Annotated in this window: 45 protein-coding genes (2 of these 45 cut by a window edge); 34 read left to right on the top strand and 11 right to left on the bottom strand. The window is 53.1% G+C overall.

Translation table 11 applies throughout. The features are described 5' to 3' along the window. Positions 1-117 carry the 5' portion of a formate transporter FocA gene (focA, locus tag CHU32_RS08815; RefSeq protein WP_133159237.1) on the bottom strand. It extends 741 nt beyond the left edge of the window, so the window shows 117 of its 858 coding nt (coding positions 1-117); its start codon is at positions 115-117; the stop codon falls past the left edge of the window. Positions 118-515: 398 nt separating this feature from the next. Further along, complete coding sequence (gene ycaO, locus CHU32_RS08810; RefSeq protein WP_103675417.1) at positions 516-2,282, bottom strand: 30S ribosomal protein S12 methylthiotransferase accessory factor YcaO; 1,767 nt, start codon at positions 2,280-2,282, stop codon at positions 516-518. 137 nt (positions 2,283-2,419) lie between these two features. On the opposite strand from ycaO, the gene CHU32_RS08805 reads away from it, so the two are divergent. The 14 genes from CHU32_RS08805 (at position 2,420) to CHU32_RS08735 (ending at position 18,227) form a co-directional block, all read left to right on the top strand. After that, positions 2,420-3,109, top strand: a complete 690-nt coding sequence (locus CHU32_RS08805) for a DUF421 domain-containing protein (protein ID WP_103675416.1) — start codon at positions 2,420-2,422, stop codon at positions 3,107-3,109. Positions 3,110-3,291: 182 nt separating this feature from the next. Next, positions 3,292-4,380, top strand: coding sequence for a 3-phosphoserine/phosphohydroxythreonine transaminase (serC, locus tag CHU32_RS08800; protein WP_103675415.1), 1,089 nt, complete (start codon positions 3,292-3,294; stop codon positions 4,378-4,380). 67 nt (positions 4,381-4,447) lie between these two features. Continuing rightward, positions 4,448-5,731 carry a 3-phosphoshikimate 1-carboxyvinyltransferase gene (gene aroA / locus CHU32_RS08795; RefSeq protein WP_103675414.1) on the top strand — a complete coding sequence of 428 codons (1,284 nt, stop codon included), beginning with the start codon at positions 4,448-4,450 and terminating at the stop codon, positions 5,729-5,731. Between the two features lie 139 nt (positions 5,732-5,870). After that, positions 5,871-6,632, top strand: coding sequence for a metalloprotease LoiP (gene loiP / locus CHU32_RS08790; RefSeq protein ID WP_103675413.1), 762 nt, complete (start codon positions 5,871-5,873; stop codon positions 6,630-6,632). Between the two features lie 181 nt (positions 6,633-6,813). After that, the gene (gene cmk, locus CHU32_RS08780; protein WP_103675412.1) at positions 6,814-7,497 is read left to right on the top strand and encodes a (d)CMP kinase; all 684 of its coding nucleotides are present in this window, start codon (positions 6,814-6,816) and stop codon (positions 7,495-7,497) included. Between the two features lie 112 nt (positions 7,498-7,609). After that, on the top strand, positions 7,610-9,283 hold the full coding sequence (gene rpsA / locus CHU32_RS08775; RefSeq protein WP_103675411.1) for a 30S ribosomal protein S1: 1,674 nt from the start codon (positions 7,610-7,612) through the stop codon (positions 9,281-9,283). A gap of 139 nt (positions 9,284-9,422) precedes the next feature. Then, entirely contained in the window at positions 9,423-9,713 is a 291-nt protein-coding gene (gene ihfB / locus CHU32_RS08770) for an integration host factor subunit beta (protein ID WP_049840220.1), read from the top strand. 222 nt (positions 9,714-9,935) lie between these two features. Beyond that, on the top strand, positions 9,936-12,200 hold the full coding sequence (locus CHU32_RS08765) for a ComEC family protein (protein WP_103750827.1): 2,265 nt from the start codon (positions 9,936-9,938) through the stop codon (positions 12,198-12,200). A gap of 36 nt (positions 12,201-12,236) precedes the next feature. Continuing rightward, positions 12,237-13,985, top strand: coding sequence for a lipid A ABC transporter ATP-binding protein/permease MsbA (gene msbA, locus CHU32_RS08760; RefSeq protein WP_103675409.1), 1,749 nt, complete (start codon positions 12,237-12,239; stop codon positions 13,983-13,985). Next, positions 13,982-14,962 (top strand): tetraacyldisaccharide 4'-kinase, encoded by a 981-nt coding sequence (gene lpxK, locus CHU32_RS08755; RefSeq protein ID WP_103675408.1) that lies wholly within the window; start codon positions 13,982-13,984, stop codon positions 14,960-14,962. The genes msbA and lpxK overlap by 4 nt, the downstream gene beginning before the upstream one ends. A 33-nt stretch (positions 14,963-14,995) precedes the next feature. Beyond that, entirely contained in the window at positions 14,996-16,213 is a 1,218-nt protein-coding gene (locus tag CHU32_RS08750) for a winged helix-turn-helix domain-containing protein (RefSeq protein WP_103675407.1), read from the top strand. Between the two features lie 52 nt (positions 16,214-16,265). After that, a complete protein-coding gene (locus tag CHU32_RS08745) occupies positions 16,266-16,448 on the top strand; it encodes a Trm112 family protein (RefSeq protein WP_103675406.1) in 183 nt (60 codons plus the stop codon). Beyond that, complete coding sequence (kdsB, locus tag CHU32_RS08740) at positions 16,445-17,191, top strand: 3-deoxy-manno-octulosonate cytidylyltransferase (protein ID WP_103675405.1); 747 nt, start codon at positions 16,445-16,447, stop codon at positions 17,189-17,191. Before CHU32_RS08745 ends, kdsB begins: the two co-directional genes overlap by 4 nt. A 142-nt stretch (positions 17,192-17,333) precedes the next feature. Continuing rightward, a complete protein-coding gene (locus CHU32_RS08735; protein WP_103675404.1) occupies positions 17,334-18,227 on the top strand; it encodes a YcbJ family phosphotransferase in 894 nt (297 codons plus the stop codon). Here CHU32_RS08735 and elyC read toward each other — a convergent pair. Further along, on the bottom strand, positions 18,204-18,983 hold the full coding sequence (gene elyC, locus CHU32_RS08730; protein ID WP_103675403.1) for an envelope biogenesis factor ElyC: 780 nt from the start codon (positions 18,981-18,983) through the stop codon (positions 18,204-18,206). The two genes, CHU32_RS08735 and elyC, sit on opposite strands and share 24 nt — an antisense overlap. A 120-nt stretch (positions 18,984-19,103) precedes the next feature. Between elyC and cmoM the strand changes: the two genes are divergently transcribed. From cmoM to CHU32_RS08690, 7 genes are all read left to right on the top strand, one after another. Then, positions 19,104-19,898: a tRNA uridine 5-oxyacetic acid(34) methyltransferase CmoM gene (gene cmoM, locus CHU32_RS08725; protein ID WP_103675402.1), complete on the top strand. Its 795-nt coding sequence runs from the start codon at positions 19,104-19,106 to the stop codon at positions 19,896-19,898. After that, on the top strand, positions 19,891-21,213 hold the full coding sequence (gene mukF, locus CHU32_RS08720; protein ID WP_103675401.1) for a chromosome partition protein MukF: 1,323 nt from the start codon (positions 19,891-19,893) through the stop codon (positions 21,211-21,213). Before cmoM ends, mukF begins: the two co-directional genes overlap by 8 nt. Then, positions 21,194-21,898: a chromosome partition protein MukE gene (gene mukE / locus CHU32_RS08715; RefSeq protein WP_103675400.1), complete on the top strand. Its 705-nt coding sequence runs from the start codon at positions 21,194-21,196 to the stop codon at positions 21,896-21,898. Before mukF ends, mukE begins: the two co-directional genes overlap by 20 nt. Next, a complete protein-coding gene (gene mukB, locus CHU32_RS08710; RefSeq protein ID WP_103750826.1) occupies positions 21,898-26,346 on the top strand; it encodes a chromosome partition protein MukB in 4,449 nt (1,482 codons plus the stop codon). Before mukE ends, mukB begins: the two co-directional genes overlap by 1 nt. Before the next feature lie 174 nt (positions 26,347-26,520). Continuing rightward, positions 26,521-28,329: a L,D-transpeptidase gene (gene ldtD, locus CHU32_RS08705; protein WP_103675398.1), complete on the top strand. Its 1,809-nt coding sequence runs from the start codon at positions 26,521-26,523 to the stop codon at positions 28,327-28,329. A 186-nt stretch (positions 28,330-28,515) separates the two neighbouring features. Continuing rightward, positions 28,516-29,067, top strand: a complete 552-nt coding sequence (mepK, locus tag CHU32_RS08695; protein ID WP_103675397.1) for a peptidoglycan L,D-endopeptidase MepK — start codon at positions 28,516-28,518, stop codon at positions 29,065-29,067. A 26-nt stretch (positions 29,068-29,093) separates the two neighbouring features. Further along, a complete protein-coding gene (locus CHU32_RS08690; protein WP_103675396.1) occupies positions 29,094-29,741 on the top strand; it encodes an MBL fold metallo-hydrolase in 648 nt (215 codons plus the stop codon). Between the two features lie 59 nt (positions 29,742-29,800). On the opposite strand, the gene CHU32_RS08685 is transcribed toward CHU32_RS08690, so the two are convergent. The 5 genes from CHU32_RS08685 to CHU32_RS08665 form a co-directional block, all read right to left on the bottom strand. Next, positions 29,801-30,991 (bottom strand): amino acid aminotransferase, encoded by a 1,191-nt coding sequence (locus tag CHU32_RS08685; protein WP_103675395.1) that lies wholly within the window; start codon positions 30,989-30,991, stop codon positions 29,801-29,803. Positions 30,992-31,170: 179 nt separating this feature from the next. Next, positions 31,171-32,265, bottom strand: coding sequence for a porin OmpF (ompF, locus tag CHU32_RS08680; RefSeq protein ID WP_103675394.1), 1,095 nt, complete (start codon positions 32,263-32,265; stop codon positions 31,171-31,173). Between the two features lie 786 nt (positions 32,266-33,051). Next, positions 33,052-34,452, bottom strand: coding sequence for an asparagine--tRNA ligase (gene asnS, locus CHU32_RS08675; RefSeq protein ID WP_103675393.1), 1,401 nt, complete (start codon positions 34,450-34,452; stop codon positions 33,052-33,054). 176 nt (positions 34,453-34,628) lie between these two features. After that, the gene (gene pncB, locus CHU32_RS08670) at positions 34,629-35,831 is read right to left on the bottom strand and encodes a nicotinate phosphoribosyltransferase (RefSeq protein ID WP_103675574.1); all 1,203 of its coding nucleotides are present in this window, start codon (positions 35,829-35,831) and stop codon (positions 34,629-34,631) included. Between the two features lie 278 nt (positions 35,832-36,109). Then, positions 36,110-36,775, bottom strand: coding sequence for an epoxyqueuosine reductase QueH (locus CHU32_RS08665; protein ID WP_103675392.1), 666 nt, complete (start codon positions 36,773-36,775; stop codon positions 36,110-36,112). 191 nt (positions 36,776-36,966) lie between these two features. On the opposite strand from CHU32_RS08665, the gene pepN reads away from it, so the two are divergent. From pepN to zapC, 7 genes are all read left to right on the top strand, one after another. After that, complete coding sequence (gene pepN / locus CHU32_RS08660) at positions 36,967-39,579, top strand: aminopeptidase N (RefSeq protein WP_103675391.1); 2,613 nt, start codon at positions 36,967-36,969, stop codon at positions 39,577-39,579. Between the two features lie 226 nt (positions 39,580-39,805). Continuing rightward, positions 39,806-41,317 carry a sodium:solute symporter family protein gene (locus CHU32_RS08655; protein WP_103675390.1) on the top strand — a complete coding sequence of 504 codons (1,512 nt, stop codon included), beginning with the start codon at positions 39,806-39,808 and terminating at the stop codon, positions 41,315-41,317. Between the two features lies 1 nt (position 41,318). After that, positions 41,319-42,095, top strand: coding sequence for a glucosamine-6-phosphate deaminase (locus CHU32_RS08650; RefSeq protein WP_245880202.1), 777 nt, complete (start codon positions 41,319-41,321; stop codon positions 42,093-42,095). Next, positions 42,088-43,242: an N-acetylglucosamine-6-phosphate deacetylase gene (locus tag CHU32_RS08645; RefSeq protein WP_103675389.1), complete on the top strand. Its 1,155-nt coding sequence runs from the start codon at positions 42,088-42,090 to the stop codon at positions 43,240-43,242. Before CHU32_RS08650 ends, CHU32_RS08645 begins: the two co-directional genes overlap by 8 nt. 51 nt (positions 43,243-43,293) lie before the next feature. Further along, positions 43,294-44,442 (top strand): ROK family transcriptional regulator, encoded by a 1,149-nt coding sequence (locus CHU32_RS08640; RefSeq protein ID WP_103675388.1) that lies wholly within the window; start codon positions 43,294-43,296, stop codon positions 44,440-44,442. Between the two features lie 198 nt (positions 44,443-44,640). Then, positions 44,641-45,651: a quinone-dependent dihydroorotate dehydrogenase gene (gene pyrD, locus CHU32_RS08635; RefSeq protein ID WP_103675387.1), complete on the top strand. Its 1,011-nt coding sequence runs from the start codon at positions 44,641-44,643 to the stop codon at positions 45,649-45,651. A 161-nt stretch (positions 45,652-45,812) separates the two neighbouring features. After that, positions 45,813-46,352 (top strand): cell division protein ZapC, encoded by a 540-nt coding sequence (gene zapC / locus CHU32_RS08630; protein WP_103675386.1) that lies wholly within the window; start codon positions 45,813-45,815, stop codon positions 46,350-46,352. On the opposite strand, the gene CHU32_RS08625 is transcribed toward zapC, so the two are convergent. After that, the gene (locus tag CHU32_RS08625) at positions 46,349-47,455 is read right to left on the bottom strand and encodes a YcbX family protein (protein WP_103675385.1); all 1,107 of its coding nucleotides are present in this window, start codon (positions 47,453-47,455) and stop codon (positions 46,349-46,351) included. The two genes, zapC and CHU32_RS08625, sit on opposite strands and share 4 nt — an antisense overlap. Positions 47,456-47,555: 100 nt before the next feature. On the opposite strand from CHU32_RS08625, the gene rlmKL reads away from it, so the two are divergent. From rlmKL to rmf, 6 genes are all read left to right on the top strand, one after another. Continuing rightward, complete coding sequence (gene rlmKL / locus CHU32_RS08620) at positions 47,556-49,664, top strand: bifunctional 23S rRNA (guanine(2069)-N(7))-methyltransferase RlmK/23S rRNA (guanine(2445)-N(2))-methyltransferase RlmL (RefSeq protein WP_103675384.1); 2,109 nt, start codon at positions 47,556-47,558, stop codon at positions 49,662-49,664. A 12-nt stretch (positions 49,665-49,676) separates the two neighbouring features. Further along, positions 49,677-51,590, top strand: a complete 1,914-nt coding sequence (locus CHU32_RS08615; RefSeq protein ID WP_103675383.1) for an ABC transporter ATP-binding protein — start codon at positions 49,677-49,679, stop codon at positions 51,588-51,590. Between the two features lie 14 nt (positions 51,591-51,604). Further along, a complete protein-coding gene (gene pqiA / locus CHU32_RS08610; RefSeq protein ID WP_103750825.1) occupies positions 51,605-52,861 on the top strand; it encodes a membrane integrity-associated transporter subunit PqiA in 1,257 nt (418 codons plus the stop codon). A 1-nt stretch (position 52,862) separates the two neighbouring features. Then, complete coding sequence (gene pqiB / locus CHU32_RS08605; protein WP_103675381.1) at positions 52,863-54,503, top strand: intermembrane transport protein PqiB; 1,641 nt, start codon at positions 52,863-52,865, stop codon at positions 54,501-54,503. Continuing rightward, positions 54,500-55,063 carry a membrane integrity-associated transporter subunit PqiC gene (pqiC, locus tag CHU32_RS08600; RefSeq protein WP_103675380.1) on the top strand — a complete coding sequence of 188 codons (564 nt, stop codon included), beginning with the start codon at positions 54,500-54,502 and terminating at the stop codon, positions 55,061-55,063. The genes pqiB and pqiC overlap by 4 nt, the downstream gene beginning before the upstream one ends. A gap of 256 nt (positions 55,064-55,319) precedes the next feature. After that, on the top strand, positions 55,320-55,487 hold the full coding sequence (gene rmf / locus CHU32_RS08595) for a ribosome modulation factor (protein WP_103675379.1): 168 nt from the start codon (positions 55,320-55,322) through the stop codon (positions 55,485-55,487). Between the two features lie 55 nt (positions 55,488-55,542). Here rmf and fabA read toward each other — a convergent pair whose 3' ends face one another. After that, positions 55,543-56,061, bottom strand: coding sequence for a bifunctional 3-hydroxydecanoyl-ACP dehydratase/trans-2-decenoyl-ACP isomerase (gene fabA / locus CHU32_RS08590; RefSeq protein WP_103675378.1), 519 nt, complete (start codon positions 56,059-56,061; stop codon positions 55,543-55,545). Between the two features lie 68 nt (positions 56,062-56,129). Then, positions 56,130-57,671 carry the 3' portion of an AAA family ATPase gene (locus CHU32_RS08585; RefSeq protein WP_103750824.1) on the bottom strand. It continues 219 nt past the right edge of the window, so the window shows 1,542 of its 1,761 coding nt (coding positions 220-1,761); the start codon falls outside the window, past its right edge — the gene reads right to left on this strand; its stop codon occupies positions 56,130-56,132.

Genomic DNA, 57,671 nt, shown 5'->3' with positions numbered 1-57,671 from the left:
AATCGCCAGGAAGAACGTGGTCAGCGGTTGTTTCGTTGCTTTATAGACACCCGCTTCTTCAGCCACTTTGGCCATTGCTGCAGGAAGTATTAGATCAAAAGGGTTGTCAGCTTTCACACTAACTCTCTCTTTATTAAGTCGGCGACGAGATACTAACAAAGCATTATAGAAGAGAATTTGATGTAGATCATATCTCGCCTGGCTTATAGGCCCTCATAACGTATGGTTTTACCGCTATTTGGGGTTAAGGTATTGAAAATATTAATAAAAATAAATTTTAAAATTTATAAATTGAGTTGAATTATTTTGCGGACCCTTCAGTAGCTGGTTAATTAAAATGGAGTATTTGCGAAATAAAGTAACATTAAAGAAAAGATAAATGTAATAACATTTACTCATATTTAACTTTGACATTACATTTTAGTGCACCCGTTAATATATAAAAAAACGGAGCGGTAAATTCGCTCCGTAATATAACGCAGACTCATAAATAAGCCTACAGTTGTTAAGGTTAACTAACCCTGTGTTGACCAGAACGACACTTTAGCACGCTGCAGCTTTTCATAAGCATTCAGCAACGACTGATGCGCAGGGAAGGCCGCCAGATCGCTGTCAACCGTTTGCAGACCATAAAAAGGTGATTCACCGCTTAACGCCGCGCTGGCTGCCTCTACCGCTTCGGCACCATACATTCGTACAAACGCATTCAGATACTGCAACGGCTCACGCTCTTCTTCCTGCGTTAATAACAACAGCGTTTGCAGACAACGGTAATAGTTTGCGCGTTCGGCGCTAAACACAGAGGTGTTAAATTCCATGGTCCATTCAGTCCAGGTCAGCGCCTGTTCTGTGTCGCCTCCCGCCAGCGCCAGCATGGCTTTAAGTTCACCAATACGCAGCGTATACCAGCCGTTATTATTACCCGTCGCCAGGCCGAGTAATTCGCGCACGCGGGTAAAATCATCATGGCCTTCTTCATCAAGCTGGGCGATCAGGTTGAGATAATCTTCCTTATCCCAGTCGCTGCCCGGCAGTGACAGAATGGTGTCGCGCAAATGGCTACCCATGCTGTTGTTCGCCATCCATAAATCTTCAGCCGGATAGATATCTGACATACCGGGGACGATGATACGACACGCGTAGACGCCGAGGTGTTCATAGTCGGCGATATAGACTTCTTTATCTTCGGCACTGAAGATGGCCATCAGGGTGGCAAACTCTTCTTCAGTGGTACCGGCAAAGTTCCAGTCAACAAACGGATAATCCGCATCCTGCTTAAACATGTCCCAGGAGATAAGACCGCTGGAGTCAATGAAGTGGGTTTCCAGATTGGTGTGCTCAGCCACTTCTTCGTCATCAAAGGTAGGCGGAGTAAAAACATCCAAATCTTTCAGGCCACGACCCTGTAACAGTTCAGTGACGGTACGCTCCAGCGCTACGCCAAAATCAGGATGCGCGCCAAAGGATGCGAAGCAGGTGCCGTTTTCCGGGTTGAACAGAACAACGCAAATCACCGGGTATTTACCGCCCAGTGAGCCGTCGTAAGCAAAGATAGGAAAACCTTCCGCTTCAAGCGTTGCAATGGCTTCCACCACGCCCGGATAGCGCGCCAGCACCTCAGACGGGATCTCAGGCAGACTAATAGATTCGGCGATAATGCGGTTTTTAATATGCCGTTCAAACACTTCTGACAGTCCCTGTACCCGGGCTTCATTTGCGGTATTGCCCGCCGACATGCCGTTAGAGACATACAGGTTACCGATGATGTTCATCGGAATATACACGGTTTGATTATCAGACTGGCGAGTGAAAGGTAGGGCGCAGATCCCACGCTCCTCATTACCGGATTGCAGGTCGATCAGCATTCCGGCACTCAGATCATTTTCAGGGTCATAAAACGCACGCAGGCGAGCGTCGAGGATACCGTCCGGCAGTTCATCGTTATCCGCTAGCGGGAACCATTTTTCATTCGGATAATGCACGAACGGACCGTTGGCAATGGTCTTGCCCAGCCAGAAATCGGCAAAAAAGTAGTTGGTTGACAGACGTTCGAAATACTCACCCAGCGCGGAGGCCAGCGCCGCTTTTTTCGTCGCCCCTTTTCCGTTGGTGAAGCACAGCGCGCATTCTTTGTCACGAATATGCACAGACCAGACGTTAGGCACGGGATTCAGCCAGGAAGCCTCTTCAATATCGAAGCCGAGATCCTGGAGTTTTTGCTGGAAGCGAGCGATGGAATCTTCCAGGGCGGCGTCTTTGCCGGGGATGAAGGTTTGGGTCATAACATTCACTTTTATCGTACGGAAAGCGCGCAATGATACGGGTTTTAGCTGACCGGCGCTATCTCCCCGCAGCCTGGCGCGGAAATAAAAGTATTGGCTATGCTTATGGATAGTAACTTGCTGTTTGAGAATAAAAAATGAAAGCATTTGATCTTCAACGTATGGCGCTGGACAAAGTGCCGCTTGAATTTCTCGGGGAAGTGGCGCTGCGTAGTCTCTACACCTTTGTACTGGTGTTTCTGTTCCTGAAAATTACCGGCCGTCGTGGCGTACGGCAGATGTCGCTTTTTGAAGTCCTCATCATCCTGACGCTGGGGTCCGCTGCCGGAGACGTAGCATTTTACGATGATGTCCCTATGTTGCCGGTTTTAATGGTCTTTATTACGCTCGCACTCCTGTACCGGCTGGTGATGTGGTTAATGTCACATAGCGAGAAACTGGAGGATTTGCTGGAGGGTAGGCCCGTTATCTTTATCGAAGAAGGTCAGCTGGCATGGGAAAAAGTGAATGCCGCAAACCTCACCGAATTTGAATTTTTTATGGAGCTCAGGATCAGCAGTGTTGAGCAACTGGGACAAATCAAACTGGCAATAATGGAAACTAACGGCCAGATAAGCGTCTATTACTATCCTGATGACGAGGTAAAACCGGGGCTTTGTATTCTACCGGAAGGCATTGAGCGCTATACCACCGTGCCGGATAACGGTGATTATGCCTGTAATAAATGCAGCGCGGTATATGCGATGAAAGCGGGGGAGCATCGGCTATGTCCCCGTTGCGCGCATCCGGAGTGGTCAAAAGCCAGCCGGGCGAAGCGCATTACCTGATAGCGGTTTTGTCGGCCTTTATTCGTCAATACGATAGAATATATTGTGTGATAGAGGACACATTTTTACCCGCCTGTTGATTACTCGTTGCGACACGTGTCACTGAATGGTAAAACCGATATCCACAGGAATAACGCAGACCCCGTGTGGTGGGTCGATCATAAGCAGCGTGGTGAGGGGAAATGACTCAGGTCTACAATTTTAGTTCAGGTCCGGCAATGATTCCGGAAGCAGTGCTTAAACTGGCGCAACAGGAACTGTGCGACTGGCATGGTCTGGGCACGTCGGTTATGGAAATCAGCCACCGGGGTAAAGAGTTTATCCAGGTAGCTGAAGAGGCTGAAAAGGATTTTCGCGAGCTGCTGAACGTCCCTTCAAACTATAAAGTGCTGTTCTGCCATGGTGGCGGACGCGGGCAATTTGCTGGCGTGCCGTTGAACCTGCTGGGCGATAAGACCACGGCTGATTATGTGGATGCAGGATACTGGGCGGCGAGTGCCGTTAAAGAAGCAAAGAAATACTGTACGCCAAACGTGATTGACGCCAAAGTCACTGTGGATGGCCTGCGGGCGGTAAAACCGATGCGCGACTGGCAGCTTTCAGACGGTGCCGCCTATTTGCACTACTGTCCTAACGAAACCATCGATGGCATCGCCATTGAAGAAACGCCCGATTTTGGTAGTGACGTGGTGGTCGCTGCCGATTTTTCATCGACCATTCTTTCACGTCCGCTGGACATTAGCCGTTTTGGTGTGGTTTATGCGGGCGCACAGAAAAATATCGGCCCGGCAGGTCTGACACTGGTGATCGTCCGCGAAGACCTGTTAGGTAAAGCGCATCAGTCATGTCCGTCGATTCTCGATTACACCATCCTCAATGACAATGATTCCATGTTTAACACGCCGCCGACGTTTGCCTGGTATCTCTCTGGTCTGGTGTTCAAATGGCTGAAAGAGCAGGGCGGTGTAGCGGCGATGGATAAGATCAACCAGCAAAAGGCCGATCTGCTGTACAGCACCATCGATCGCAGCGATTTTTACCGTAACGACGTGGCAAAAGCCAACCGTTCGCGCATGAATGTGCCTTTCCAGTTGGCAGATAGCGCGCTGGACAAACTTTTCCTTGAAGAGTCTCTGGCGGCCGGTTTGCATGCGCTGAAGGGGCACCGTGTCGTAGGCGGAATGCGCGCGTCAATTTATAACGCAATGCCGCTGGCAGGCGTTAACGCGCTTACCGATTTCATGACTGATTTCGAACGTCGCCACGGTTAATTACGCATTTTCTTCTTCCCCGCAGCCTGACTGCGGGGCTTTATTTTGCTTCTGAGAGTTAAGCTTCATGGATTCCCTGACGTTACAACCCATCGCGCGCGTAGACGGCATTATCAATCTGCCTGGATCAAAAAGTGTCTCTAACCGGGCGCTGCTGCTGGCAGCCTTAGCCAGCGGCACTACGGTGCTGACCAATCTGCTGGACAGTGATGATGTCCGCCATATGTTGAACGCCCTGAGCGCGTTAGGCATTCAATACACCCTTTCTGCTGACCGCACCCGCTGTGAAGTGATCGGTCATGGCGGTCCGTTACAGGCTGACGGCGAGCTGGAGCTGTTTCTCGGCAATGCGGGCACCGCTATGCGTCCGCTGGCGGCAGCACTGTGTCTGAGTAAAGGTAATATCGTGCTCACCGGCGAACCGCGGATGAAAGAGCGCCCCATTGGCCATCTGGTCGATGCATTACGCCAGGGCGGTGCGCAGGTTGACTATCTTGAGCAGGAAAATTATCCGCCGCTGCGCCTGCGCGGAGGGTTTAGCGGTGGCGATGTTGAGGTAGATGGCAGCGTCTCCAGCCAGTTTCTGACCGCGCTGTTAATGACTGCGCCGCTCGCCGCTCAGGATACGATCATCACCATTAAGGGTGAACTGGTTTCGAAACCTTATATTGATATCACCCTCAATCTGATGAAAACGTTTGGCGTGACGATTGAAAATCAGCAGTATCAGCGCTTTGTGGTTCGCGGCGGTCAACGCTATTGCTCACCGGGTGACTACCTTGTTGAAGGCGATGCCTCATCTGCCTCTTATTTCCTTGCGGCAGCCGCGATCAAAGGCGGCACTATCAAGGTCACGGGTATTGGCCGTCACAGCGTACAGGGTGATATTCGTTTTGCCGATGTGCTGGAAAAGATGGGCGCAGTGATTGAGTGGGGTGATGATTTTATCAGCTGTACCCACCGTGAATTGCATGCCATTGATATGGACATGAACCATATTCCCGATGCGGCGATGACCATCGCCACAGCGGCACTTTTCGCGCATGGCACCACAACACTGCGTAATATTTATAACTGGCGCGTCAAAGAGACCGATCGCCTGTTCGCGATGGCGACCGAATTGCGTAAAGTGGGCGCGCAAGTGGAGGAGGGCGAAGATTATATTCGTATCACGCCGCCTGCGCAGCTTCAGTTTGCCGAAATTGGTACCTATAACGATCACCGGATGGCGATGTGTTTCTCACTGGTGGCGTTATCAGATACCCCGGTCACCATTCTCGATCCGAAATGTACTGCGAAAACCTTTCCCGACTACTTTGAGCAACTTGCCCGCGTAAGCTCCCCGCGATAAATCCTTCTGAGCGCTGACATCCTGCCAGCGCTGTTATGTCCGGTTCCAAACTTTTTTGCTACTACAGGTAATGCTATTTTCGTGGACGTTTCTCATATCGCCGCACGGCGATGGTTATATTTATCAACGGAAGATGACGATGAAAACGAAAAAAATCATGCTGGCGCTTACGCTATCAACGCTTATGCTGGCTGGTTGTAAAAATGGCGTAGATGGTAACATGCTAGCCAGTTCCGGCATGTCCGCATACAAAGCCGCCACCCTCAGCGATGCTGATGCAAAATCCATTGCCGATCAGGGCTGTAAACAGATGGACAGCGAGAACCAACTGGCAGGTTCCTCCAGCAAATACAGTAAGCGTCTGGCAAAAATTGCCAAAGCGCTGGGTAGTAATATCAACGGTACCCCCGTCAACTACAAAGTCTATATGACAAGCGATGTCAATGCCTGGGCGATGGCGAACGGCTGCGTTCGTGTTTATAGCGGCCTGATGGACATGATGACCGACAACGAAGTTGAAGGTGTGCTGGGTCACGAACTGGGACACGTAGCGCTCGGTCACTCCCTCCAGGAAATGAAAGCCGCCTACGCTGTTGTCGCCGCGCGCGATGCTATCTCCGCGACCAGCGGCGTCGCTGCCCAGCTCTCCCGCTCTCAGCTTGGCGATATTGCTGAAGGGGCTATTAACTCTAAATTCTCCCGCGACAAAGAGTCCGAGGCAGATGACTTCTCCTACGATTTGCTGAAAAAACGCGGCATCAGCACCCAGGGGCTGGTGGGCAGCTTTGATAAACTGGCAAGCCTTGATGCCGGTCATACCAAATCACTGTTTGATTCCCATCCGCCTTCAGCAGAACGTGCGCAGCATATTCGCGATCGTATTGCTCAGGATAAAAAGTAACACGTCGTCATTTCCCGGGCTGGCTCCATGCCAGCCCGCTTTACCCGCTATAATTTCGTCCGATATCTCACGTTTGACGTTCAATATTCTGCAATTTACATGCAAAGGTAACTCTCAGGCGCAGACACGCGTATAATGCGCGGCGTTTATGTTGACGGTATGCCTGTTTAAGGAGAAAAAGATGACGGCAAATGCCCCGGTTATTACCATTGATGGCCCAAGCGGCGCAGGTAAAGGCACTTTATGCAAGGCGATGGCGGAAGCATTGCAATGGCATCTACTGGACTCCGGCGCAATCTATCGCGTATTGGCGCTGGCAGCATTACACCACCATGTTGATGTGGCCTGTGAAGACGCCCTGGTTCCGCTGGCAACCCATCTGGATGTGCGTTTTGTTTCCACCGACGGCACGCTGGAAGTGATCCTTGAAGGGGAAGATGTCAGCAGCGAAATTCGCACTCAGGAAGTCGCAAGTGCCGCATCTCAGGTCGCGGCCTTCCCACGCGTGCGCGAAGCACTTTTACGCCGCCAGCGCGCATTTCGCGAAGCCCCCGGACTCATTGCCGACGGCCGCGATATGGGAACTGTCGTATTCCCTGAAGCGCCGGTAAAAATATTCCTTGATGCTTCCTCAGAAGAACGCGCCCATCGCCGTATGCTACAGTTGCAGGAAAGTGGCTTTAGTGTTAACTTTGAACGCCTTTTGGCCGAGATTAAAGAACGTGACGACCGCGATCGTAACCGCGCTGTCGCACCTCTTGTTCCCGCTGCCGATGCTTTAGTACTGGATTCCACCAGTTTAAGTATTGAGCAAGTGATTGAAAAAGCGTTACAATACGCGCGCCAAAAGTTGGCTATCGCTTAAATGCGTCCGAATTTGTAGTACCCCCGCAGCAATGGAGTGTTCGCGGGTATGTGAAACAACCCCATCCGGCACGGAGCCAGGTGGACGTTAATATGAAACCTGAAGATTAAACATGACTGAATCTTTTGCTCAACTGTTTGAAGAATCCCTGAAAGAAATCGAAACCCGCCCGGGTTCCATCGTTCGTGGTGTTGTTGTTGCTATCGACAAAGACGTTGTACTGGTTGACGCCGGTCTGAAATCTGAGTCCGCCATCCCGGCTGAGCAGTTCAAAAACGCCCAGGGCGAGCTGGAAATCCAGGTAGGTGACGAAGTTGACGTTGCTCTGGATGCAGTAGAAGACGGCTTCGGTGAAACCCTGCTGTCCCGTGAGAAAGCTAAGCGTCACGAAGCCTGGATCACGCTGGAAAAAGCTTACGAAGAAGCTGAAACTGTTACTGGTGTTATCAACGGCAAAGTCAAAGGTGGCTTCACTGTTGAGCTGAACGGTATTCGTGCGTTCCTGCCGGGTTCCCTGGTTGACGTTCGTCCGGTCCGCGACACGCTGCACCTGGAAGGCAAAGAGCTTGAGTTCAAAGTAATCAAGCTGGATCAGAAGCGTAACAACGTTGTTGTTTCTCGTCGTGCCGTTATCGAATCCGAAAACAGCGCAGAGCGCGATCAGCTGCTGGAAAACCTGCAGGAAGGCATGGAAGTTAAAGGTATCGTTAAGAACCTCACTGACTACGGTGCATTCGTTGATCTGGGCGGCGTTGACGGCCTGCTGCACATCACTGATATGGCCTGGAAACGCGTTAAGCATCCGAGCGAAATCGTGAACGTTGGTGATGAAATCAACGTTAAAGTCCTGAAGTTCGACCGTGAGCGTACTCGTGTATCTCTGGGTCTGAAACAGCTGGGCGAAGATCCGTGGGTTGCTATCGCTAAACGTTATCCGGAAGGTACCAAACTGACCGGTCGCGTAACCAACCTGACCGACTACGGCTGCTTCGTTGAAATCGAAGAAGGCGTTGAAGGCCTGGTTCACGTTTCCGAAATGGACTGGACCAACAAAAACATCCACCCGTCCAAAGTGGTTAACGTTGGCGACGTTGTGGAAGTGATGGTTCTGGATATCGACGAAGAACGTCGTCGTATCTCCCTGGGTCTGAAACAGTGCAAATCTAACCCGTGGCAGCTGTTTGCTGAAACCCACAACAAGGGCGATCGCGTTGAAGGTAAAATCAAGTCAATCACTGACTTCGGTATCTTCATCGGCCTGGACGGTGGCATCGACGGTCTGGTTCACCTGTCTGACATCTCCTGGAACGTTGCAGGCGAAGAAGCAGTACGTGAATACAAAAAAGGCGACGAAATCGCTGCCGTTGTTCTGCAGGTTGACGCAGAGCGTGAACGTATCTCCCTGGGCGTTAAACAGCTCGCCGAAGATCCGTTCAACAACTACGTTGCTGTGAACAAGAAAGGCGCAATCGTAAACGGTAAAGTCACTGCAGTTGACGCTAAAGGCGCAACCGTAGAACTGGCTGACGGCGTTGAAGGTTACCTGCGTGCTTCTGAAGCATCACGTGACCGCGTTGAAGATGCAACTCTGGTTCTGAGCGTAGGCGACGACGTTGAAGCTAAATTCACCGGCGTTGATCGTAAAAACCGTGTTGTAAGCCTGTCTGTTCGTGCGAAAGACGAAGCTGACGAGAAAGATGCAATTGCTACTGTTAATAACAAACAGGAAGAAGGCAACTTCTCTAACGCAATGGCTGAAGCATTCAAAGCAGCTAAAGGCGAGTAATACTCTCAATCCTTGAAGAAGGATGATGAGTAACTTGACAGATTACAGTTTTCGTTCTGTAATCAAGCACAAAGGGCGGCTATGGCCGCCCTTGTTCAAGCTGTTAGCGAATATGGCCATTAAGGAAACCGGAGGAATCATGACCAAGTCAGAGTTAATCGAAAGACTTGCAAGCCAGCAATCGCACATCCCGGCAAAAGCGGTTGAAGATGCCGTGAAAGAGATGCTGGAACATATGGCCTCTACCCTTGCCGTTGGTGAGCGTATTGAAATCCGCGGTTTCGGCAGCTTTTCACTGCATTACCGAGCTCCTCGCACCGGGCGTAACCCTAAAACAGGCGATAAAGTGGATCTGGAAGGCAAGTATGTGCCGCACTTTAAGCCGGGGAAAGAACTACGCGACCGCGCCAATATTTATGAAGGTGATTGAGTTATCGCCGGTCAGTTAACGACGAAACTTGAACACAAAAAAAGCACCTGCGGGTGCTTTTTTCATTTTCTGCATTCTGTCACAAACGGAATCCACCTCGCAATCTTGCCTGCATGCCGTTAAAACAACGCTAATTGATTTCGGCGTACGCCGCAAAGGCGGTAAATCGCTGCCGACAACGCTGTTCTCTGGCGCGACACTTCCCGTAGCAGGGAGGTGAGTATGCGTTTACCACAACTGGCGATCTGCGTAATCGCAGGGATCGCTGCGTTAATCTGGCTACCGGAATTGCCGGGCGTGAGGTGCACCAGCATCGTCGTGATCTTCGCGACGATGCTGACCGTTTGCCGCTCAGTGCACCTTCGCATGATGGGATTCAAAGGTCTCTTTTTTTGCTGGGGCGTGCTGGCCGCGCAGCAGGTCATATGGCCTGCTGCGCATCTTACTGGTAAAAACCAGCGGCTTGAGATCGCTCTTACAGCGACCGATGGAGCGACAACGCATCAGGGAGTGATTACGCATGTTGAAGGGAAACGACTTTTCCCTGCGCCAGGGATCACGCTTTATGGTAATTATTTGCCGCAGGCTGCCTGTGCAGGGCAACGCTGGGCGATGGTTGTTCGTGCCCGCGCTGTTCACGGTGAACTCAATGACGGCGGATTTGATACGCAGCGCAATGCTTTTGCACAGCATAACCCGCTGACAGGGCGCTTCATGACGGCGACCGCGCTGGACACCCGTTGTAGTATGCGGGCGCGCTTCCTTGCATCGCTCCAGGCGACCCTGGCGGACTACCCCTGGCAGGGGGTAATGCTGGGGCTGGGACTCGGTGAAAGGCTGGCAGTTCCTGCCGACATCAAAAAATTAATGCAGCAGACGGGAACCTCGCATCTGATGGCGATATCTGGTCTGCATATCGCCCTGGGCGCATCGCTGGGCTGGTTGCTGGTGCGGGCAATACAGTTTTTTTTACCCTGTCGCCTGATTAGCTGGCGCGCACCGCTGGCAGGCGCGTTCATCTGTGCGGCATTATATGCCTGGCTGACGGGGTTACAACCTCCCGCATTGCGCACCGTTGTGGCGCTGGGAATGTGGTACGGGCTGCGTTTAACCGGGCGACAATGGTCTGCGTGGGACATCTGGCTTTGTTGCATTGCTGCGATGCTGTTTTGCGATCCGCTGGCGGTACTTTCTCAAAGCCTGTGGCTCTCCGCCTTCGCCGTGGCGGCGCTCATTTTCTGGTATCAGTGGATGCCGCTACCAGAGTGGAAAATACGCGCGCCGCTGCGGCAGCTTGTTGAATTGATTTATCTTCAACTGGGGCTAATGCTGCTGCTTTTACCGCTTCAGGTGCTGCTGTTTCATGGCGTCAGCACTACTTCGCTGCTGGCTAATCTGTTTGCCGTGCCGCTGGTCACTTTTGTAGTGGTACCGCTGATCCTGGCAGGGATGCTGCTGCATCTTACCGGTCTCGCCGTGGTAGAGCAGGGGCTGTGGTTTCTTGCCGACCGCCTGCTGGCGCTGCTTTTTTATCTGTTGCGTCAGTTGCCTGATGGCTGGCTGAACGTGGATGAACGCTGGCAGAGTATTGTGCTTATTCCATGGCTAATGCTGGTGCTGTGGCGTTTTCGGGCATGGTGGGCGATGAAAGCCGTAACGTTAACCCTGCTTATCGTGATGACGTTCCCGCTGTGGCGAGAGGAACGCAAGGATACCTGGGCGGTGCACATGCTGGATGTCGGACAGGGGCTGGGGATGGTGATTGAGCGCCACGGGAAGGCCATTTTGTATGATACCGGGCTGGCCTGGCCCGGTGGCGACTCCGGTCAGCAGTTGATTATTCCCTGGCTGCGCTGGCACCACCTGCGTCCGGAGGGCATCATTATTAGCCATGAGCATCTCGATCATCGTGGCGGGCTGGTATCCATTCATCAACAATGGCCTTCTGCGTGGATTCGCAGCCCACTCGGCTGGGCCGGGCATCTGCCGTGTTTTCGCGGCGAGCGCTGGCAATGGGAAGGGTTGACCTTTAGTGTCCATTGGCCGCTGAAAAATAATAGAACGCAGGGTAACAACCGCTCCTGCGTAATTAAGGTGGATGACGGCCAGTACAGTATCTTATTGACCGGTGATATCGAAATGCCGGCTGAACTGAGTATGCTTAGCCATTACTGGCAGCACCTGGCGTCTACGATAATTCAGGTGCCCCATCATGGCAGTAATACCTCATCAGGGATCGCGTTCATACAAAGAGTGAATGGCCAGGCGGCACTGGCTTCGGCGTCCCGCTACAATGCCTGGCATTTCCCCTCGGCGAAGGTAGTAAAACGCTACCAGCAAGAGGGATATCAATGGGTCGATACGCCTCATCAGGGGCAAATAAGTGTCATATTTTCCCACTCAGGATGGCAAATCAACGGGCTGCGGGAGCAAATTTTACCCCGCTGGTATCATCAGTGGTTTGGCGTGCCCGCAGATAACGGGTAGAATATGCGGCTATTTCAACAAATGCTGGTTTTTTGAATGCATAACGATAAAGATCTCTCTACGTGGCAGACCTTCCGCCGACTCTGGCCGATTATTGCCCCTTTCAAGCCGGGTCTGATCGTGGCGGGAATTGCGTTAATCCTCAACGCGGCCAGCGATACCTTCATGCTATCGCTCCTTAAACCATTACTGGATGATGGTTTTGGTAAAACAGATCGCTCGGTGCTGCTATGGATGCCACTCGTCGTGATCGGGCTGATGATTGTGCGAGGTATAACCAGCTATGTCTCCAGCTACTGCATCTCATGGGTCTCTGGCAAGGTAGTGATGACCATGCGTCGTCGCCTGTTCAGCCATATGATGGGGATGCCGGTCTCCTTTTTTGACAAGCAGTCCACCGGGACGCTACTGTCACGAATTACTTACGATTCAGAGCAGGTCGCTTCTTCCTCTTCCAACGCACTGATCACCGTTGTGCGCGAAGGGGCGTCGATCATCGGCCTGTTTATTATGATGTTCTATTACAGCTGGCAGTTATCATTAATCCTTATTGTGCTGGCACCTATCGTTTCATTCGCCATCCGCCTGGTGTCTAAACGCTTTCGTAGCATCAGTAAAAACATGCAGAACACGATGGGGCAGGTCACTACCAGCGCAGAGCAAATGCTGAAAGGGCATAAAGAAGTGCTGATATTTGGCGGACAGGAGGTCGAAACAAAGCGCTTTGATAAAGTCAGCAATAAGATGCGCTTACAGGGTATGAAAATGGTTTCGGCTTCTTCTATTTCCGATCCGATCATCCAGCTTATTGCCTCGCTGGCACTGGCCTTTGTGCTTTATGCCGCCAGCTTCCCGAGCGTGATGGAAACCCTGACGGCCGGTACCATCACCGTGGTGTTCTCATCAATGATTGCCCTGATGCGTCCACTGAAATCACTGACCAATGTCAACGCCCAGTTCCAGCGCGGCATGGCTGCCTGCCAGACGTTGTTTACCATTCTTGACTCTGAGCAGGAAAAAGATCAGGGCACCTTTGCCGTTGAACGTGCAAAAGGCGATCTGGAATTTCGTAATGTCACTTTTACCTATGCAGGGCGTGAAGTTCCGGCGCTGCGTAATATCGATCTGACTATTCCGGAAGGTAAAACGGTCGCTCTTGTTGGACGCTCTGGTTCAGGTAAGTCGACCATTGCCAGCTTGATCACCCGTTTTTATGACGTTGACGAAGGTCAGATCCTGCTGGATGGTCATGACCTGCGGGAATATACGCTGTCGTCGCTGCGTAATCAGGTCGCACTGGTGTCGCAAAATGTACACCTGTTTAATGACACGGTTGCCAACAACATTGCCTATGCACGTACTGACGTATACAGCCGCGAGCAGATCGAACAAGCGGCGCGTATGGCGTATGCGATGGACTTTATCAATAAAATGGACAATGGCCTTGATACGGTAATTGGCGAGAATGGGGTCATGCTGTCTGGTGGTCAACGCCAGCGTATCGCCATTGCCCGTGCGTTACTGCGTGATAGCCCCATTTTGATCCTTGATGAAGCCACCTCCGCGCTGGATACCGAATCTGAACGGGCAATCCAGGCCGCGCTGGATGAATTGCAGAAAAACCGTACGTCTCTGGTGATTGCGCATCGTCTGTCCACCATTGAACAGGCTGATGAAATTGTAGTAGTCGAAGATGGGCGCATTGTTGAGCGCGGTAACCATCACGATCTGCTCGAATTGCGCGGCGTTTACTCACAACTACACAAGATGCAATTCGGACAATGATCGCGCGGATCTGGTCGGGTGAATCGCCGCTGTGGCGGCTTTTACTGCCGCTTTCCTGGCTGTATGGTCTGATTAGCAGTCTTATCCGCCTGAGCTACCGCCTTGGATTGAAAAAGGCATGGCGGGCACCCGTGCCGGTAGCCGTGGTGGGAAATTTGACCGCCGGTGGCAACGGCAAAACGCCTGTCGTTATCTGGCTGGTTGAGCAACTCCGGCAGCGCGGTATTCGCGTCGGCGTGGTATCGCGCGGCTACGGCGGCAAGGCGGAACGCTATCCGTTGCTTCTCGACGCGCAAACGACACCCGCCAGCGCAGGTGATGAGCCTGTCCTTATTTATCAGCGTACGGGCGCGCCGGTGGCGGTGTCGCCGGTGCGCTCTGATGCGGTCAGCGCCCTGTTGGCGCAGCATGACGTACAACTTATTATTACGGATGACGGTCTGCAGCACTATCGCCTGGCGCGGGACGTTGAGATCGTGGTAGTAGACGGCGTGCGCCGTTTCGGTAACGGCTGGTGGCTACCCGCCGGGCCGATGCGCGAGCGCGCCTCGCGTCTGCAAACGGTCGATGCGGTTATTTGCAACGGCGGCGAGCCTGCGGCACATGAAATTCCGATGCTGCTGCGCCCGGGGCTGGCAGTGAATTTGCTGACGGGTGAGCGGCGTGAAATCTCCACTCTGACCGACGTAGTGGCGATGGCCGGTATTGGTCATCCACCGCGCTTTTTTGCCACGCTCGAAAGCGGCGGCCTGCACCCGCTAAAAACGATTTCACTGTCTGACCATCAGGCGCTGACCCTGGCAGATGTTCAGGCGCTGGCCCGGCCAGAGCAGACGCTAATCATGACCGAAAAAGATGCCGTAAAATGTCGCTCTTTTGCGCAGTGTAACTGGTGGTATTTGCCGGTCGATGCGGAGCTTCAGGGCCACGGCGCGCAACAACTGCTTGAGAAACTCACTCTCCTGGCGCAGCGTTAACTGTCCGCGCCGGTATTGATGACGGGAAAATAAATGCTCTCTCTACATGCCGCGCGTTGTCTTCACCTTGCTGCCCAGGGGCTGCTTACAAAGCCTCGCCGTCACGCTCAACCTGACGATATTCTGCGCATCATTCGCCAGATGTCGCTGCTGCAAATTGATACTATCAACATTGTTGCCCGCAGTCCGTATCTGGTGCTGTTTAGCCGCCTGGGAAACTACCCGCAGGTCTGGCTGGATGACGCATTACGTCGTGGCGAGTTGATGGAGTACTGGGCGCATGAAGCCTGCTTTCTTCCCCGCAGTGATTTTTCGCTGGTGCGTCACCGTATGCTGGCCCCGGAAAATATGGGATGGAAATATCGCCAGACGTGGATGGAAGAAAATGTCGATGAAATCGAACAGCTGATAGCCCATATCCAGGCGCAGGGACCGGTACGTTCTGCCGATTTTGCCCATCCCCGTAAGGGGGCAAGTGGCTGGTGGGAATGGAAACCGCATAAGCGACATCTGGAAGGGCTTTTTACTGCGGGAAAAGTCATGGTCATTGAGCGGCGTAATTTTCAGCGTGTCTATGATCTGACAAGCCGCGTTTTGCCGCACTGGGATGACGCTCGCGATGCGCTTAGTCAGTCTGCGGCGGAAGAGGTGATGTTGCAAAACAGCGCCCGCAGCCTGGGTATTTTTCGCCCTCAATGGCTGGCAGATTACTACCGGCTGCGCCAGCCCGCACTCACCGCATTGCTGACGCGCTGGCAAGATGAAGCGCAGATTGTTGCCGTCGAGGTTGAAACGCTGGGGACGCTGTGGCTGCATACGGATCTTTTGCCTTTGCTGCCAATAGCGAAGGAAGGCAAGTTGAAGGCAACGCATAGCGCCGTGCTTTCGCCGTTTGATCCCGTCGTCTGGGATCGCAAACGAGCTGAACAGCTTTTTAGTTTCAGCTACCGGCTGGAGTGCTATACGCCCGCGTCGAAACGTAAATACGGGTATTTTGTGCTGCCGCTGTTGCATCAGGGAAGACTGGCAGGCCGCATGGACTGTAAAATGCATCGTAAAGAGGGGGTACTAGAGGTCATTGCGCTGTGGCTGGAAGACGGTGAAAGCGCGAGCCGCACGCTTGAAAGGGGATTAAAAACCGCCATCGATGACTTCGCCCGCTGGCAGGGAGCTACGCGTATTCAGATGGGCCTTTTGCCGGAAAAATTATTTATGCATCAGCGAAGCGGCTGGGAAATTGACGTGGCCTGATCGGCCATTATGATATGCTGCAACGGACCTTATCGGTCCATCAGGAGGAACTATGGATCATCGTTTGCTGGAAATCATTGCCTGCCCGATCTGTAACGGCAAGCTGTATTACACTCAGGATAAACAAGAACTTATTTGTAAAGCCGATCATCTGGCTTTCCCGCTGCGCGAAGGTATTCCCGTATTACTTGAAACGGAAGCCCGCCCGTTAAATGCAGAAGAGAGCCGTCCATGAGCTTCGTCGTTATTATTCCGGCGCGTTACGCCTCAACCCGCCTGCCAGGTAAACCTCTTCAGGATATCAACGGCAAACCGATGATTCTGCACGTGCTGGATCGCGCCCGTGAATCCGGCGCAGCACGAATTATCGTTGCAACCGACCATCCTGATGTCGCAAGCGCGGTTGAAGCCGCAGGCGGCGAAGTTTGCATGACGCGCGCCGATCACCAGTCTGGCACCGAACGACTGGCGGAAGTAGTGGAAAAATGTGCATTCAGCGATGACACGATCATCGTGAATATTCAGGGCGATGAGCCAATGATCCCCCCGGCCATCGTGCGCCAGGTGGCAGAGAATATTGCCGCATGTGACGCTGGGATGGCGACACTGGCCGTGCCCATTCACGACGCTGAGGAAGCGTTTAATCCAAACGCGGTGAAAGTGGTCATGAGTGAGCAGGGTTATGCACTTTACTTCTCCCGTGCGACCATTCCCTGGGATCGCGATCGTTTTGCTCGCTCGCGTGAAGCGATTGGCGACAGCCTGCTGCGTCATATCGGTATTTACGCCTACCGCGCTGGTTTTATCCGCCGCTATGTGAGTTGGTCGCCCAGTCCACTTGAGCAAATTGAAATGCTGGAGCAGCTTCGCGTGCTGTGGTACGGCGAAAAAATTCATGTTGCTGTGGCTCAGCAGGTCCCCGGTACCGGCGTGGATACGCCAGAAGACCTGCAACGCGTTCGCGCGGAAATGCGCTAAACGTCCTCTCCCTTTCTGCTGAAAGGGAGAAAACTTTTCCGTCATTTTTCATCTTTTCTGTAATACCTTTGATCTTATCCGGTGACATCCTGCGTTCAGACGCTCATTATGAAATCAGTAATATTCATAAGGGTTATCCGTGATGGAACAATTGCGTGCCGAATTAAGCCACCTGCTGGGTGAAAAACTCAGTCGGCTGGAGTGCGTCAATGAGAAAGCCGACTCTTCGCTGTGGTCATTATACGATTCGCAGGGCAACCCGATGCCGCTGATGGCGAAAAGCTTTAACACGCCAGGTCTCGCCAGGCAGCTTGCCTGGAAAGTCTCCATGCTGGCGCGTAACGGGACGGTAAGAATGCCCGTGGTATATGGCGTACTCACTCATGAAGAGCATCCGGGGCCGGATGTTCTATTGATCGAACGTCTGCGCGGTGTGTCGGTGGAAGCGCCGGCGCGTACTCCGCAGCGCTGGGCGCAGCTTAAAGATCAGATCGTCGAGGGACTGCTGGCCTGGCACCGCCAGGACAGCGGCGGTTGCGTGGGCACCGTCGACAGTACGCAGGAAAATCTGTGGCCGCAGTGGTATCGTCAGCGCATCGAAATGCTCTGGAGTACGCTTAACCTCTACAGTAACACCGGGCTGACTATGCAGGATAAGCGGCTGCTATTCCGTGCTCGCGAGTGTCTCCCTTCACTGTTTGACGGATTTAATGATAACTGCGTGCTGGTTCACGGTAATCTGACACTGATGAGCATGCTTAAGGATGCACGTAGCGATCAACTGATGGCAATGGTCGGGCCTGGCATTACGTTGTGGGCACCGCGTGAATATGAGTTGTTCCGCCTCGTGGATAACCCGCTGGCAGAAGATCTGTTGTGGCATTATCTGCAACGCGCGCCGGTGGAGGAAGCGTTTCTCTGGCGGCGCTGGCTTTATTTGTTGTGGGATGAGGTCGCGCAACTGGTGAGTACCGGACGCTTCGATCGCGCCCGGTTTGATCTGGCGGCGAAATCACTCGTCCCCTGGCTTACCTGACGCGCCTTTCAGCCATTGCCAGACACGGCCCAGCAATTCATACGCAACGCGATCGCTGTGGCCCAGCCAGACCGGAGAAGGGATCGCCCGCTCCCACGGATTCAGCGCTGAATCGATCGCCAGCTGATTAGCGGGGGCGGGTAGCGGCTGCAGACCTACATGCTCAAAGAAAATCATCGCGCGTGGCAGATGAGAGGCTGAAGTCACCAGCAGGAAAGGTGCATCTCCAATGGCCGCTTTGACGGCAGCCGCTTCTTCTTCCGTATCTCTTGGTTGATCGAGAGTGATAATGTCGCTGCGCGGTACCCCGAGACTTTCGGCGACTCTGGCCCCGACTTCTGCAGTACTTACCGTGTTACTCACGGCAACGCCTCCGGTGAAAACCAACTTCGATCCTGGATTAGCTCGCCATAAGCGTATGCCTTCATTCAGGCGCGGCAAACTGTTATTAATCAGGTTCGAACTGGGGGCCCACTGTGGATTCCAGGTATAACCGCCGCCCAACACTACGACATACTTAACCTGTTCACTACCGTGCCAGGTGGCGTATTTATTTTCAATCGGACGGAGTAAACTGTCAGCAACAGGTTGCAGGCTCAATAGCAGGAGCGCCAGCCAGCCGAGCGTGATAAATGATTTACCGGTTTTTTGAAAGCGGCTGAACCAGACCAGCAGTACGCCGCAGCCAATCACTAAAAGTAATAGCGGCAGGGGCAACATCATACCGCCAATGTATTTTTTTAGCGTAAAAAGCATCCTTCATGGCTCCTTTTTTAACCATACAACCTTGCTTTGTCCGGGATATTACACCAGATTGCTTCATTCTTTGCCCGGCTGTGACAAAATAGCGCTTTTGACAGGATCGCGGAGTGAAGTATGCAGGATCGCAATTTCGATGACATTGCCGAGAAGTTTGCCCGCAATATTTATGGCACGACCAAGGGCCAGTTGCGTCAGGCGATCCTGTGGCAGGATCTCGATAGTCTGCTGGCCTCATACGGTGACCGACCGCTGCGCATTCTGGATGCGGGCGGGGGAGAAGGGCAAACGGCGATTAAAATGGCCGAACGCGGTCACCATGTCACGCTATGCGATCTGTCTGCTGAAATGATCGCGCGAGCGAAACGGGCTGCAATCGATAAAGGTGTGAGCGGTAACATGCATTTTGTACAATGCCCCGCTCAGGAGATCGCTGTGCATTTGGAATCGCCGGTTGATCTGATATTGTTTCACGCTGTACTGGAGTGGATCGCCGAACCGCAATCCGTTTTGCAAACGTTATGGTCGGTACTCCGTCCCGGCGGCGCATTGTCGTTAATGTTTTATAACGCCAATGGGTTGCTGATGCATAACATGGTGGCCGGGAATTTTGACTACGTGCAGGCGGGAATGCCGAAAAAGAAAAAGCGTACCCTCTCGCCTGATTATCCGCGCGATCCACAGCAAGTCTACGGCTGGCTGGAAGAAGCAGGATGGCAGATCGTCGGCAAGACTGGCGTGCGGGTATTTCATGATTATCTGCGCGAAAAACACCAGCAGCAGGATTGCTATGCCGCGCTGCTGGAATTAGAAACGCGCTATTGCCGTCAGGAACCCTATGTTAGCCTGGGCCGTTACATTCACGTCACTGCGCGTAAACCGCAGGAAGATGCAAGGATAACCGATGAGTGAATTTTCCCAGACAGTCCCCGAACTGGTTGCCTGGGCCAGAAAAAATGATTTTTCCATTCAGTTGCCGGTCGACAGACTTTCATTTCTGCTGGCCGTTGCCACGCTGAACAGCGAACGGCTGGATGGTGAAATGACGGAAGGCGTCCTGATCGATGCCTTCCGCCATGTCAGCGATGCGTTTGAGCAAACCAGCGAAACCATTGGCGTGCGTGCGAATAATGCGATCAACGATATGGTGCGCCAACGTCTGCTGAACCGCTTTACCAGCGAGCAGGCGGAAGGTAATGCCATTTATCGTCTGACGCCGCTCGGCATTGGCATCACTGATTACTATATCCGCCAGCGTGAATTCTCCACCCTGCGGCTGTCAATGCAGTTATCCATCGTGGCCAGTGAACTGAAACGCGCCGCCGATGCCGCCGTTGAAGGGGGCGATGAATTCCACTGGCACCGCAACGTCTATGCTCCGTTGAAATACTCGGTGGCAGAAATTTTTGACAGTATCGATCTCACCCAGCGTTTGATGGATGAACAGCAACAGTCGGTCAAAGATGATATCGCGCAACTGCTGAATAAAGACTGGCGAGCGGCCATTTCCAGCTGTGAGCTGCTGCTCTCTGAGACGTCCGGCACGCTGCGCGAATTGCAGGATACGCTGGATGCGGCGGGTGACAAGCTACAGGCCAACCTGCTGCGCATTCAGGATGCCACGCTCACGCGCGACGATCTTAATTTTGTCGATCGTCTGGTCTTTGACCTGCAAAGTAAGCTGGACCGTATTGTCAGCTGGGGTCAGCAGGCCATCGATCTGTGGATTGGCTACGACCGGCACGTTCATAAGTTCATCCGTACCGCCATCGATATGGATAAAAACCGCGTCTTCGCCCAGCGTCTGCGCCAGTCGGTGCAAACCTATCTTGATGCGCCGTGGGCGCTGACCTATGCCAGCGCCGAGCGCCTGCTTGATATGCGTGACGAAGAGATGACGCTGCGCGATGAAGAGGTAACCGGTGAGCTGCCGTCCGACCTCGAATATGAAGAATTTAACGAGATCCGCGAGCAGCTTGCCGCGCTTATCGAGCAGCAACTGGAAGTTTATAAATCCAGACAGTTGCCGCTGGATCTCGGTCTGGTTGTACGCGAGTATCTAACGCAATATCCCCGTGCGCGCCATTTTGACGTGGCGCGTATCGTCGTAGACCAGGCGGTGCGTCTGGGGGTTGCACAAGCAGATTTCAGTGGGCTGCAGGCACAATGGCAGCCAATTAATGATTACGGAGCCAAGGTACAGGCGCATGTCATTGACAAATATTGAACAAATGATGCCAGTTAAACTGGCACAGGCTCTGGCCAACCCGCTTTTTCCGGCGCTGGATAGCGCCCTGCGTTCGGGTCGCCATATTGGTCTTGACGAGCTGGACAACCACGCCTTCCTGATGGATTTCCAGGAGTATCTGGAAGAGTTCTATGCCCGCTATAATGTCGAGCTGATCCGCGCGCCGGAAGGGTTCTTCTACCTCCGCCCACGTTCAACCACGCTTATTCCGCGCTCTGTGCTGTCCGAGCTGGATATGCTGGTAGGCAAAATCCTCTGTTATCTCTATCTCAGCCCGGAACGTCTGGCCAACGAAGGTATTTTTACTCAGCAAGAGCTATACGATGAACTGCTCACCCTGGCAGAGGAAAGCAAACTGTTGAAGCTGGTCAATAACCGCTCTACCGGTTCTGATGTTGACCGCCAGAAACTTCAGGAAAAAGTGCGTTCCTCGCTTAACCGCCTGCGCCGTCTGGGAATGGTGTGGTTTATGGGCCATGACAGCAGCAAATTTCGTATTACCGAATCCGTTTTCCGCTTTGGTGCCGATGTGCGCAGTGGCGACGATCCTCGCGAAGCGCAACTGCGCATGATCCGCGACGGTGAAGCGATGCCGATTGAAAATCATTTACAGCTTAATGATGAAGCCGAAGAAAATCAGCCTGATAGCGGGGAGGAAGAATAATGTTAGAACGCGGTAAATTTCGTTCGCTAACGCTGATTAACTGGAACGGTTTTTTTGCCCGTACCTTTGACCTGGATGAACTGGTCACCACGTTGTCTGGCGGTAACGGGGCCGGTAAGTCCACGACGATGGCAGCTTTTGTCACGGCGCTGATCCCCGATTTGACGCTGCTGCACTTTCGTAACACTACCGAAGCCGGAGCCACCAGCGGCTCCCGTGATAAAGGTCTGCATGGTAAGCTGAAGGCCGGGGTGTGCTACTCGGTGCTGGATGTCATCAACTCACGCCACCAGCGCGTACTGGTCGGCGTCCGCTTACAGCAGGTCGCCGGGCGCGATCGCAAAGTTGACATCAAACCGTTTGCCATTCAGGGCCTGCCAATGTCCGTCGGGCCGACCGAACTGCTGACGGAAGCACTGAACGAGCGCCAGGCTCGCGTATTAACCCTTCAGGAGCTGAAAGAGAAACTTGAAGCCACTGAAGGCGTACAGTTTAAGCAGTTCAATTCGATTACTGACTATCACTCGCTGATGTTCGATCTGGGCGTGGTGGCCCGTCGCCTGCGTTCGGCTTCCGATCGTAGTAAATACTACCGCCTGATTGAAGCGTCGCTGTATGGCGGTATCTCCAGCGCCATCACCCGCTCGCTGCGCGACTACTTATTGCCGGAAAACAGCGGCGTACGTAAAGCCTTCCAGGATATGGAAGCGGCGCTGCGGGAAAACCGCATGACGCTGGAAGCCATCCGCGTCACCCAGTCAGACCGCGACCTGTTTAAGCATCTTATTTCTGAAGCTACGGACTATGTGGCGGCGGACTATATGCGCCATGCCAATGAGCGCCGGGTGCATCTTGATAAAGCGCTGGAATTCCGCCGTGAGCTGTTTACATCACGCAAGAAACTGGCGGCTGAGCAGTACAAGCACGTCGACATGGCGCGTGAACTTCAGGAGCATAACGGGGCAGAAGGCGATCTGGAAGCCGATTATCAGGCGGCCAGCGATCATCTGAATCTGGTGCAAACCGCGCTGCGTCAGCAGGAAAAAATTGAACGCTATGAGGCGGATCTGGAAGAACTGCAGATTCGTTTTGAAGAGCAAAGCGAGGTCGTGGCGGAGGCCGTTGACCGGCAGGAAGATAACGAAGCGCGGGCGGAAGCCGCTGAACTGGAAGTGGACGAGCTTAAGAACCAGCTTGCCGACTATCAGCAAGCGCTGGACGTCCAGCAAACCCGCGCTATCCAGTACAACCAGGCGTTACAGGCTCTCCAGCGTGCGCGCGAACTGTGTCATCTGCCGGATTTAACGGCAAACAGCGCCGAAGAATGGCTTGAAACTTTTCAGGCGAAAGAGCAGGAAGCCACCGAACGTCTGTTAACGCTTGAGCAAAAAATGAACGTGGCGCAAACCGCGCACAAGCAGTTTGAGCAGGCGTTTCAACTGGTAGAAGCCATTAACGGCCCTCTGGCGCGTAATGAAGCCTGGGACATTGCCCGCGAATTACTGCGCGACGGCGTCAACCAACGCCATCTGGCCGAACAGGCGCAGCCGCTGCGCAGCCGTCTGAGCGAGCTGGAACAGCGCCTGCGTGAGCAGCAGGACGCTGAACGTTTGCTGTCTGAATTCAACAAACGTCAGGGCAAACGCTACGATATTGACGAGCTTGAGGAATTGCACCAGGCGCTGGAAGCGCGAATTGACAGCCTTTCAGACAGCGTTTCCAACGCCCACGAAAAGCGTATGAACCTGCGTCAGGAGCTGGAGCAAACCCAGGCGCGCATTCAGGCGCTGCAAAAACGTGCCCCGATCTGGCTGGCCGCCCAAAGCAGCCTCAATCAGCTCTCAGAACAGTGCGGCGAAACCTTTGAAACCAGCCAGGACGTCACGGAATATCTTCAGCAACTGCTGGAGCGCGAGCGTGAGTCTATCGTCGGGCGCGATGAGATAGGCGCACGCAAAAATGCGGTTGATGAAGAGATTGAGCGTCTCAGCCAGCCAGGCGGCTCTGAAGATCAGCGTCTTAATGCACTGGCAGAGCGTTTTGGCGGCGTACTGTTATCCGAAATTTATGACGATGTCAGCCTGGAGGATGCACCCTACTTCTCCGCACTGTACGGGCCGTCACGGCATGCAATTGTGGTTCCGGATCTGTCGCTGCTGACCGACCAGCTCGAAGGGCTGGAAGATTGCCCGGAAGATCTGTACCTGATCGAGGGCGATCCGCAGTCGTTTGACGACAGCGTATTTGCCGTCGATGAGATGGAAAAAGCGGTGGTGGTGAAAATCGCTGACCGCCAGTGGCGTTACTCCCGCTTCCCTGAACTGCCGTTATTTGGCCGTGCCGCGCGTGAAAGCCGCATTGAAAGCCTGCATGCCGAGCGTGAAACGCTTTCCGAGCGTTTTGCCACGCTCTCGTTCGACGTGCAGAAAACCCAGCGCCTGCATCAGGCGTTCAGCCGCTTCATCGGCAGCCATCTGGCGGTCGCGTTTAAAGACGACCCGGAAGTGGAAATCCGCCAGTTGACTACCCGCCGTGGCGAACTGGAACGGGCGATAGATACGCATGAAAGCGATAACGAGCAGCAACGCGCGCAGTTTGAACTGGCGAAAGAGGGCGTGTCGCAGCTTAACCGCCTGCTGCCGCGTCTGAATCTGCTGGCCGATGAAACCCTTGCCGATCGCGTTGATGAAATTCAGGAGCGGCTGGATGAGGCACAGGAAGCGGTGCGCTTTATCCAGCAGCACGGTAATCAACTGGCAAAACTTGAGCCGCTGGTGTCGGTTCTGCAAAGCGACCCGGAGCAGTTCGAGCAACTGAAAGAAGATTACGCCTGGTCGCAGCAAACCCAGCGCGACGCTCGCCAGCAGGCGTTTGCCCTCACCGAGGTGGTGCAGCGCCGGGCGCACTTTGGCTATTCTGACTCGGCAGAAATGCTTAGCGGCAACAGCGATCTGAACGAAAAACTGCGCCAGCGTCTTGAACAGGCGGAATCTGAACGTACCCGCGCGCGTGAAGCCCTGCGTGCGCATGCTGCCCAGCTCAGCCAGTACAATCAGGTGCTGGCGTCGCTGAAAAGCTCGTATGACACCAAAAAAGAGCTGCTGGGCGATCTGCACAAAGAATTACAGGACATTGGCGTGCGCGCGGACAATGGTGCTGAAGAGCGCGCCCGCAGCCGTCGTGATGAATTGCACAGCCAGTTGAGTAACAACCGTGCACGCCGTAACCAACTGGAAAAAGCGTTAACCTTCTGCGAAGCAGAAATGGATAACCTGACCCGCAAGCTGCGCGTACTGGAGCGGGATTATCTCGCCATGCGCGAGCAAGTTGTTAGTGCGAAAGCGGGTTGGTGTGCGGTAATGCGGCTGGTAAAAGACAACGGTGTCGAACGTCGCCTGCATCGTCGCGAACTGGCCTATCTGTCCGCAGATGAACTGCGCTCGATGTCGGATAAGGCGCTCGGTGCGCTGCGTCTGGCGGTGGCCGATAACGAACATCTGCGCGATGTGCTACGGATGTCGGAAGATCCGAAACGGCCGGAGCGTAAAATTCAGTTCTTCGTCGCCGTTTATCAGCATCTGCGCGAGCGTATCCGTCAGGATATCATTCGTACCGACGATCCGGTTGAAGCTATTGAGCAGATGGAGATTGAACTCAGTCGTCTGACGGAGGAGCTGACCAGCCGCGAGCAGAAACTGGCAATTAGCTCGAAAAGCGCGGCGAATATTATCCGCAAGACCATTCAACGCGAACAGAACCGTATCCGGATGCTAAACCAGGGGCTGCAAAGCGTCTCCTTTGGCCAGGTTAACAGCGTGCGCCTTAACGTCAACGTGCGTGAGGCCCATGCCACGCTACTGGATGTGCTTTCGGAGCAGCACGAGCAGCATCAGGATCTGTTTAACAGCAACCGCCTGACTTTTTCGGAAGCGCTGGCGAAGCTGTATCAGCGTCTGAACCCGCAAATCGACATGGGTCAGCGCACGCCGCAAACCATTGGTGAAGAACTGCTGGACTACCGTAACTATCTGGAGATGGAAGTGGAAGTCAACCGTGGATCTGACGGCTGGCTGCGTGCTGAGTCCGGGGCGCTGTCTACGGGGGAAGCGATCGGTACCGGGATGTCCATTCTGGTGATGGTGGTGCAGAGCTGGGAAGACGAATCGCGCCGTCTGCGCGGAAAAGATATTTCGCCGTGCCGCCTGCTGTTCCTTGATGAAGCCGCCCGTCTGGATGCGCGCTCCATCGCCACGCTGTTTGAACTGTGCGATCGCCTTGAAATGCAGCTAATCATCGCTGCGCCAGAGAACATTAGCCCGGAAAAAGGCACCACCTACAAACTGGTGCGTAAAGTGTTTCAGAATACGGAGCATGTACATGTGGTGGGGCTGCGTGGCTTTGCCCCGCAATTACCTGAGCCGCTTCCTGGTACCGCAGACGCATCGTAATTGTCCGAAAAAGGACCGAAAAGGCGGCAGCAATGCCGCCTTTTTTGTATTCAGTATTACCTTAGAACGGTGATAATATCTTTAATCTTCTTTACATTAGGTAAGGCAAAACCGGTTTTGTCTTTATATACTGAAAGTAAGCGGACATTACATCGTTAAAACAGGGGGCAAGGGATGTTGCTAACGCGTAATTATGGTCGTCGATGGTCAGCATTAAGTTTGTGTCTGGCTTTCGCATTTGCTCCACTGTTCAACGCCCAGGCCGATGAGCCTGAAGTCGTACCCGGGGACAGCATCGCCGCGACAAGTGAAGGTGCACAGCCGCTGGCACAATCCAGCGCTGTAGAAATGATGACGGGAGAAAAAGCGTTCCCGGAAAACACCTCTGCACAGGCGGGACGAACTGAGATTACCTCGCTGCTTCCGGCGGGCTATTCGCCGGTTTATATAAATGCGCTGGCTGCACTGTATGCCGCGCGTGATATGAAACCGATGTGGGAAAATCGCGAGGCGGTGAAGGCGTTTCAGCAGCAGCTTGCCGAAGTTGCCATTGCCGGCTTCCAGCCACAGTTTACCACCTGGGTACAGTTACTCACCGACCCTGCCGTTACCGGTATGGCCCGTGATGTCGTGCTTTCAGATGCCATGATGGGCTATTTGCAGTTCGTTAGCGGGATTCCGGTAAAAGGCAATCGCTGGCTTTATAGCAGCAAACCGTATGCGCTGGCGACGCCGCCGCTGTCCGTGATTAATCAGTGGCAAACGGCGCTGGATAACGGTTCGCTGCCGCAGTTTATCGCCACGTTAGCCCCACAGCATCCGCAGTATGAAGCGATGCACCAGGCGTTGCTGGCCCTGACGGAAGATCGCCGTCCGTGGCCGCAGTTGACCAGCAAAGCGTCGCTGCGACCCGGGCAGTGGAGCAACGACGTTCCGGCGCTGCGCGAAATCCTCGTGCGTCACGGTATGCTGGACGGCGGCCCTGAGATTGCGCTTCCTGGAGACGCAGTAGTCAGCACCTCGGCTACCCGCGCAGAAGAGACTATTCCGGCTAAAAAAGCCACTCAGCCTGTACGAGCAGCTTATGACAAGACGCTGGTTGACGCGGTGAAGCGTTTTCAGTCGTGGCAGGGGCTGGGTGCTGATGGCGTTATCGGCGGTGCCACTCGCGACTGGCTGAACGTCTCTCCGGCGCAGCGTGCAGGCGTGCTGGCGCTTAATATTCAGCGTTTACGCCTGCTACCAGGTAAACTCTCCACCGGCATTATGGTTAATATTCCGGCTTATTCGCTGGTGTACTATCAGAATGGTGATCCGGTGCTGGATTCGCGCGTCATCGTCGGGCGTCCCGACCGTAAGACGCCAATGATGAGCAGCGCGCTGAATAATGTGGTGGTCAATCCGCCGTGGAATGTTCCGCCTACGCTTGCACGTAAGGATATTCTGCCGAAAGTATGGAACGATCCGGGTTATCTTGAGCGCCACGGTTATACGGTGATGCGTGGCTGGAACAGCAACGAAGCGATTGATCCCTGGAATGTAGACTGGGCGACTATTACGCCATCGAATTTACCGTTCCGTTTCCAGCAGGCTCCGGGCGCGCATAACTCGCTGGGTCGCTATAAATTTAATATGCCAAGTTCAGATGCCATCTATCTGCATGATACGCCGAACCATAATCTGTTCCAGCGCGATGCGCGGGCGCTGAGTTCCGGCTGCGTACGCGTCAACAAAGCGTCTGAACTGGCAAATATGTTATTAACGGACGCCGGCTGGAATGACGCCCGCATTTCCGGGGCGTTAAAACAAGGCGATACCCGCTACGTTAATATTCCGCAAACCATCCCGGTGAATCTCTATTATTTGACGGCGTTTATTGGCGCGGATGGCAAGGCGCAGTATCGAACAGATATTTACAAATATGATCTCACCGCGCGATCTGGCGCACAAATTATGGAAAAAGCGGAACAATTAATCAGGTAAATGAAGTAGTTCAGAAAAAGTAAGTGCCGAAAGTATCAGTAAAAAAACGGGTCTGCATCGCTGCATGGCCCGTTTTTGCTGGGTTTGGTAGCCTTGACGGCGAAGTTAATGCCCGGTAAGGTGCTTTCGTGCGCCAGAAGTGCATTAATTACCAACACTAATACTTTTACTGTAGACCTGATTATCATGGACAAATTTGACGCTAATCGCCGCAAACTGCTGGCGTTAGGTGGCGTTGCGCTGGGCGCAGCTGTCATCGTACCGACGCCTGCATTTGCCACCCTCTCGACCCCACGTCCGCGTATTTTGACGTTGAACAACCTGCATACCGGGGAATCAATTAAAGCGGAGTTTTTCGATGGCAGAGGCTATATTCAGGATGAATTAGCAAAACTAAACCATTTTTTCCGTGACTATCGCGCGAATAAAATAAAATCCATCGATCCGAAATTGTTTGATCAGCTTTATCGTTTACAGGGATTGCTGGGCACGCGTAAGCCGGTACAACTTATTTCCGGTTATCGTTCATTAAACACTAACGATGATCTGCGCAGGCACAGTAGCGGTGTGGCAAAAAACAGCTACCACACCAAAGGGCAGGCAATGGATTTTCACATTGAAGGCCTTTCATTAAGTAATGTTCGCAAAGCCGCGTTATCTATGCGCTCAGGTGGTGTAGGATACTATCCGAGTAGCAACTTTGTGCACATTGATACCGGGCCAGTGCGCCACTGGTAATCAGTGCTTAATGAATCAGGAGCAGCATGAACTATCGTATTATTCCGGTTACGGCCTTCTCCCAGAATTGTTCACTGATCTGGTGTGAACAGACAAAACTGGCGGCGCTGGTCGATCCTGGCGGTGACGCCGAACGCATTAAACAGGACGTTGCCGCGTCCGGCGTGACGCTAATGCAAATTTTGCTCACCCATGGGCACCTCGACCACGTGGGTGCCGCAGCGGAGCTGGCGGAATTCTACAGCGTACCGATTGTGGGGCCGGAAAAAGAAGATGAGTTCTGGCTTCAGGGATTACCCGCGCAAAGCAGGATGTTCGGGCTGGAAGATTGTCAGCCATTGACGCCGGATCGCTGGCTTAGCGAGGGCGACAAAGTGAGCGTTGGTAACGTGAGTCTTGAGGTATTACATTGTCCGGGCCATACGCCAGGGCACATTGTTTTTTTCGATCCACTCTCGCGTCTGCTGGTATCCGGGGACGTGATTTTTAAAGGCGGAGTGGGGCGCAGTGATTTTCCGCGCGGCGATCATGGTCAGCTTATTGAGGCGATCAAGCGAAAATTGCTGCCGCTGGGTGATGACGTGACGTTTATCCCCGGCCACGGCCCAATGTCGACGCTTGGCCATGAAAGACTGCATAACCCTTTTCTTCAGGATGAGATGCCGGTCTGGTAAAGCCTGTTGCTGAAAAAAAGCCGCAAATGGATGCGGCTTTTTTTATGGCGTTATCGCGCTTACAGCACCGCGACGATTGCCTCGCACAGAGGTGACATATTATCAGGCGTCATCCCGGCCACGTTAACGCGTCCGGAGGCCACCGCATAAACTCCAAACTCTTCGCGCAGACGCAGCACCTGGTCTTTCGTCAGCCCGCTAAACGAAAACATGCCGTTTTGTTGGGTGATAAAACTAAAGTCACGATTTGCGCCTTTTTCCTGAAGTGTGTTAACGAACAGTATCCGCATACGTTGAATACGCTGACGCATATCGTTCAGCTCCTGCTCCCAGATGGCGCGCAGCGCGTCGTTGCTGAGAATAGTCGCTACCACCGCAGCACCGTGTGCCGGTGGGTTCGAGTAGTTTGCACGAATCGTCGATTTCATTTGACTGAATGCGCGATCGGCGGTTGCCGCATCACTCGCCACCAGCGTACAGGCCCCGACACGCTCGTTGTACAGGCCGAAGTTTTTGGAGAATGAACTGGCGACAATCAGCTCCTGGTGCAGGGCGGCAAACGCGCGCAGGCCTTCGGCATCTTCTTCCAGCCCGCGGGCAAAACCCTGATAGGCGAAATCGAACAGCGGTAACCAGCCTTTTTCAACCGACAGTTGCGCCAGCTGTTGCCACTGTTCCAGCGTAGGATCGATACCCGTCGGGTTATGACAGCAGCCGTGGAAAAGCACCACGTCACCTGCCTGCGCCTCATTCAGGCTCGCCAGCAGGCCATCAAAATCGAGCGCATGATTCGCAGCGTCATAGTAGTTGTATTCACGGACCTCCAGGCCCGCCGCGTTAAACACACCTTTATGGTTTGGCCAGCTCGGATTACTGACCCAGACCCGCTTAACGTCGGTATTCTTCGCGATAAAATCGGCCGCCACGCGCAGTGCGCCGGTACCACCAGGCGTCTGGGCAGTGCGAGCACGTTGATCGCTGACGATCGTGCTGCCCTTGCCGAATAACAGCTCCTGAGTACAACGGCCAAATTCCGCAATGCCGTCAATGCCGAGGTAGTTTTTGGTGTTTTCATTTTCCAGCAGATATTGTTCTGCTTTCTTCACGCTGGTCAGTACCGGCGTTTTGCCGGTTTCATCTTTATAAACGCCGATACCGAGATTAATTTTTCCCGGACGGTCATCGGCACGAAACAGATCGGCAAGGCCCAGAATTGGGTCCGCGGGGGCTGCGGTAATGTTCTCAAACATGGCGAAGTTCCATTGTGATTACAGAAGGGAGATCCGCTATCAGGTTAACGGGAGATTGAGCAAATGCCAACCGTTTGCGACAAAAAGCGCGGGTCTTTTTACAGGAGAAAATTTTTTGCTGACAGACATAAAAAAACAGGACCGAAGTCCTGTTTTTCAAGCATATAACAGTGGTGTTATTAGAACTGGTAAACGATACCCACTGCAACAGTGTCATCAGAACCAATGCCCAGCTCGTTGTCGCTGTCGATTTGGTTGATGATGTAGTCTACGTAGGTAGACATGTTTTTGTTGAAGTAGTAGGTAGCGCCCACTTCGAAGTAGTTGTAGATATCAACATCGCCAATACCTTCAACATCTTTCGCTTTAGATTTGGTATAGCCCAGGGACGGACGCAGACCGAAGTCGAACTGATACTGTGCAACCAACAGCACGTCTTCAGTTTTGTTCGCGTAACCGCTTACGTCAACACCATTACGGGTGCCGGAAATGCGGGAAGCGTTACGGGTTTCGCTATAGGTTGCTGCCAGGTAGACGTTATTCGCGTCATACTTCACAGACGTTGCCCACTGCTCAGCTTTCGCACCGTCGCCCAGAGCCATTGCTTCCTGGTCATTGGTACGGTCAGCTGCACCATAAGCACCTACGATACCGAAACCGTCAACTTCGTAGCTCAGAGAGCCAGCCCAGCCGTCGCCGTTAGAACGGTTAACGGTAGAACGCTCGTTTTTGCCCAGGTACTGTGCAGCAAAGTTCAGACCGTCAACCAGACCGAAGAAGTTGGAGTTACGGTACGTTGCCAGACCGCCAGTACGGCCAGCGAAGAACTGGTCAGAAGCTGCAGTGTCGCCGCCGAATTCAGGCAGCATGTCGGTGTAACCCAGAGCATCGTAAACCAGGCCGTAGTTACGACCGTAGTCGAAGGAGCCTGCGTCACCGAATTTCAGACCGGCGAATGCCAGACGGGTTTTGTTGCCGTTCTGCGCGTCAGCGCCTTCAGAGTTGTTACCGTTGAACTGATATTCCCACTGGCCGTAACCGGTCAGTTGGTCATTAATCTGAGTTTCCCCTTTAAAACCAAGACGGGCGTAGGTCTGATCGCCGTCACCACCGTAGCTGTTATCGCCGTTATCTTTTGAGAAGTAGTGCAGACCTACTGCTTTACCGTAAATATCAACTTTGTTGCCATCTTTGTTGTAAACTTCAGCAGCGTTAGCCGCACCCGCTACCAGCAGGGCAGGGATAACCACTGCCAGGATATTGCGCTTCATCATTATTTATTACCCTCATTGGTTTTTTTTTGAACACCTGCCACTGCCGCCAATAAATTCTGTCAATATAAATTTACGGAACCATTGATGAGAGTTTGGTGTCTTTCTGTGTCTGAGAGGCATCTTTCCATTCATAACAACGTTTCGCTAGCCTGAAAGTGCTACAAATGTCTTAAATAGGTAACAAAAAGAAATAATGTGTAAAATTTTGTGTATTTTGAGGAACTTTGTGAGTCACCTCTAAATTCCGAAGTGATTGAGTGTTAAAACAGCGCTTTGTATCCTATATATATGAAATCCTTATATTTAATTTAGATAAAAGCCTTTCTTATCGCTAAAGCGATCCATTCACGTTTTTTCCTCTGGCAAAATTTAGCCATCCAGACTTCCGTTATTTGGGGTTAAATTATGCTATGGGGTAAGAAATAACTTAGGCGCAATAAGAATGTGGGATAAATTTTGTACATTTTTGTAACTTTGAAATGGCATGTTACAGTCCTGACGCGAAAGCAGGTTGAAAGGCGTTTTTGCTGAAGGTTATTGACAAAATTAAGCGAATTAAAGAAAAGCCAGCTAAAGCTGGCTTCAGACTGCTGACAAACGTTATACCGTGGCATGATGCCTGGCGGCGCTTCGCTTGCACAGGCCTACGGATTATGCATAACGTATTGATGTTGGAGGTTTTGGTAGGCCGGGTAAGGCGAAGCCACTACCCGACAAAATGGCGAACACAGCAGAACATCAGGTTTAACATCAACCACAAAGCCAGCCGAAGCTGGCTTTGTACTATCAGAACGTTGCGCTGCGCGGGGTGCGCGGGAAGGGGATAACATCACGCACGTTTTGCACGCCGGTGACATAGGCAATCAGGCGCTCAAAACCAAGACCGAAACCGGAGTGCGGCACGGTGCCGTAGCGGCGCAGATCGCGATACCACCAGTAATCCTCTTTGTTGAGGCCCATTTCAGCCATACGCGCGTCCAGTACGTCCAGCCGCTCTTCACGCTGCGAACCACCGATGATTTCACCGATGCCCGGCGCGAGGACATCCATCGCCGCCACGGTTTTACCATCTTCGTTAAGACGCATGTAAAAGGCCTTAATATCTTTCGGATAGTTTTTCACCACCACCGGCGCTTTGAAATGTTTCTCCGCCAGGTAGCGTTCATGTTCCGAGGAGAGATCCACGCCCCAGTAAACCGGGTTTTCAAATTTCTGCCCGCAGTTTTCCAGGATAGTGACCGCGTCGGTGTAATCTACCTGCGCAAAGTCGGCTGCAATAAAGCGCTCCAGGCGTTCAATGGCGTCTTTATCAACGCGTTCCGCGAAGAATTTAAGATCATCCATACGCTCGTCAAGTACCGCTTTGAAGACATATTTCAGCATGGCTTCTGCCAGACGGGCGTTGTCTTCGAGATCGGCAAAGGCGATTTCCGGCTCCAGCATCCAGAACTCTGCCAGATGGCGACTGGTGTTGGAGTTTTCCGCGCGGAAGGTTGGACCAAAGGTATACACTTTCGATAGCGCGCAGGCATAGGTTTCAGCGTTCAGCTGGCCCGACACGGTCAGGAATGACTCTTTACCGAAGAAATCTTTATCGAAGTCAATCTTACCCTGATCGTTGCGCGGCAGGTTTTCCAGATCCAGCGTGGAGACACGGAACATCTCACCGGCACCTTCGGTGTCTGACGCGGTGATAAGCGGCGTCGATACCCAGAAAAATCCCTGTTCGTGGAAGAAACGGTGCAGCGCCTGCGCCAGTGTATGACGCACGCGAGCGACTGCGCCAATCAGGTTGGTACGCGGACGCATATGCGCCACTTCACGCAGATACTCAATACTGTGGCGTTTAGCCGCCATCGGGTAGGTATCCGGATCGTCAACCCAGCCTGCAACCTCAACCGACGTTGCCTGAAGTTCAAATGCCTGGCCCTGTCCTGGCGACGCGGTGACGATGCCGGTCACGATGACCGAGCAGCCGGTGGTCAGGTGCAAAACATCATCATTGTAATTAGGCAGAGAATTATTTATGACGGCCTGGACAGGATCAAAGCAGGAACCGTCATAAACGGCGAGGAAGGAGATGCCAGCTTTTGAATCTCGGCGGGTACGCACCCATCCGCGCACGGTGACTTCACTGTCAACGGCAACGCGGCCCTGGAGTACGTCGGCTACAGGCACAACGCTCATAAATAGTCTCTCTGTAATCTGTTAATAGTCCAATGAACACATCAATATCCACCGCTCAGGCGGGGGATACCTATGTTACCTGTCATCCGCTATCAGACAAGCAGAATTCGCAGCGAGAAGGGAAGAAATCGGAAAATAACAATGACAAAGGGAGCCGTTGCGGCTCCCTTCAGACGCTAGCTGGCCTTTTTGACATTGGGCAGGTCAAAGGCCTTTCGCAGCGCGCGAACAAATGCTTTGTCGTGGCAAATCGTTTTACCCGGGCTGTCGGACAATTTGGCAACCGGCTTTCCGTTACATTCCACCAGCTTAATCACGATATTCAGTGGTTTCACCTGTGGAATATCGCAGGTCAGACGGGTGCCGATACCGAAGCTTAAATTAACCCGGTCGGCAAAGTGTCGGTAGAGATCAAACGCTTTGTGCAGATCGAGGTTATCGGAGAACACCAGTGTTTTACTCAGCGGATCAATGCCGAGCTTCTGATAATGGGCAATGGCTTTTTCGCCCCATTCTACCGGGTCGCCGGAGTCGTGGCGCAGCCCCTGGTAGCGGGTGGCAAACTCAGGGCCAAAGTCGCGCAGGAAAGCATCCATGGTGATGCAGTCGGTGAGGGCAATGCCGAGCTGGTCGGGGTATTCGTTCAGCCAGGCGGCAAGCGCAGCACGCTGGCTGGTGGCGAGATCCGGGCTGATTTGCTGGTGGGCCTGGAACCATTCATGCGCCTGGGTACCCATCGGGGTCAGCGACAAACGACGCGCGAGGTCGTAATTGCTGGTGCCGACAAACCACGGCTCCTGCTGTAAAAGCTGGACGATGGCCTGCTGAACGTCGCGGGAAAAGCGGCGGCGGGTGCCAAAATCCATCAGCCGGAATGCGGACATGTCGGTGTCTGCCGTGAGCGAGGAAAATGCCTGAAGCTTGTGCTCCAGCGCCTCCAGCGCCAGCTGTGTGGTCGCCTCAGGAGAGCGGTAGCGGTGCACCAGCTCACTCACCACCGCCAGCAGTGGAACCTCCCACATGATCACTTCACGCCACGGCCCGGCAAGACGAATGTTCAGCTTGCCGTCTTCGTTACTGACCGTCACCTGCGTCGGGTCGTAGCGAAAATGGCGTAGCCAGTCGAGATAATCTTTCTGGAAGAAAGGCAAACCGGAGAGCCACTGGTATTCGTCATCCTGCAAGCGGAGGGACTGCATCGCCTCGACCTGTTCACGAATGGCATCTGCATAAATGCCCAGCAGATCGTCTCCACGGCAGCGAAACTCAGCCGCGACCTGTACATCGTAGTAGTGGTGGAATACCGCCTGCTGCATATGCAGTTTGTAGGCGTCTGTATCAAGCAGCGAGTGCAGAACAGGAGAAGCGAATTGTATCATGGTGCGCTGTAGCGTCCTCTTCAGGAGCGTTTCCATCTCAAACCAGGCAGATAAAAGACGCAGAAGTATACCCTGATTATCTGTTTATTAAACCCCGATCACAACACAAGCTGACAATTGAATCGAGAGCATTTCGTGCCACATGTTATGTAAATGTAGAAATTAAATGGTTAACCAAAAGAAAAATAAGGTTTTTCTGTCCCGGTATCCTTTCAGTTGCGTACCATTCTGTTATACGGGGCCGCACTTTTTTTGTTTAGTATAGCGAACCATTTCCCTCATAATGAGGTGTCCGCATCGTCTACCCCGTAATACAGTTTTCCCAGCTTGATTAATGCCCGCCCCTGCGATTTGCGATGCAAATTGGTGTCGCGCAGCGAATACACACAACCGCAGTACTCCTGCTGATAAAACTGTTCACGCTTGCTGATTTCAATCATCCGCGCCGAGCCACCCTGCTTGCGCCAGTTATAATCCCAGTAAGCCAGACCGTAAGCGGACGCGGCGCGATGGCCGCAATCGTTAATCTGTTGCATATTTTTCCAGCGTGAAATGCCCAGTGAACTGCTGATGACCTTAAACCCGTTTTCGGCAGCGTAAAGTGCGGTACGCTCAAAACGCATATCAAAGCACATGGTGCAACGCGCGCCGCGCTCCGGTTCCCACTCCATCCCTTTAGCACGTTCGAACCAGTTATCGGTGTCGTAATCTGCATCAATAAACGGCACGCCGTGTTTTTCAGCAAAGCGAATGTTTTCATCTTTACGCAGCAGGTATTCCTTGTGCGGATGGATATTGGGATTGTAAAAGAAAATAGTGTAATCAATGCCCGATGCCTGAATCGCTTCCATCACCTCGCCGGAGCAGGGCGCGCAGCAGGAGTGCAAAAGTAGCCGGGTCTCGCTATTGGGCAGCGCTAATATCGGGCGGGTAAATTTCTGCATTAATGATCTCCGAAAGCTAAAAACGTTATCTGGCACAATAACAAATGCTGAACATTTTTTTAACCTTCAGGCGCAGGCAGATGTGGTAAGTTGCCCCTTTAGCTGCGAAAGATGAAGATTCTGCGTAGCGCGATCCAGGCAACAGGAATAGACTGGAATCGATACATAACTGAAGATGCTAAAGGTTTTTTATGACACAACAGCCACAAGCCAAATACCGCCACGACTACCGTGCGCCTGACTACCTGATTAGTGATATTGACTTGACCTTTGATCTGGATGCCGCAAAAACCGTCGTGACAGCGGTAAGCCAGGTTTCTCGTCAGGGGGCGTCTGAGGTTCCACTGAAACTGGACGGCGAAGATTTAACGCTGGTCTCGCTGCACGTCAACGATCAGCCGTGGAGTGACTATCAGCAGGAAGAACGTCATCTGGTGATTTCTGGCCTGCCGGAGCAGTTTACCCTGCGCATTGTTAACGAAATCAGTCCGTCAGCGAACACTGCTCTGGAAGGGCTTTACCAGTCTGGCGACGCGCTCTGTACGCAGTGCGAGGCTGAAGGCTTCCGTCATATTACCTGGTATCTTGACCGCCCTGACGTGCTGGCGCGTTTTACCACTACATTAATTGCTGATAAAGCGAAATATCCGTTCTTACTCTCCAATGGCAACCGTATCGACCAGGGCGAACTGGAGAACGGTCGTCACTGGGTGCAGTGGCAGGACCCGTTCCCGAAACCGTGTTATCTGTTTGCGCTGGTAGCCGGCGATTTCGACGTGCTGCGAGATACCTTTACCACCCGCTCGGGTCGCGAAGTGGCGCTGGAGCTGTTTGTCGATCGTGGCAACCTCGACCGTGCGCCGTGGGCGATGACCTCGCTAAAAAATTCCATGAAGTGGGATGAAACGCGCTTCTCACTTGAGTACGATCTCGACATCTATATGATCGTGGCGGTGGACTTCTTCAACATGGGCGCGATGGAGAATAAAGGGCTGAACGTCTTTAACTCCAAATACGTGCTGGCGCGTACCGATACCGCGACCGACAAAGATTACCTTGATATTGAGCGGGTGATCGGCCACGAATACTTCCATAACTGGACCGGCAACCGCGTGACCTGCCGTGACTGGTTCCAGCTCAGCCTGAAAGAGGGGCTGACCGTGTTCCGCGATCAGGAGTTCAGCTCCGATCTTGGTTCGCGTGCCGTTAACCGTATTAATAACGTTCGCACCATGCGCGGACTGCAATTTGCCGAAGATGCCAGCCCGATGGCGCACCCGATCCGCCCGGAGCAGGTGATCGAAATGAATAACTTCTATACCCTGACCGTTTACGAGAAAGGCGCAGAAGTTATCCGCATGCTGCATACGTTGCTGGGTGAAGAGAATTTCCAGAAAGGAATGCAGCTTTATTTCGAACGCCATGATGGCAGCGCGGCGACTTGTGACGATTTCGTGCAGGCAATGGAAGATGCTTCAAACGTTGATCTGTCTCACTTCCGCCGCTGGTACAGCCAGTCAGGCACACCGGTTGTCACCGTGCGCGACGATTACGATGCGGAGAACAGCCAGTATACTCTGACAATCAGCCAGCGCACGCCGCCAACGGCTGAGCAGCCGGAAAAAGGCCCGCTGCATATCCCGTTTGATATTGAACTGTATGACAGCGAAGGGAACGTCATTGCCCTGCAAAAAGGCGGTCATCCGGTGCATCATGTGCTGAATGTGACCGAAGCCGAGCAGAGCTTTGTGTTTGAGAATATTGACACGCCACCCGTGCCATCGTTGCTGCGTGAGTTTTCCGCGCCGGTGAAACTGGAGTACAAATGGAGCGACCAGCAGCTTACCTTCCTGATGCGCCATGCGCGTAACGATTTCTCCCGCTGGGATGCGGCGCAAAGCCTGCTGGCCATCTGGATCAAACTGAATGTGGCCCGCTCTCAGGCGGGGCAGCCTCTCTCTTTACCGGTTCATGTAGCCGATGCCTTCCGCGCGATTTTGCTGGATGAGCATATCGATCCCGCGCTGGCGGCGGAAATCCTGACCCTGCCGTCAGCAACGGAAATCGCCGAGTGGTTTGATATCATCGATCCTGTTGCCATTGTTGCGGTGCGCGAAGCGCTGACCCGCACGCTGGCCACCGAGCTGGCGGATGAGTTTCTGGCGGTGTACAACGCCAATAAACTGGATGCTTACCGCGTTGAGCATGTGGACATTGGTAAACGCGCGCTACGCAATGCCTGCCTGCGCTACCTGGCATTTGGTGACGAGGCGCTGGCGGTGAAACTGGTCAGCTATCAATATCATCATGCCGATAATATGACCGATGCGCTGGCGGCGCTGGCGGCGGCGGTGGCGGCACAGTTACCGTGTCGCGACACGTTGATGCAGGAGTATGATGATAAATGGCATCAGGACGGTCTGGTAATGGACAAGTGGTTTGTACTGCAATCCACCAGCCCGGCGGAAAACGTGCTTGAAACGGTGCGTAGTTTGCTCAATCACCGTTCGTTTACCCTGAGCAACCCGAATCGCATCCGCTCGCTGATTGGCGCGTTTGCCAGCAGTAACCCGGCAGCGTTTCATGCCGAAGACGGTAGCGGCTATACCTTTATGGTGGAGATGCTCACCGAGCTTAACCGCCGTAATCCGCAGGTTGCTTCACGCCTGATAGAGCCGCTGATCCGTCTGAAACGCTATGACGAAAAACGTCAGGCGCTAATGCGCGCTGCGCTGGAGCAGCTAAAAAATCTGCCCGATCTTTCAGGTGACTTGTACGAGAAAATCGTAAAAGCGCTGGCCTGATAGTTTTTCATTGCCACTTAAGCCGGGTAAACATCGCGTTTCCCGGCTTTTTTATGGCGTCATGTCCCTGCCAGATAAATAACTTATCTATTCGTGGAACGAGAAAACGATCACAAAATCACCACTCAAGATCTGTCACATTTAATTGGTCCTAATTAAGGACTAATTCGCGAGAACATCCGCATACCTTTACCAGCGGGGGGCACCCCCTTTAATGGAGTTCGGGATGAATGCTCTTGATTACATCGTAATGGCGCTTTACGCGCTGATGATTGTGGCAATAACGCTGTGGGCGATGAAAAGAGTCGACAGCACGCGAGACTTTTTTGCTGCTGGCGGCAAAATGCCCTGGTGGTTATCCGGCGTATCCCACCATATGTCGGGTTACAGCGCTGCCGTGTTTGTCGCCTACGCGGCAGTGGCCTACAACGCCGGGATTACGATCTATTTTTGGTGGGCGCTGCCCATCGCACTGGCCGTGCTACTCGGTGCATGGATTTTCGCGCCGCGCTGGGCACGGCTGCGTATTCATATGGACATTGAGTCGCCGATGGAATATCTGGCCATGCGCTACAACCGTCCCACCCAGCAGGTGCTGGCCTGGAGCGGGGTAATGTTAAAAACATTTGATGTCGGGGCAAAGTGGGCGGCCATCGCGATTATCATCAACGTTTTTACCGGCCTTGATCCCATTATTGGTATGTGTATTTCCGGTACGCTTAGTATGTTTTATACCGTCATGGGCGGGTTATGGGCTGATGCCTGCAACGATTTTGGCCAGTTTATCGTCCAGTTTGTGGCGGCTATCGTAATGGTGGTGGCCGTAGCAATGCACCTCGGAGGATTTGGCGAACTGGTAAGTATCTTTGAGAGGCTGCCTGCCCACCATACGCAGATCATCCAGGAGCCCTATACGCTCGGCTTCATTCTGGCTTACCTGGTTATTTATACCCTGAGCTACAACGGGGGAACATGGAATCTGGCCCAGCGTTTTATCGCCTCTCCAGGCGGGCGGGAAGCACGCAAGGCGGCGCTATTATCGTCGGCGTTATATCTGATTTGGCCGCTGGTGCTGTTTCTGCCAATGTGGGCGGCACCGCTTATTTATCCCACGATCAGCGATCCCTCACGTTCGTACTCCATAATGGCGATGGATCTGTTACCCAATGGTTTGATTGGACTGGTATTAATTGCCATGTTTACCCACACCCTGTCCATGACCTCATCAGACGCGAATGCCATTACGGCGGTGGTGACGCGTGACATCCTGCCGGCCATGTGGCCTAAAAAATTTAAACGTGGTGAAACGTCACTGTTGGTCGCGCGTACAACGGCTTTTTTATTCATCATAACCACGCTTATCATTGCCGTGAACGCCTCCCGATTCGGCGGCGTATTGTCCCTGTTAGTGATTTGGTTTGGCGGGCTGGTAGGGCCAGGTGCCATTCCAATGCTGTTAGGCCTCTTGCCGTGGTTCAGACGTAGCGGCAGCGCTGCGGCCATTGTGAGCTGGGCCACGGGTGTCAGTGCCTTTTTTATTGTTAAATTTGTCCTCTCAGAGGCCAGTACCGCCATGATAGTAGCGGCCCCGGTGCTCTTATCGCTGGCAGTCTATGTGGGATTTGGCTGGCTGCGACCCTCCGCCGTACGCCCTGAAGTGGATCACATGCTGGCAGCGCTGAGTGCAGAGGCCGATCGCGCTTCAGTTGAACAAATCCCTGATTCACAGGAGGTGTAACATGATAAAAATACTTCAGAAAGCAAAGGTTGAAAATCTTGAGGTCCTGCGTTTTGCCAGCCGTCAGGATATGGGGCTGGCGGCTGGCGAGGCGGTTGCCGCCTGGTTACGGCATCGCCTTGACCAACAGTCGCAGGTACGTATGATTTTTGCCGCTGCCCCCTCGCAGTCCGAATTTCTCGCTACCTTGACGCGGGCAAAGGGGATCGACTGGTCGCGGGTTACCGCTTTTCATATGGATGAATATTTGGGCCTGCCAGCAGAGGCCCCCCAACGCTTCAGCCATTTTTTAAACGCGTCCCTGTTTACCCGGGTGAAGCCTGGTAAAGTTCATTTGATAGCAGGGCAGGGAAACCCCGGCGACATTTGTCAGCAGTATGCCGATCTGCTGGCCGAAGCACCGATTGATGCGGTATGTCTGGGCATTGGGGAGAATGGTCATCTGGCATTTAACGATCCCCCGGTGGCTGACTTTCACGACCCGGCAACGATCAAGACGGTCACGCTTGATGATATCTGCCGTCAGCAGCAGGTTAATGATGGTTGCTTTGCCCGGCTGGAAGAGGTACCTCGCCAGGCGCTGACGCTGACCATTCCCGCGTTGATGCAGGCATCGCGCCTTTTTTGCATAGTGCCGGGTGCGACCAAACGACAGGCCGTGACCCGCACGTTATACGACCCGATCTCAACGGCCTGTCCGGCGACTATCCTGCGCCAGCATTCTGACTGCACCCTCTATACTGATGCCAATGCCTGTGCGGAGGTGACCGTTGACTGACTGTGTATTGCGCGTGCGTGACTACCGCACGTTACGCCCCATCGCGATAACAATAGCGCAGGGGTGCATCTGCGCTATTGAACCTCTCAAGTCCAGCGAAACGCTCCCCATCGTCGCGCCGGGTTTGATTGATCTCCAGGTAAACGGTTTTCAGGGTATAGATTTTAATCATTATCCTTTCAGCGCCGGGCAGGTAGAGGAGGTTGTCCGCTTGCTATGGCAGCAGGGGGTGACCAGCTGGCTCCCTACGGTCATTACTGCCGACCAGGACACCATTAGCCGGGCCATGCGTGCGCTGGCGCAGGCGTGCGAGCAGCGGCCAGCGGTCGCCGCTGCGCTACCCGGTATTCATCTTGAAGGGCCCTTTCTTTCACCGCAGGACGGGCCGCGAGGGGCCCATCCGTTGAGCGCCATTTGTGCGCCGGATTACAGACTATTCGATGAATGGCAGCGCTGTGCCGACGGGCGTATTCGACTCTTAACGCTGTCTGCGGAATGGCCGCAGGCTGCCGCGTTTATTCGTCACTATCAACAGAGCGGCGTGCAGTTTTCCATCGGACATACTGCTGCCAGCCCGGAACAAATTGATGAGGCAATCAATGCCGGAGCAAGGATGTCTACTCATCTTGGTAACGGCGCACATTTACAGCTTCCACGTCATCCGAATTATATCTGGCAACAGCTGGCTGACGACAGGCTGGCCTGCACCGTAATTGCGGATGGCGAACACTTGCCGGTTGCGGTATTAAAAGTATTTATGCGGGCGAAAGGCCAGCAAATCATGCTGGTCAGCGATGTAACGCATTTCGCCGGGCGTGCGCCGGGTGAGTACCAGGCGAGTATTGGTGGTCATGTCATTCTTCACCCTAATGGCCGTCTGGCCATGCGGGATAATCCGCAGCTATTGGCCGGTTCGGCTCGCAGTCTGCTGGACGGCGTTAATTTCCTGTTGAGCTCCGCACTTGCCGATCTACCAACCGCCATTGAAATGGCGTCGATTCGTCCGGCGCGACAGCTTAACTTACCGCAGCAGGCAGGGTTGGCCGTGGGGGCACCGGCCGATCTTATTACGTTTGTCGAACGTTCTGACCGGGGAGTGCAACTTATACAGTGCTGGAAAGAAGGACAAAAAGTATGGGGTGACTAACGCGGTGCGGCTGATAGACTGGAAACACTACCGAACAACCTGAGTCCAGTCATGAAAGAAACAGGGAAAGGGCCGGCGATCCTGCGTATCAATAATGAAAAGCGAGTGATTGCCGCCCTGCGTCAGCAGCAGTTAACCTCCCGACAGGATTTGTCCCGTCAACTTAAACTGAGCAAAAACACGGTTTCGCTGATCGTCGATGATTTTATCGCTGCAGGTCTCGTGGAGGAGCGTGCACCCTTTTCGTCCTCTATGGCAGGAAGGCGAAAGATTGGCATAGCGCTGCGCCCGGAGCGGCGTTTAAGCGCCGGGATCATGGTTGAGCGGCAACATGTCCATGTCCGGGTATGTGATGCATTTTCCCGGGTACTGGAAGAACGAACATGGCAAACGAGCACGGAAAACCCGCAGCAGTTGCTTGCTGAGCTCGCTGAACATTGCCAGCGGCTGATTCGCGACCATCCGGCGCTCATCGGTATTGCGCTTGGCTTTCCGGGAATTATCGATCCACAGCGCGGATGGATGCATCACTCTTCCCATCTCGGCTGGCAAGGAACCGACCTGCTTTCGTCACTGCAGCCGCACGTTTGCGTCCCTCTGCTCATTATGAACAACGTTAAGGCCGCTGCTCTGCTGTCGGTACAGCAGATGAAATGCGATCCGAACGGCAGCAGTTTTTATTTACGTATTGGTGAAGGGGTTGGCGGGGCGCTGGTAAAAGAAGGGGAGATTTATACTGGCAGCAGCTGGACCGCAGGAGAGGTAGGGCATTTAATCGTCGATCCAAATGGACCTCGTTGCTCATGCGGTCGAAAAGGATGTCTGGAGACCATGATCAGCCTGCCGGCTGTTCAACAACAATTTGCACAGAAAGCCCCCCATCTCCGTTGGGAGAACCGTACACGCGCCCCGGCCATCATGGATGCGTTAATGACCCGTGCCGGCAACCGTCTGGGACATGCGCTGGGACAAATCATGCTGCTGTTAAACCCGGGGGACATTATGATTGATGGGCCCTGGAACGATCATCAGGGGTTTATTGCCGCCGTACGTGACAGTGCCACACAAAGCGCACTGGATTTTACGGTACAGCGAACCCGGCTACATTTTATGGCGCAGCGCATCGACCCGGCCAACGGGCTGGCGCTGGCGGTGCTGGAACAACATGAGCGGATCGATCCGCTTTTACCCGGAGCATAAAGGTACTCGCACAAGGGGACGCTGACCCGGGAAGGGTGATCATTAACGCGCTGTTCTCACGAAAAATGCCCGGCCCACATCCATAGCCGAAACCGTTTGCGTAGAAACGGTCATTTTTTGCCACAGGTCAATTCCCTTTCTCAAGGATATCACCCATAATACGCCCCCGGTTTGCACACCGGGAATCCAGGAGAGGTCATGTATTATCCCTTCGTTCGTAAAGCGCTTTTTCAACTCGATCCAGAGCGCGCTCATGAATTTACTTTTCAGCAATTACGCCGCATTTCAGGAACGCCATTTGAAGCGCTGGTCCGCCAGAAGGTGCCACCTAAACCTGTCACGTGCATGGGACTGACGTTTAAAAATCCGCTTGGTCTGGCCGCAGGGCTGGATAAAAATGGTGAATGCATTGACGCGCTGGGGGCGATGGGCTTCGGGTCGATTGAAATCGGTACGGTTACGCCTCGCCCCCAGCCGGGTAACGATAAACCCCGGATCTTTCGGCTGGTAGATGCTGAGGGGCTGATTAACCGCATGGGCTTTAATAATCTTGGCGTTGATAATCTGGTCGAAAACGTCAAAAAAGCGCATTTCGATGGTGTACTGGGGATTAATATCGGCAAAAATAAAGATACGCCCGTAGAGAATGGCAAAGATGACTACCTGATTTGTATGGAAAAAGTCTATGCCTACGCTGGCTATATTGCGATTAACATTTCCTCGCCAAATACTCCCGGTCTGCGGACACTACAATATGGCGAAGCGCTGGATGATTTATTAAGCGCAATTAAAAATAAGCAAAATGAACTCCAGGTAAAACATCACAAATATGTTCCAGTCGCGGTGAAGATCGCCCCGGATCTTTCTGTCGAAGAGTTGATCCAGGTCGCAGATAGTTTGTTACGCCATAATATTGATGGTGTAATTGCCACCAATACGACATTAGACCGGTCACTGGTTCAGGGCATGAAAAATTGTGATGAAAGCGGTGGCTTAAGCGGTCGTCCACTACAACTAAAAAGCACTGAAATTATCCGTATGCTGGCTCGGGAATTAAAAGGGCAATTACCCATTATTGGCGTAGGCGGTATTGACTCGGTGATTGCCGCTCGCGAGAAGATGGCGGCCGGGGCTTCATTGGTGCAAATCTACTCCGGATTTATTTTTAAAGGTCCGCCATTGATTAAAGACATCATTTCTCACCTTTAATCTCGTATTTTGTGACCTGCCAGGGCTTTATTTTCAGCCCTGGTTGTTTTATATTCCCTTCTTGTTGCTTATTTAAACGTTCTGGTCTTTTATTTTTAGGGCGACAAGCGAAGCGGCAAAGGATGATGCCGAAATGAAAAACTGAAGGGGACAGGAACATAATGCGAATTAAACCCGACGATAACTGGCGCTGGTATTTCGACGATGAGCATGATCGAATGATGCTCGATTTAGCGAACGGCATGCTATTTCGCTCTCGTTTCGCCCGACGGATGCTGACGCCGGATGCCTTTGAATCTTCAGGATTTTGTGTGGATGATGCGGCACTTTATTTCTCGTTTGAAGAAAAATGTCGCGACCTCGAACTCAATAAAGAACAGCGTGCTGAGCTGGTGCTTAATGCGCTGGTGGCTATTCGCTTTCTGAAACCGCAAATGCCGAAAAGCTGGCACTTTACGGCGCATGCCTCTCTCTGGACGCCTGCAATGGGAGACGCTGCCTGCGTCTGGCTTAGCGACTCGCACGAAGAGATTAATTTGCTGGTGGTGGAACCTGGTGATAATGCCACGCTGTGCCTGATTGCTCAGCCCGGCGTGATGGTTGCCGGGCGTACGATGCAGTTAGGTGACGCAATTAAAGTGATGAACGATCGGCTCCGTCAGCCCGACTGCCTCACCCGCTACCTGGAGCATGCCGTTTAATCTTGTAGGCGTAACGATGTTTTTGGCACGCAACTACAGCACAGGATGGTTCCGTCCTGCGCAATAGCCCCTTTTCGCAACTCGCTCACTTCTCCTTCAATCAAGCGAATACGGCAGCTACCACAAAGGCCTGCGCGGCATGAGTAGGGCACACGAATTCCCTGCTGTTCCAGTTGCTCAAGTAAAATCTGCTGATTATTGCCGCTAAACGTTTGTCCCTGCCAGTCGATAGTGACTTCCGCGTCGTCCTGGCGCTCAGGCGTAACGTTTTCGATGATATCTCCCGCACCATAAGGTCTGGCAGGACCGGTAGCCAGAACGGTGACCTCATCGCCAACCCGAATAACACCGCTGTTGCGGGCAATCAGATTCTGGCCAAAATCGACGTCGCCGTTGTCCGCCGTACGAAATGTCTGTAAGGTGGCAAGCGGTTCGCCGGAGGGATGTTTTTGTCCTCGCTCGGGGCTGACAGTAGTTAATACGCAGCGGCTACAGGGCTTCACCACATCAAAGACTACATCGCCTATGCGGATCGTTTTCCAGGTATCCTCTTCCCAGGGTTGCGTACCGGCAACGACAAGATTAGGACGGAACTGCTCCATTTTGACCCCTGCGCGGCAACGGTTTTGCACATCACGCAGCGAGGATTCACAGGTCAAAAGATAAGGGAAGCCATCTGCGAAAGAGAGAGGCACCGCTTCAAAACGCTTCACGCGCCTTGTCAACTCCGGCCCTACCCAGCGTAATTGGACATCACGCGCGAAAAAAGTGGACAGCCAACGGTTAATTTCCCCGGGAGCAACGAGTGCGGTAAAATGATTGCCCCACACTTCAGTGGGTTCGCCCTGGGGGGCAAAATCGCAAAAGCGTACCAGCGCGCTACTGCCATCCGGTGCGGTAAGATGGAGCCCGTCATGTACAGGCGCAGGCGTGAAGCGAACCATCTGCGGGAATTGACGGGCAGTAATAAAGGTACCATCTGGCTCAGCGATCATAAAGATCCGGTCAAAGGCCAGGCCGCTGGTATCCGCCAGTGCATGCGTCAGTCCAATGCCGCGCATGGATTTAACCGGATGAATAAAAAGTCTGGATAACGTGGCCACAACCTTGTCCCTTATGCATGAAAATAAGCCCTCAACTTTATGACATAGCGTTGAGATTGGCTATAATGCGCAACAATTTTATTAGAGTAAAAGTGACGATATGAATTCTCTGTTTGCCAGTACGGCCCGCGGGCTGGAAGAGCTGTTAAAAACTGAACTGGAAGGGCTTGGTGCGCTGAACTGCCAGCTGGTCCAGGGCGGTGTCCATTTTGAAGGGGACGCCCGGCTCTTATATCAAAGCCTGATGTGGAGTCGTCTGGCATCGCGCATCATGATGCCGCTTGGAGAATGCAGCGTTTACAGCGATCTCGACCTCTACCTTGGTGTTCAGGCAATCAGGTGGACGGAGATATTTAATCCTGAGGCGACCTTTGCCGTTCACTTTAGCGGGCTTAACGACAGCATTCGTAATAGCCAGTATGGCGCGTTGAAGGTGAAAGATGCCATTGTTGATGCGTTTACGCGTAAAAATCTGCCGCGCCCGAATGTCGACCGCGAGTCTCCGGATTTGCGGATTAATGTCTGGCTGAATAAAGAAACGGCACACATTTCTCTCGATCTGAGTGGAGAAGGTCTGCATCTGCGCGGTTATCGCGATCGCACCGGTATCGCCCCGATTAAAGAAAACCTGGCCGCCGCTATTGTAATGCGTTCAGGCTGGCAACCGGGTACGCCGTTACTCGATCCGATGTGCGGCTCCGGTACACTACTGATTGAAGCGGCGATGTTCGCCACCGATCGCGCACCAGGCCTGCATCGTGGACACTGGGGCTTTGGCGGCTGGGCACAGCATGACGAGGCGCTGTGGAAAGAGGTGAAAGCCGAGGCGCAGACTCGCGCCCGTCAGGGCCTGGCGGAATACAGCTCGCACTTTTATGGCTCTGATGTTGATGGCAGGGTGATTGAGCGTGCACGCAGTAATGCGCGCCGCGCCGGCATCGGCGAACTGATTACCTTTGAAGTCAAAGACGTCGCGCAGCTCACGAATCCGCTACCCAAAGGGCCTTACGGAACGGTTATCAGCAACCCACCTTACGGTGAGCGTCTGGAAAGCGAACCGGCGCTGATCGCCCTGCATAGTCTGCTGGGTCGAATTATGAAAAACCAGTTCGGCGGCTGGAATCTGTCGATGTTCAGCGCCTCACCGGACCTGCTTAACTGCCTGCAGTTACGTGCTGACCGCCAGTTTAAAGCCAAAAATGGCCCGCTGGACTGCGTGCAGAAAAACTATCAACTTGCCGAGACTACGGCAGACAGCAAACCAGCAACGGTAGCGGAAGATTATGCTAACCGTTTGCGTAAGAACCTGAAGAAACTGGAAAAATGGGCGCAACAGGAAGGGATTGAATGTTACCGCCTGTATGATGCCGATTTGCCGGAATATAACGTAGCCGTGGATCGCTATGCCGAGTGGGTGGTCATTCAGGAGTATGCGCCACCGAAAACCATCGATGAGCATAAAGCCCGGCAGCGTTTGTTTGATATTATCGCCGCGACGATTTCCGTGCTTAGTATGGCTCCTAACAAGCTGATTCTGAAAACCCGTGAACGGCAAAAAGGCAAAAATCAGTACCAAAAGTTGAGCGAGAAGGGGGATTTCATTGAAGTCAGCGAGTATAACGCCAGGCTGTGGGTGAACCTGACTGATTACCTTGATACCGGTCTGTTCCTCGATCATCGTATTGCTCGCCGGATGCTGGGGCAGATGAGCAAAGGGAAAGATTTTCTCAACCTCTTCTCTTATACCGGCAGCGCCAGCGTGCATGCCGGGCTGGGAGGCGCTCGCTCCACGACGACAGTTGATATGTCACGCACCTATCTGGAATGGGCGGAGCGTAACCTGCGCCTTAACGGGCTGACCGGACGCCAGCATCGCCTGATGCAAGCTGATGTGCTGGGATGGCTGGCAGAAACCGATGAACAGTTCGATTTGATCTTCATCGATCCGCCAACGTTTTCCAACTCTAAACGTATGGAAGACACCTTTGACGTGCAGCGCGATCACCTGCGCCTGATGCGCGATCTCAAACGCCTGCTGCGTAAAGGCGGCACCATCATGTTCTCTAACAACAAACGCGGTTTCCGCATGGATAACGACGGGCTGGCTGAGCTGGGACTGAAAGCACAAGAGATTACGCAAAAAACGCTGTCGCAGGACTTTGCCCGCAATCGTCAGATCCACAACTGCTGGCTGATTACCGCCGCCTGAAAGGAAAAGTAAATGTCATTAATCAGTATGCACGGTGCCTGGCTGTCGTTTAGCGACTCGCCGCTGCTGGATAACGCAGAACTGCATATCGAAGATAACGAACGGGTGTGTCTGGTCGGCCGTAACGGCGCAGGCAAATCAACCCTTATGAAGATCCTTAACCGCGAGCAGGGGCTGGATGACGGCCGCATTGTGTATGAACAGGATTTGGTTATCGCCCGACTGCAGCAAGACCCGCCGCGCAACGTGCAGGGCAGCGTATATGATTTTGTGGCGGAAGGCATTGAAGAGCAAGCCACCTATCTCAAACGCTATCATGACATCTCACATCTGGTGATGACCGATCCCAGTGATAAAAACCTGCAGGAACTGGCAAAGGTGCAGGAGCAACTGGATCACCACGGGCTGTGGCAGCTGGAAAACCGTATCAATGAAGTGCTGGCGCAGTTGGGGCTGGAGCCAGACACCGAGCTGGCATCACTCTCCGGCGGCTGGCTACGTAAAGCTGCGCTGGGCCGTGCACTGGTCAGCGGGCCGCGCATTCTGCTGCTCGATGAACCTACTAACCACCTGGATATTGAAACGATCGACTGGCTGGAAGGTTTCCTGAAATCCTTTAACGGTACGATTATTTTTATCTCGCATGACCGCTCATTCATTCGCAATATGGCGACGCGCATTGTCGATCTCGATCGCGGCAAGCTGGTGACGTATCCTGGCAATTACGATCAATATCTGCTGGAGAAAGAAGAAGCGCTGCGTGTGGAAGAACTGCAAAACGCGGAGTTTGATCGCAAACTGGCACAGGAAGAAGTGTGGATCAGGCAAGGGATCAAAGCGCGTCGCACCCGTAATGAAGGGCGCGTACGGGCATTAAAAGCCATGCGAAACGAGCGCAGCGCACGCCGTGAAGTGATGGGCAGTGCGAAGATGCAGGTGGAAGAGGCGACGCGTTCAGGAAAAATTGTTTTCGAAATTGAAAACGCTAATTATCAGGTTGATGGCAAGGCTCTGGTAAGGGATTTTTCCGCCCAGGTGCAGCGCGGGGACAAAATTGCGCTGATTGGTCCCAACGGCTGTGGCAAAACCACATTGTTAAAACTGATGCTCGGTCAGCTTAAGGCGGACAGCGGACGCATTCACGTCGGGACTAAGCTTGAGGTAGCCTACTTCGATCAGCACCGGGCGGAACTCGATCCGGATAAAACGGTGATGGATAACCTGGCGGAAGGCAAGCAGGAAGTGATGGTCAATGGTAAACCTCGTCACGTGCTGGGCTACCTGCAGGACTTTTTATTCCATCCGAAACGGGCGATGACGCCAGTGCGGGCACTTTCTGGCGGAGAGCGTAACCGCCTGCTACTGGCGCGACTGTTCCTCAAACCCAGCAATCTTCTGATTCTCGACGAACCGACTAACGATCTTGATGTTGAAACGCTGGAACTGCTGGAAGAGCTTATCGATGGCTATCAGGGTACGGTCCTACTGGTCAGCCACGATCGTCAGTTTGTTGATAATACCGTCACCGAATGCTGGATTTTCGAAGGCAATGGCAAGATTGGTTGCTATGTCGGTGGATATCATGACGCGCGTGGTCAACAGTCGCAGTCGCATTCTCAGGCACAAAAAACGCTTACCACTAGTAAAATCGCGGAGCCCGTCGCGACAAAAGCGGAAAATGTTAAGCGCGGTGGTGCAAAGTTAAGCTATAACCTACAACGTGAACTGGAACAGCTACCGCAGAAGCTGGAGCTGCTTGAGGCCGATCTCGAATCACTTCAGGCTCAGGTCGCTGATGCGGCGTTCTTTAGTCAGCCACACGACCATACACAAAAAGTGCTGGCCGATATGGCCGCTGCTGAGCAGGCGCTGGAAGAGGCGTTTGAGCGCTGGGAATACCTGGAAGCGCTCAAAAACGGCGCATAACCCGAGGAGCGAGTATGTGTGATAGCCATCATGCTGCGCGGCACATACTGTGCCCACAGTGTGATTTGCTGGTGGCGCTGCCGCCGCTGGAACATGGTCATAAAGCAACGTGCCCACGTTGTGAAACGACCCTGACGACCGAATGGTTTGCGCCCAGACAGCGTCCGACAGCCTATGCGCTGGTGGCGCTGTTTATGCTGCTGCTGTCAAACCTGTTTCCCTTCGTCAATATGAATGTCGCGGGTGTCAGAAGCGAAGTGACGCTGCTGGAAATCCCGCGCGTAATGTTCTCCGAGGATTATGCCAGTCTGGGGACGTTTTTTATCGTCTTCGTCCAGCTGGTGCCTGCGTTTTGCCTGGTGACCATTTTATTGCTGGTAAACCGACTTGAAATGCCGGAATTGCTAAAGCGCGTGCTTGCTCGTGTCCTCTTTCAGCTTAAAAGCTGGGGAATGGCAGAGATTTTTCTCGCCGGCGTACTGGTGAGTTTCGTTAAGCTGATGGCCTACGGTGACATTGGCATTGGCAGCAGCTTTATCCCGTGGTGCCTTTTTTGTATCCTTCAACTACGTGCGTTTCAGTGCGTTGACCGCCGCTGGTTGTGGGATGACATTGAGGCAATGCCGGCGATTACGCAGCCTTTGACTCCCGGTGTGACGGGGATTCGCCAGGGGCTGCGCTCTTGCCCATGCTGTACGGCGATCCTTCCTGCCGATCAAAAAGTGTGCCCACGTTGCCATACACATGGACACGTGCGGCGTAAGAATAGCTTGCAATGGACGATGGCACTGTTGGTGACGTCGATCCTTCTTTATCTCCCGGCGAATATCCTGCCGATCATGATTACGGATCTGCTGGGCGATAAAATGCCTTCCACCATCCTGGCGGGGGTGATTTTACTGTGGAGTGAAGGATCGTACCCGGTCGCGGGGGTGATCTTTATTGCCAGCATTATGGTGCCGACGCTGAAGATGATCGCCATTGCCTGGCTGTGCTGGGATGCTAAAGGGCACGGGCAGCGCGACCGGGAGAGAATGCACCTCATTTATGAAGTGGTAGAGTTTGTCGGCCGCTGGTCGATGATTGATGTGTTTGTTATTGCAGTCCTTTCAGCGCTGGTGCGCATGGGGGGACTTATGAATATTTATCCTGCTATGGGCGCGCTCATGTTTGCGCTGGTGGTGATAATGACCATGTTCTCGGCAATGATCTTCGATCCGCGTTTGTCATGGGATCGGGAGCCGGAAAGCAGCCATGAGGAATCGTTATAACATGGAAACGAAAAAGGGTGAGGCCCAGGTTAAGAAAGTGAAAAACTGGTCCCCGGTCTGGATATTCCCCATTGTCACCGCGCTTATTGGCGCGTGGATACTGTTTTATCACTACAGTCATCAGGGACCAATGGTGACGCTTATTACCACTAATGCGGAAGGTATTGAAGGCGGGAAAACCACCATCAAAAGCCGCAGTGTTAACGTGGGTGTGGTCGAAAGCGCCACGCTGACCGATGATTTGACTCACGTGGAAATCAAAGCGCGTCTGAATGCCGGAATGGAAAAATTGCTGCATAAAGATTCCGTTTTTTGGGTGGTAAAACCGCAGGTGGATCGCGAAGGCATTAGCGGCCTGGGAACCCTGCTTTCGGGAGCCTATATTGAACTTCAGCCGGGCAGTAAGGGCAGTGAGCCTGAAACTTATCAGTTGCTGGATTCGCCGCCGCTGGCACCGCCGGATGCGAAGGGTATACGCGTTATTCTCGACAGCAAAAAAGCCGGCCAGCTTAGCCCGGGCGATCCGGTGCTGTTCCGTGGTTATCGGGTGGGATCTGTTGAAACCAGCACCTTCGATCCACAAAAACGCTCCATCAGCTATCAGTTATTCATTAATGCGCCTAACGATCGTCTGGTGACCAGTAATGTGCGCTTCTGGAAAGACAGCGGGATTGCGGTGGATCTAAACTCAGCAGGTATGCGCGTTGAGATGGGATCATTGACCACACTATTTAGCGGCGGGGTCAGCTTTGACGTACCGGAAGGGCTGGAACTGGGTCAGCCGGTCGCAGAGAAAAGTGAATTTAATCTCTATGACAGCCAGAAGAACATTCAGGAGTCGCTCTATACCGATCATATTGATTATCTGATGTTCTTTAAGGATTCCATTCGCGGTCTTCAGCCGGGCGCGCCGGTCGAGTTCCGTGGCATTCGACTGGGGACGGTGGGCGAAGTGCCATTCTTTGTACCGGGTCTGCGTCAGGCGCTGAATAACGATTATCGAATCCCGGTACTGATTCGCATCGAACCAGAACGTCTGGCCAGTCAGCTTGGTGAAAACCCGGATGTGGCAGGCCATCTGGCCGATCTGCTCAAACGCGGTCTGCGTGGTTCTCTGAAAACGGGTAACCTGGTTACCGGCGCGCTGTACGTGGATATGGATTTCTACCCGAAAGCCGAGCCGGTAACTGGCATGCGTGAGTTTGGTGGCTACAAAGTTATTCCGACTGAGAGCGGCGGGCTGGCGCAAATCCAACAGCGCCTGATGGATACGCTGGACAAAATTAACAGTTTGCCTCTCAACCCAATGCTGCAGCAGGCAACCAACACGCTTACTGAAAGTCAGCAAACCCTGCGCCGTCTGCAAACGACGCTGGATAATCTCAATAAGCTTACGGCCAGCCAGTCGGCGCAGGAACTGCCGGCAGATATGCAAAAAACACTGCGCGAACTTAATCGCAGCATGCAGGGCTTCCAGCCAGGCTCTGCCGCCTATAACAAGATGGTCTCCGACATGCAGCGTTTGGATCAGGTATTGCGAGAGCTGCAGCCGGTACTCAAGACGCTGAACGATAAGAGTAATGCGCTGGTGTTTGAAGCGAAGAGTAAAAAAGATCCTGAGCCGAAGAGGGCAAAACAATGAAAAAGTGGCTGATGGTTTTCATGGCGCTGGCGTTATCTGCGTGCAGCAGCAGTGAAGAGAGCAAAACATGGTATCAATTGCCCTCATCGCAGTTACTCACTCAAAGTGTTGCCAGTCAGGGCAGCCGGCTATTGTGGGTTGAACAGGTTGCGGTCCCGGATTACCTCGCCGGAAACGGCGTGGTTTATCAGACCACTGACGTTCAGTACGTCATTGCAAACAGTAACCTGTGGGCCAGCCCGCTGGATCAGCAGTTGCGTACTACCCTGGTGGCGAATTTGAGCAATCAGCTTCCGGGCTGGGTTGTTGCCTCGCAGCCGCTGGGGAGCGATCAGGATACGCTGAACGTGACGGTCACGGGCTTCCATGGACGCTATGATGGACACGTTATTGTCAGCGGTGAATGGCTGTTGAACCATCAGGGGCAGATCATCAAGCGGCCTTTCCACGTTGAACTGGCGCAGCAAAAGGATGGTTACGACGAGATGGTAAAAATGCTGGCTCAGGCGTGGGGGCAGGAAGCTTCCGCTATTGCTGCTGAGATTAAGCGCCTGCCATAAGTAAAATTAATATTGTTAAAGCCGCACCGGGCGTCATACCAGTGCGGCTTTTTTTTGTATTTATCATCAGACCGTTACTCGTTTTCGGACAAAAAATGGCTGCCAGGATCACTTTACTTAACTCACAAATATGACACCGGTATGAAATTTGCGCATTGACGCTCAGCTTTTTTCGCGTTATTGGTTATACGTGGTTGCGCGTTTTGTAATCACTGTTTTCTTTTCCACCAGACCAAAACGATGAGGGAAACGAGGCATGAAGAGACAAAAACGAGATCGCCTGGAACGGGCACATCAGAGAGGGTATCAGGCGGGTATTGCCGGACGCTCAAAAGAACTTTGCCCCTATCAGGCGCTGAATCAGAGATCATACTGGCTTGGAGGCTGGCGAGAAGCCATGGAGGACAGGGCCGTTATCGCCTGATTCTGTCTCTTTAAAAAGAAACCTCCGCCGCGCGGAGGTTTCGCCTGTTAACGCATCAGAACGCAGATGTATCCTGGAACAGACCGACTTTAAGCTCTTTGGCTGTATAGATCAGGTGACCGTCAACCAGCACTTCGCCATCGGCAAGACCCATCACCAGACGGCGGTTCACCACACGCTTGAAGTGAATGCGATAAGTGACTTTTTTCGCGGTTGGCAGGATTTGGCCGGTAAATTTCACTTCACCCACACCCAGCGCACGGCCTTTGCCTTCGCCGCCGAGCCAACCCAGGTAGAATCCTACCAGCTGCCACATGGCATCAAGACCCAGACAGCCAGGCATTACCGGATCGCCAATAAAGTGGCAACCGAAGAACCACAGGTCCGGATTAATATCCAGCTCCGCTTCAACATAGCCTTTATCGTAGTTACCGCCGGTTTCCGACATTTTTACTACACGGTCCATCATCAGCATGTTGGGTGCCGGTAACTGTGGGCCTTTAGCGCCGAACAGTTCACCGCGACCAGAGGCAAGAAGGTCTTCTTTTGTATAGGATTCGCGTTTATCTACCATGTTCTCAGTAAGCCTTATTTTAGTGAAGCACGCAGGATAGCTAACACGTGTACGCTGAACAAGTCCGATCAGTTCGAACCAAACCCGTTGAGCCAGCGTAACGGCCAGGGATGGCGATGACGCGCATCCGGCTGGTTGGCCTGTGCTATTCGCTCCTGAATCGTTTGCAGAAGCGTAGTTTGTCCATCGCCGTCCCACGGAAGGCGGGTAAGCAATGGCAGCGCATCGGTAACATCATCGACAGCCCAAATGAAAAATTGTTCCGCTTCAACGGCCTGCAAGAGCGTTTGTGAAAGGCTAAGATGACGCACGTTAGCGGCGGGTATAATCACCCCCTGACTACCCGTCAGTCCGCGCTGCTGGCAAATGGTAAAGAAGCCTTCAATTTTTTCATTCAGTCCCCCTACAGGCTGAACACGACCAAACTGATCTACCGAACCGGTAATGGCAATGCTCTGATTTATGGGAGCATTAGCCAGCGCACTAATCAACGCGCAAAGTTCGGCCAGAGAGGCACTGTCACCATCAACTTCGCTGTAAGATTGCTCAAAAGTTAACGACGCAGAAAAGGGGATTTGCTGATCGAGTTCAAGCTCGGTCATCAAAAATGCCTGCATGATCATCATGCCTTTAGCATGAATATTGCCACCAAGTTCCGCCTTGCGTTCAATATCGGTGAACTCACCATCGCCGATATGGACAACACAGCTGATGCGGGACGGCTCGCCAAAGGCACGGGGATGGCCTGGAAATTCCACCACCGACAGAGCATTAATTTGCCCGATTTGTTCACCTTCCGTTTCAATGAGGATCTGCTCAAGCAGGATCTCATCCTGAATGCGTTCAGCAAGAAAACCTTCCCGCCATTCACGCTGGGCCAACATCGCCTGCAGTTGTTCCGCTGTAAAGGTCGACTCTGCTGTAAAGGCTGCAGCTTCGCGTAGCTGGCGGGAAATCCACAGTGGACAGAGCGGCAGGGTGTCCTGATCGCCGGTATACCTCACCGCCTCACGAATGAAAATGGGCCAGGCGTCAGCCGCAGGTTTGGGCAACTGATAATATTCTGCCACCTGATAGATCCAGCGACACCACTGCTGCATATCTTCTGCATCAGCAACCTGAAAATTATCTTCAAATTCGCTGTAAATGGCATTGCTGGTAAGTTCAGGTTCCATCTCCTGGAAATCCGCCAGCGAATCTCGCTCGCCTACCAGCATCACCTTTAACGAGAGTGGCATAGACGGTACGCTAACCGGCAGAGGACGAGATTCGTCGAACGCCACCCAGTCAAATCGCTGATGCGCAACAATCATCTTCAGGCGCATCCATAGCAGCGGCTGGGCTAATAGCGTGCGCAAGGAGACAATTAATACCCCGCCGTTGGCCGGATGAACCAGGCCCGAATGCAGGGTAACTTCGCCATTGAATTGACGCACGCAGCCAAAAAGCTGTTCAGCCTCAACCCAGTCAGCGCACAGTATGTTACCTGTGCCCGCGAAATTATCATCCTGAGAGCTGGCTGGCTGCAGAGTAACGTGGTGACGATCAATCTGGTAATGGACGCCGGTCAGCTGGTCCACAGGAGGACATAGCTCACGGGCTGTCGATGC

This window comes from Superficieibacter electus, from assembly GCF_002915575.1.
GTDB classification, from domain to species: Bacteria; Pseudomonadota; Gammaproteobacteria; order Enterobacterales; family Enterobacteriaceae; genus Superficieibacter; species Superficieibacter electus.
Note: the sequence above shows the minus strand (reverse complement) of the source record. Positions and strands in the feature narration are given on the sequence as shown.

Bases quoted from the DNA above. Each gene is read 5' to 3' on its own strand.
- CHU32_RS08750 (WP_103675407.1), top strand. From the start codon at position 14,996: ATGCTCTCTCTACATGCCGCGCGTTGTCTTCACCTTGCTGCCCAGGGG.
- lpxK (WP_103675408.1), top strand. From the start codon at position 13,982: ATGATCGCGCGGATCTGGTCGGGTGAATCGCCGCTGTGGCGGCTTTTA.
- rpsA (WP_103675411.1), top strand. From the start codon at position 7,610: ATGACTGAATCTTTTGCTCAACTGTTTGAAGAATCCCTGAAAGAAATC.
- pncB (WP_103675574.1), bottom strand. From the start codon at position 35,831: ATGATACAATTCGCTTCTCCTGTTCTGCACTCGCTGCTTGATACAGAC.
- cmoM (WP_103675402.1), top strand. From the start codon at position 19,104: ATGCAGGATCGCAATTTCGATGACATTGCCGAGAAGTTTGCCCGCAAT.
- CHU32_RS08765 (WP_103750827.1), top strand. From the start codon at position 9,936: ATGCGTTTACCACAACTGGCGATCTGCGTAATCGCAGGGATCGCTGCG.
- ompF (WP_103675394.1), bottom strand. From the start codon at position 32,265: ATGATGAAGCGCAATATCCTGGCAGTGGTTATCCCTGCCCTGCTGGTA.
- rlmKL (WP_103675384.1), top strand. From the start codon at position 47,556: ATGAATTCTCTGTTTGCCAGTACGGCCCGCGGGCTGGAAGAGCTGTTA.
- CHU32_RS08735 (WP_103675404.1), top strand. From the start codon at position 17,334: ATGGAACAATTGCGTGCCGAATTAAGCCACCTGCTGGGTGAAAAACTC.
- ycaO (WP_103675417.1), bottom strand. From the start codon at position 2,282: ATGACCCAAACCTTCATCCCCGGCAAAGACGCCGCCCTGGAAGATTCC.
- cmk (WP_103675412.1), top strand. From the start codon at position 6,814: ATGACGGCAAATGCCCCGGTTATTACCATTGATGGCCCAAGCGGCGCA.
- serC (WP_103675415.1), top strand. From the start codon at position 3,292: ATGACTCAGGTCTACAATTTTAGTTCAGGTCCGGCAATGATTCCGGAA.
- CHU32_RS08640 (WP_103675388.1), top strand. From the start codon at position 43,294: ATGAAAGAAACAGGGAAAGGGCCGGCGATCCTGCGTATCAATAATGAA.
- aroA (WP_103675414.1), top strand. From the start codon at position 4,448: ATGGATTCCCTGACGTTACAACCCATCGCGCGCGTAGACGGCATTATC.
- pqiB (WP_103675381.1), top strand. From the start codon at position 52,863: ATGGAAACGAAAAAGGGTGAGGCCCAGGTTAAGAAAGTGAAAAACTGG.
- zapC (WP_103675386.1), top strand. From the start codon at position 45,813: ATGCGAATTAAACCCGACGATAACTGGCGCTGGTATTTCGACGATGAG.
- CHU32_RS08745 (WP_103675406.1), top strand. From the start codon at position 16,266: ATGGATCATCGTTTGCTGGAAATCATTGCCTGCCCGATCTGTAACGGC.
- ihfB (WP_049840220.1), top strand. From the start codon at position 9,423: ATGACCAAGTCAGAGTTAATCGAAAGACTTGCAAGCCAGCAATCGCAC.
- msbA (WP_103675409.1), top strand. From the start codon at position 12,237: ATGCATAACGATAAAGATCTCTCTACGTGGCAGACCTTCCGCCGACTC.
- rmf (WP_103675379.1), top strand. From the start codon at position 55,320: ATGAAGAGACAAAAACGAGATCGCCTGGAACGGGCACATCAGAGAGGG.
- CHU32_RS08690 (WP_103675396.1), top strand. From the start codon at position 29,094: ATGAACTATCGTATTATTCCGGTTACGGCCTTCTCCCAGAATTGTTCA.
- mukF (WP_103675401.1), top strand. From the start codon at position 19,891: ATGAGTGAATTTTCCCAGACAGTCCCCGAACTGGTTGCCTGGGCCAGA.
- mukE (WP_103675400.1), top strand. From the start codon at position 21,194: ATGTCATTGACAAATATTGAACAAATGATGCCAGTTAAACTGGCACAG.
- mepK (WP_103675397.1), top strand. From the start codon at position 28,516: ATGGACAAATTTGACGCTAATCGCCGCAAACTGCTGGCGTTAGGTGGC.
- kdsB (WP_103675405.1), top strand. From the start codon at position 16,445: ATGAGCTTCGTCGTTATTATTCCGGCGCGTTACGCCTCAACCCGCCTG.
- ldtD (WP_103675398.1), top strand. From the start codon at position 26,521: ATGTTGCTAACGCGTAATTATGGTCGTCGATGGTCAGCATTAAGTTTG.
- CHU32_RS08615 (WP_103675383.1), top strand. From the start codon at position 49,677: ATGTCATTAATCAGTATGCACGGTGCCTGGCTGTCGTTTAGCGACTCG.
- CHU32_RS08805 (WP_103675416.1), top strand. From the start codon at position 2,420: ATGAAAGCATTTGATCTTCAACGTATGGCGCTGGACAAAGTGCCGCTT.
- CHU32_RS08650 (WP_245880202.1), top strand. From the start codon at position 41,319: ATGATAAAAATACTTCAGAAAGCAAAGGTTGAAAATCTTGAGGTCCTG.
- CHU32_RS08655 (WP_103675390.1), top strand. From the start codon at position 39,806: ATGAATGCTCTTGATTACATCGTAATGGCGCTTTACGCGCTGATGATT.
- mukB (WP_103750826.1), top strand. From the start codon at position 21,898: ATGTTAGAACGCGGTAAATTTCGTTCGCTAACGCTGATTAACTGGAAC.
- pqiA (WP_103750825.1), top strand. From the start codon at position 51,605: ATGTGTGATAGCCATCATGCTGCGCGGCACATACTGTGCCCACAGTGT.
- pepN (WP_103675391.1), top strand. From the start codon at position 36,967: ATGACACAACAGCCACAAGCCAAATACCGCCACGACTACCGTGCGCCT.
- pqiC (WP_103675380.1), top strand. From the start codon at position 54,500: ATGAAAAAGTGGCTGATGGTTTTCATGGCGCTGGCGTTATCTGCGTGC.
- CHU32_RS08685 (WP_103675395.1), bottom strand. From the start codon at position 30,991: ATGTTTGAGAACATTACCGCAGCCCCCGCGGACCCAATTCTGGGCCTT.
- asnS (WP_103675393.1), bottom strand. From the start codon at position 34,452: ATGAGCGTTGTGCCTGTAGCCGACGTACTCCAGGGCCGCGTTGCCGTT.
- elyC (WP_103675403.1), bottom strand. From the start codon at position 18,983: ATGCTTTTTACGCTAAAAAAATACATTGGCGGTATGATGTTGCCCCTG.
- pyrD (WP_103675387.1), top strand. From the start codon at position 44,641: ATGTATTATCCCTTCGTTCGTAAAGCGCTTTTTCAACTCGATCCAGAG.
- fabA (WP_103675378.1), bottom strand. From the start codon at position 56,061: ATGGTAGATAAACGCGAATCCTATACAAAAGAAGACCTTCTTGCCTCT.
- loiP (WP_103675413.1), top strand. From the start codon at position 5,871: ATGAAAACGAAAAAAATCATGCTGGCGCTTACGCTATCAACGCTTATG.
- CHU32_RS08665 (WP_103675392.1), bottom strand. From the start codon at position 36,775: ATGCAGAAATTTACCCGCCCGATATTAGCGCTGCCCAATAGCGAGACC.